Below are 57,671 nucleotides of genomic sequence, written 5' to 3'. Positions count from 1 at the left end.
GCGCGTGAGACCGACTCACGGAAGGCTGGCGCCATGCGAAAACTGATGTACGGCATGAACCTGTCCCTGGACGGCTACATCGCCGCGCCCGGCGATGACATCGGCTGGGGCGTGCCGAGCGACGAGTTGTTCCAGTTTTGGTCCGACCAGTTGCAGGCGACCGACCTGACGCTGTACGGGCGCAAGCTGTGGCAGACGATGAGCTCCCACTGGCCGACCGGCGACCAGCAGCCCAACGCCACCCCGGCGGAGATCGAGTTCGCGCGCCGCTGGCGGGACATGTCGAAGGTGGTGTTCTCTTCGACGATCGACAAAGTCGACTGGAACACCCGCCTGGTCACCGGCGACGCGGTCGCCGAGATCACCCGGCTCAAGGCCGAGGACGGCGGCCCGATGGACATCGGCGGCGCGACGCTCGCCGGGGCGGCCATGCGGGCCGGGCTGATTGACGAGTACGTGCTGGCCACCGCGCCGGTCCTGGTGGGCGGCGGCACGCCGTTCTTCACCGCACTGGACAACTGGGTGAACCTCAACCTGGTGGAGACGCGGACGTTTCCCGACGGCGTGGTCCTGACCAGGTACGAGACGAGGCGCTGAGCAGCAGCATCCCACACGATCACGGCATCGGCCGCGAGATCCTGCAAACGCTCCCGCGGGTCAGGTCTGGGCCATGTCCACGAAGCGGGAGTAGTGGCCCTGGAAGGCCACCGTGATCGTCGCCGTCGGGCCGTTGCGGTGCTTCGCGACGATCAGGTCCGCCTCGCCCGCACGTGGCGACTCCTTTTCGTACGCGTCCTCACGGTGCAACAAGATGACCATGTCTGCGTCTTGCTCGATCGATCCCGACTCGCGAAGGTCGGAGACCATCGGCTTCTTGTCGGTGCGCTGTTCGGGGCCGCGGTTGAGCTGGGACAGGGCGATCACCGGAACCTCAAGCTCCTTGGCCAGGAGCTTGAGGTTCCGGGACATCTCCGAGACCTCCTGCTGGCGGCTCTCCGGGCGACGGGAGCCGCCCGTCTGCATCAGTTGGAGGTAGTCGATGACGATCATCTGCAGGTCGTTGCGCTGCTTCAGCCGGCGGCACTTGGCGCGGATCTCCATCATCGACAGGTTCGGTGAGTCGTCGATGTAGAGCGGGGCCCCCGTCACCTCCGGCATCCGGCGGGCCAGGCGGGTCCAGTCGTCGTCGGTCATGCTGCCGGAGCGCATGTGGTGCAGCGCCACGCGGGCCTCCGCGGAGAGCAGCCGCATCGCGATCTCGTTGCGGCCCATCTCCAGCGAGAAGATGACGCTGGGCAGATTGTTCTTGATCGAACAGGCACGGGCGAAGTCCAGGGCGAGCGTGCTGTTGTGCGTCGGCACCATCGACCGGGAGGCCAGGTACAGGTGGTCGGGATGCTCGACCTGTACGCAGCGGACCGGGACGCTCTCCACCTCGCGGACATCGGTGACGAAGCGCCGTGCCGGCCTGTGGATGCCTGCCTTTCGCCTTGCCTCGTGCGTGCGGCGCTTGCGCTCCGGACGGAAGACGTCGTCGGCTGTGGTGAAGGTGACGATGTGGACGGTGGAAGTCCGCTGCGTGTGTCCCGCGGCCCGCTCGGTCGTCGTACCGCAGCGAAAGCCGAGGCTTGTCACGAGCTCGCGGAAGTCCTCGGCGAGGGCCCTGTTGGTGACCGCGAACCGGACCGAGCCCGTGTCGGTGACCGTGCCGTCGCTGTCGAGCAGCCCGGCGAGCAGTTCCCTGCGCTGCTCGACCGAGCCGCGCAGGTAGTCCTGCGGGATGTGCTTGTTGCCCAGAAGCCCGTTCTCGCGGAGAGCGACGAGGAGACTTCCGTGTCGCCAGGCGAATGTGATCGTCTTCCCGACTCGCCGCACGTCCATGCCGTCGTCGGCGATGAATCGGAGAACCTCCGGGTCCGCCGTCGTGATGCGCTCGGCGTCGGCCGTGCCGTCGCCGAGCCAGAGGCCGAGCGTGTACGGAGGGATGGGGAGGGGGCGAGAAGGGAGGGCGAGGGGGGCCGTGGTGGGAACGGAGTGGTTGAGGCGGTTGTCCGCCAGACTCGTGCAGCGCAGGGTCTCCGCGATCTCCTTGGTCGTTCGCACGGCGGCCGGGATGCGCTCGGAGCGGCGGGAGGCTCTGGTGTCCGTCAGCCACTGATGGTCCGCATCGGCGACGATCGCGGTGCCGTCGTCGAAGGTGACCTCGTAGCACGGGCGGCCGGTCATGACCTCGGTGGCGGCGACCACGCGGGTCGGGGAGCCGTCGGCGGCCAGGAGAAGGTCGCCGGTGCGGATCTCGCCCATCGTCGTCCACCCCGTGGGGGTCGGCAGCGGGGTGTCGAGGGCCAGGGCCTTGCCCATGGCGGGGCGGGCGGCTACGACGATCATCTGGCCGGGGTGGAGGCCGTTGGTGAGGGAGTCGAGGTCGGTGAAGCCAGTGGGGACGCCGGACATCTGGCCGCTGCGGGAGCCGATGGCCTCGATCTCGTCGAGGGCGCCCTCCATGATCTCGCCGAGGGGGAGGTAGTCCTCCGCGGTGCGCTGTTCGGTGACGGCGTAGATCTCGGCCTGGGCGGAGTTGACGATGTCGTCGACCTCGCCGTCGGCCGCGTATCCCATCTGCGTGATCCGCGTGCCGGCCTCGACCAGGCGGCGCAGGATGGCGCGCTGGTGGACGATCTCGGCGTAGTACTCCGCGTTGGCGGCGGTGGGGACGGACTGGACGAGGGTGTGGAGGTAGGAAGCGCCGCCTACGCGGGCGAGTTCGCCGCGCTTGGTGAGCTCGGCGGAGACGGTGATGGGGTCGGCGGGCTCGCCACGGGCGTAAAGGTCGAGGATCGCGGTGTAGACCGTCTCGTGCGCCGGGCGGTAGAAGTCGTGGCCCTTGAGGACCTCGACGACGTCGGCGATGGCGTCCTTGGACAGCAGCATGCCGCCGAGGACGGACTGCTCGGCATCCAGGTCCTGCGGGGGTACGCGCTCGAAGGCGGCGGGTGCGCCGGGGCCCCAGGGGTCCTCGGGCGCAGACTGGTCCGGCCGGCTGTGCTGGTCGGCCTCGCGGCGCAGTGGACGGACGTCCCCGGGCATGGTGTCCACGTAGTCCCGGTGCTCTGACACGGCTGCCCCACCTCCTCCCACCCGCCTCACGGCGGACCTCTCAGGGCGCCCCTCTTTCTTACGGCACGCCGCTGACAAATCGCCCGCGGCGTTCCGCTTCCGGCGCGTCGGCCGGCCCCCCGGACCGCGGGGCGGCGGCGCCGTTGCCGGCAGGGGGGAGGGTCAACGGTAGGTCCGCGGCGGGCTGTCGCCAATTGCGCTATCCACAGGGGGTGTGGAAAGACTCGCCCAACCTGTGGATTACTTGGGGAAAGCTGTGTACGAGCCGGGGGACAGTGCTGTGGACAAGCACACTATCGCTCCGCGATCACCCGTTTGACCTGCTGATTCTTCGTCCACCCCCGGTGGAGGAGAAAAACTTTCCCCGCCGGGCCGAGGTCGCGGCGCACGCCGCGCGCGATCACCCCGTACACGTCATCTTGTAAGTGCCCGCAGCCAGTTGCGTCTGTTACCTGTGGACTATTAGATTTGCTGCATGCAGGACGTCCCCGCGCCCACCACCGCCGACCAGGGCACGCCCGGCGAGCAGCGACGCCGTACCCGGCGGCGGCACGACCGCGAGATCGTCGCCCTCGCCGTCCCCGCCTTCGGTGCCCTCGTCGCCGAGCCGCTCTTCGTGCTCGCCGACAGCGCCATCGTCGGCCACCTCGGCACCCCGCATCTCGCCGGGCTCGGCGTCGCCGCCGCGCTCCTCACCACCGCCGTGAGCGTCTTCGTCTTCCTCGCCTACGCCACGACCGCCGCCGTCGCCCGCCGCGTCGGCGCCGGCGATCTGCGCTCCGCGATCCAGCAGGGCGTCGACGGCATCTGGCTCGCCGCGCTGCTCGGTGCCGCGCTCGTCGCGGTCACCGTCCCCACCGCGCCCGGCCTCGTCGGCCTCTTCGGCGCCTCCGACACCGCCGCGCCGTACGCGGTGACGTATCTGCGCATCAGCGCCTTCGGCATCCCCGCCATGCTCATCGTCTTCGCCGCCACCGGCGTGCTGCGCGGCTTGCAGGACACCCGCACCCCGCTGTATGTCGCCATCGGCGGCTTCACCGCCAACGGCGTGCTCAACGTCGCCCTCGTCTACGGCGCCGGCCTCGGCATCGCCGGCTCCGCCTGGGGCACCGTGCTCGCGCAGTGGGGGATGGCCGCGGTCTACCTGCTCGTCGTCGTACGGGGCGCCCGCAAGCACGGCGCCGCGCTGCGCCCGCAGCCCGCCGGCATACGGTCCTCCGCGCGGGCCGGGGTGCCGCTGCTGATCCGTACCCTCTCGCTGCGCGCCATCGGGCTCATCGCGACCGCGGTGGCGGCGGGGCTCGGGGACGAGTCGGTTGCCGCGCACCAGGTGGTGCTGAGCATCTGGTCGCTGCTGGCGTTCGCACTGGACGCGATAGCGATCGCCGGGCAGGCGATCATCGGCCGGTATCTGGGCGCGGGGGACGTGGACGGGGCGCGGGAGGCGTGCCGGCGGATGGTGCAGTGGGGGGTGGCGACCGGCGCGGTGCTGGGCGCGCTGGTGGTGGCTGCCCGGCCGCTGATCCTCCCCCTCTTCACGGACGACGCGGGGGTGCACGACGTGCTGCTGCCGGCGCTGCTGGTCGTCGCGGTGACGCAGCCGCTGGCGGGGGTGGTGTTCGTGCTCGACGGCGTGCTCATGGGCGCGGGCGACGGGCCGTATCTGGCCTGGGCGATGCTGCTGACGCTGGCGGTCTTCGCGCCGGTGGCGCTGGCGGTGCCGGCGCTGGGCGGGGGGCTGACGGCGGTGTGGTGGTCGATGGGGCTGATGATGCTGACGCGGCTGGTGACGCTGTGGCTGCGTGCACGGTCCGGGCGGTGGCTGGTCACGGGCGCCGTCCGCGCCTAGCCGCGGCAGCCGGTACGGGTACGGGCCGGCCGAATCCCCGGCCCGCGGGGGCCCACCGCCTGCCCGAGCGCCTCCGCTCCACGCATGCGAACGGGCCGCGCCCCCGCAAGGGCACGGCCCGTCCTTCGTCCTACCCGTCGCCGACCGGCGTCAGCCGGCCACGACCTCGACGCCGACCTTCGCGTCGACCTCGGGGTGCAGCCGTACGGACACCTGGTGGGCGCCGAGGCTCTTGATCGGCGCGGACAGCTCGATGCGCCGCTTGTCGACGTCCGGGCCGCCGGCCTGCTTGATCGCCGTGGCGATGTCGGCCGGGGTGACGGCGCCGAAGAGCCGGCCGCTGGCGCCGGCGCGCGTGGACAGGCGCACCTGCACGCCCTCCAGCTCCGACTTGACGGCGTTGGCCTGCTCGACAGAGGCGATCTCGCGCAGCTTGCGGCCGCGGCGGATCTGCGCCACGTCCTTCTCCCCGCCGCGGGTCCAGCGGATCGCCAGCCCGTTGGGGATCAGGTAGTTGCGGGCGTACCCGTCCTTGACCTCGACGACATCGCCGGCGGCACCGAGGCCGGAGACCTCGCCCTTGAGGATGATCTTCATGCTTGGTTCACCCTCCCAGTCAGCGTGCGGTCGAGGTGTAGGGCAGCAGCGCCATCTCCCGGCTGTTCTTCACGGCCGTGGCGACATCACGCTGATGCTGGGTGCAGTTGCCGGTGACCCGGCGGGCACGGATCTTGCCGCGGTCGGAAATGAACTTCCGCAGCAGGTTCGTGTCCTTGTAGTCGACGTAGGAGATCTTCTCCTTGCAGAAGACGCAAACCTTCTTCTTTGGCTTGCGCGGAGGCGGCTTCGCCATGATGTCTCTTACTCCAGTGTGATCAAGAAGTGTGGTGTACGAGCACGCTCGTCACGCCCCGGGAAGCCCGGGATCAGAACGGGGGCTCGTCCGAGTAACCGCCGCCCTGGCCGCCCTGGCCGCCGCCGGAGTTCCCACCCCAGCCGCCGCCCTGACCGCCCTGCTGACCGCCGCCGCCGGACGTCGCCCACGGGTCGCCCTGCTGGCCGCCGCCACCCTGGCCGCCCTGGCCGCCGCCGGGGTTTCCGCCCCAGCCGCCGCCCTGACCGCCCTGCTGACCGCCGCCACCGCCACCGCCGAAGCCGCCGCCCTGGCCGCCCCTGCCGGTGGTCTTGGTGACCTTGGCGGTGGCGTACCGGAGCGCGGGGCCGATCTCGTCGACCTCCAGCTCCACCACGGTCCGCTTCTCGCCCTGCTGGGTCTCGTACGAACGCTGGCGGAGCCGGCCCTGGGCAACCACGCGCGTGCCGCGCGTCAGCGACTCGGCGACGTTCTCCGCCGCCTGGCGCCAGATCGACGCGCGGAGGAACAGCGGGTCGCCGTCCTTCCACTCGTTGGTCTGCCGGTCGAACGTCCGGGGGGTCGACGCGATCGTGAAGTTCGCGACGGCCGCGCCGGACGGCGTGAAGCGCAGCTCGGGGTCATCGGTCAGGTTTCCGACGACGGTGATGACGGTCTCGCCTGCCATGTCTTGACCTCTCGCGGTTGCTGCCGGGTGGTGCGGTCTGGCTTGTCAGTGCCGTCCGTGCTGTCTGTTCTGTCAGTACGGCCGGCGCTGTCGGTTCAGTCGGTTCGGTTACTCGTACGCGGTCCGTCCGTCGCCGGACGGGCCGTACGCGGTCTGCTCGTCGGTTGCGGTCAGTGGATTGCGGGGCGCAGGACCTTGGTCCGCAGCACCGACTCGTTGAGGTTCATCTGCCGGTCGAGCTCCTTGACGACATCGGCCTCGGCCTGGATGTCGATGACCGAGTAGATGCCCTCGGGCTTCTTCTTGATCTCGTAAGCGAGACGACGACGGCCCCAGGTGTCGACCTTCTCCACCTTGCCCTTGGCCTCACGGATCACGGACAGGAAGGACTCGATCAACGGGGAGACTGCACGCTCCTCAAGATCGGGGTCGAGGATGACCATCACCTCGTAGTGACGCATTGTGGAACCCACCTCCTCTGGACTCGGCGGCCACGGTCTCTCCGTGGCAGGAGGTTCTTCATTGCGTCGCAACGGTAGCGCCCGGCACTGACAGCCGCGGGGGCGGCGCCGGATGGGGCGCCGGTGCGGTGGGATGGCCTGGGCGGACTCCGCTACAGACCGCACACAGTACCCGCAGCGGCCCTTCCGGTTGAAATCCGGCCACGATTCCCGGCAATCTGTATACATCGGGTGTGAGCGGCGTCACGTACGACCCTGGAGCCCGCGCCGCCATACGGGCATGGAGGTGCCCTATGCCTCAGGCAGTACAGCCCCCGCAGCGCAACATCGGCCTTTTCGCCAGCGACGGCGAATACCACGTCGCCCAGGACACGCTCCTGGCCATCACGCTCGCCGTCGGGGCGATCGCGCTCGTCCTGGCCCAGTGGCGCGGCCTGCACGTGCCGGCGACCTGGGCGGGACTGATCGGGATCGTCACCGGGGCATGGGGACAGATGATCTCCGTGACCACCAGGGAGCGGTTCCTGATGCTCCTGGGGCTGGGCGCGGCCGGCCTCGGCTTCTTCCTGGCGATGGCGCGCGGGGGCTTCTCCCTCTGATCCGTACGGATCAGCACGGCCGGTCCGTACGGATGATCCCTACGGCCGATCCGTACGGCCCGCCGCTGATCCGTACGGCGCCGCCGCCTTACACCACCGGCGCTCCCCGTGTCTGCGTGGCCCCGCCGCTTGGGGCCTTCCCTCCTGGGGTGAGGTGCGCCCGCAGTAGGCTTCACCCGCGAGAAGCCTGCCGCAGTCGGCAACCCGCCGCAGCACGAGGAGCGCCGCCATGAGCCTGACCCTGCAGCCCATCAGCCGCGAGCAGCATCTGGCGTACATCCGCAGTCTGCCCGCCGCGAGCCACTGCCAGATCCCGGCGTGGGCGGACGTGAAGTCCGAGTGGCGCGCGGAGAACCTGGGCTGGTTCGACGCCGACGGCCGGCAGGTGGGCGCGGCTCTGGTGCTGTACCGGCAGTTGCCGAAGGTGAAGCGGTATCTGGCGTATCTGCCGGAGGGGCCGGTCATCGACTGGTACGCGCCGAACCTCGACGCGTGGCTCAACCCGATGCTGACGCATCTGAAGAGCCAGGGTGCGTTCTCCGTGAAGATGGGCCCGCCGGTGATCATCCGCCGCTGGGAGGCGCCGACGATCAAGGCGGGCATCGCCGACCCGGACGTCAAGAGGCTGCGCGACGTCAACGCGGACGTCGTCGAGCCGCAGGCATTCGAGGTCGCCGAGCGGCTGCGGCGGATGGGCTGGCAGCAGGGCGAGGACGGCGGTGCGGGCTTCGGCGACGTACAGCCGCGGTACGTCTTCCAGGTGCCGCTGGCGGGGCGCTCCCTGGACGAGGTCTTCAAGGGCTTCAACCAGCTCTGGCGGCGCAACGTGAAGAAGGCCGAGAAGGCCGGCGTCGAGGTGGTGCAGGGCGGTCTGGAGCACTTCGGCGAGTGGCAGCGGCTGTACGAGATCACGGCCGAGCGCGACAAGTTCCGGCCCCGGCCGCAGGGGTACTTCGAGCGCATGTGGAAGGTGCTCAACGCCGAGGAGCCTGGCCGCATGCGGCTGTACTTCGCGCTCTACCAGGGCGAGTGCCTGGCGGCGACGACGATGCTGACGGTGGGCGGGCACGTGTGGTATTCGTACGGTGCCTCCGCCAACCACGGGCGCGAGGTGCGCCCGTCGAACGCCATCCAGTGGCAGATGATGAAGGACGCGCACGCCGCCGGCGCGCACGTGTACGACCTGCGCGGCATCGGCGACGCGCTCGTGGACACCGACCACCTCTTCGGGCTGATCCAGTTCAAGGTGGGCACGGGCGGGCAGGCGGCCGAATACCTGGGCGAGTGGGACTACCCACTGAATAAGCTGCTCCACAAGGCTCTCGACATCTACATGTCCCGCCGCTGACCACGGCGGACTTCACGCGAAGCAGCGGACTTCACGTGAACTGAAGAGCCCCCGACACCGCGAAGGAAGGTACACCGACCGCCATGCCGCTCACGCTCTACGTCGATTCCGCGCGGTGGCGCGCACACCAGCAGCACATCCTGGAGCAGTTCCCCGGACTCGTCCCCGTCTGCAAGGGCAACGGCTACGGCTTCGGCCACGAGCGCCTGGCCGCCGAGGCCGCCCGGCTGGGGGCCAGCCCGCTGGCGGTCGGCACGGTGTACGAGGCGGCGCGGGCGCGCGACTTCGTCAGCGGCGACCTGCTCGTCCTCACCCCGTACCAGCTCACCGAGGAGCCCGTCCCGCTGCCGACGCGGGTGATCCGCACCGTCGCGTCGGTGGACGCGGTGGGGCGGCTGGTGGGCGCCCGGGTCGTCATCGAGGTGATGAGCTCGATGCGGCGGCACGGCGTCACGGAGGAGGAACTGCCGAAGCTGGCGTCCTTGCTGTCGGACGTGACGCTGGAAGGCTTCGCGATCCACCTGCCGCTGGACCGAACGGACGGCTCCAGCGCGGTGGACGAGGTCATCGCGTGGATGGACCGGCTGCGCGCGGCGCGGCTGCCCCTGCACACGATGTACGTGAGCCATCTGCGGGCGGACGAGTTCGAGCAGTTGCAGCGGCAGTTCCCGCAGACGCGCTTCCGGGCGCGGATCGGCACCCGGCTGTGGCTGGGCGACCACGACGCGACGCACTACCGGGGCACGGTGCTGGACGTCACGCGCGTGGCGAAGGGCGACCGCTTCGGCTACCGGCAGCAGAAGGTGTCGGGCGACGGCCACCTGGTGGTGGTCGCCGGCGGTACGTCGCAGGGTGTCGGCCTGGAGGCGCCGAAGGCGATGCACGGGCTGGCGCCGCGGGCGAAGGGCGTGGCGCGGGCGGGGCTGGCGACGGTGAACCGCAACCTGTCGCCGTTCGTGTGGGAGGGCAAGCAGCGGTGGTTCGCGGAGCCGCCGCACATGCAGGTGTCGATCCTGTACCTGCCGGCGGAGTCGTCGGCGCCGGTGCAGGGGGACGAGATGGTCGCGCACTTGCGGCACACGACGACGCAGCCGGACCGGGTGGTGGAGCGCTAGCGGTTCGCTCGCCGCGTACCGCGTAGAACGTACGAAGGGCCCGAAGCCGCGGCTTCGGGCCCTCACTCGTGTCCGGAGTGGACCGGGTCCGGCCTGACCAACCGCTCAGAATGCCCGGTCGGACGGCCTGCGACGTCACTCGATGGGGGACACCCGGCCCGCCTTCGCGCTACCTTCCGCTCCCCATCGCACGCGCATCGCCCCCGGCGCTCCGCCTGCTCCCGGGGCGCCCGGCCCGCCCGCGACGCCCGGAACGCCCGGGGCACCCACGACGCCCGCCGCGTGCCGCCCGTGGCCGGCCTCGGCCAGCACCCGCACGTCCCGGGCCCGGTCCAGGACGCCGCCGCCGGGGTCGTCGTCGCCGAGGCGGCGTACGGGATCGCGGTCCGGCATCACGATGTCCCGTACGACCACCGCGCACAGGTACAGCGTGCCCAGCAGATGCGCGGCGATGGCCACGTGGTAGCCGTCCGGGGGCAGGCCCTTGGCATCCTCGCCGCCGTTGGTGTAAGCGAGGTAGAGCCAGATGCCCATGTAGTACGCGACCTCACAGAACTGCCAGATGAGGAAGTCGCGCCAGCGCGGCCGGGCCAGTGCGGCGAGCGGGATGAGCCACAGCACGTACTGCGGCGAATAGACCTTGTTGGTGACGATGAACAGCGCCACGACCAGGAACGCGAGCTGCGCGAAGCGCGGGCGGCGCGGCGCGGTGAGCGCGAGGGCGCCGATGCCGAGGCAGCCGAGGACCATCAGGGCGGCGGCGTAGATGTTGGCGTCGTCCAGGGGCTCGCCGGACCGCTGGGAGATGATCAGCCAGAACGAGCCGAAGTCGACGCCCCGCTCCTGGCTGAAGGTGTAGAACTTCGCCCAGCCGTCCGGCGCCTTGATCATCACGGGCAGGTTGACGACGAGCCAGGCGCCGGCCGCGGCGGCGGTCGCGGTGGCGAACTGCCGTAGCCGCCCGGCGCGCAGACAGAGCAGCAGCAGCGGCCACAGCAGCAGAACCGGGTACAGCTTGGCGGCGGTGGCGAGGCCGAGGAGCACGCCGGCGGCGACGGGGCGGCTGCGGGACCAGGCGAGCATCGCGGCGGCGGTGAGGGCGACGGCGAGCAGGTCCCAGTTGATCGTCGCGGTGAGCGCGAGCGCGGGGGCGAGGGCGACGAGGAGCGCGTCCCAGGGCCGGCGGCGGTGCGTACGGGCGACGCAGACGGCCACGATCGCGACGCAGATCATCAGCATGCCGGCGTTGACGAGCCAGTAGACCTGCTCGCGGTGCACGAGGTCGTCGCCGCCGGGGGTGAGCCAGGAGGCGACCTCCATGAACAGCCCGGTCAGGACCGGGTACTCAAGGAACTCCATGCCGCCGGACGCCTCCGGCGGGATGCGGTCGAAGTACGGCGTGAGGTCGTCGGCGAAGCCGCGGCCCTGGTAGAGGTGCGGGATGTCGGAGTAGCAGGCGCGGGTGTACTGGGCGTTGGCACCGGAGAACCAGGCGCCGTCGTAGCACGGGTACTTCTGCACCATGCCGAGCGCGAACATCCCGATCGCCACGAGCGCAATCACCCGCACCGGAGTCCACCAGGAGCCGCCGAGCAGCGCCCGGCGCCCGAGCGGGCCGCCGAGGACCTCGCTGCCGCGGGCGGCGATCTCGTCGTGCCGGGTGGGGGCGACGGGCGGCTCGTCCGGCGCCGGGGCGGCGGCCGGCCGCCGGGCCGGGTCGTGGTCCACGCTCGTCATGGAGCCATCCTGCCGTACGGGGGCGGACTCGTCTGTCCGGTACGGCTCCTCGCCCGCACGGGATCGCGGGCAGGGTTCATGGACGGAATTCGGAGCTGGAATTCCAGCACGGCCCGACATTTACCGGATTCCGTCATCGGCCACAATTATCCGAACAGGCAAATCCATCCTGAAAGGTGACCGGCGTCACACTTGAACGGAATGTATCGATCATGGATACCTTTTGCCCGATTTCGTCGCCCATTGCACGCCGCACCCGCACAGGCATTCGTCACCACCCGTAGCGCCTGCTGCGGAACGCACCCGGCGCGAGCCATTACTCCCTTTACAGCCTGCGACCGGTAACACCGAGAATGCCGACGGCGGCGGATGGCATCCATCCGCCGCCGTTTCGGAAAACGGGACTACTCCCGGCTAGGCCGCCGGTCCCCGGGATACGGGGACCGGCGTCATGGGATCAGTCCTCCGCCGTCGTCGCCGCCGCCGTCCGATCCGGCGTTGCCGTTGGCGCCGCCGTTGGGCTGGCCGCCGTTGGTGGTCTCTCCGGTCGTCTCCCCGGTGGTCGTTTCTCCGGTCGTCTCACCTGTGGTGGTCTCCCCGGTCGTCTCGCCGCCGGGATCACCGCCGTTGGTGGCGCCGCCGGACTGGCACTCCATGTCCCACGGCTCGCACGTCTGGCTGGGCGGGGGCGAGGTCGAGGGCGGCGGGCTGCTGGTGGGGTCGTCCGGCTCCTCGGTGGGCTGGGTCCCGGTCGGCTCGGGCTCGATCGCCGTCTCGCTGGGCGTCGGAACGCCACCGCCGTCGACGATGTCGCCGAGCGGGTCGGGGACGGGGAACTCCACGGGGTCCTCGCCCTTGAGAGCTTCCTTCATGTAGTTGGTCCAGATCTCGGTCGGGATCTGGCCACCGTGGATGGAGTCGAAGCCGCCGGTCCCGTTCATCGAGAGGAGTTCCTGCTTCTCGCTCCGCGGGTCGGTACGGAAGAGGGTGACCGCCGTGGACAACTGTGGGGTGTAGCCGACCCACCACGCGGATTTGTTCTCGTCGGTGGTACCGGTCTTGCCGGCCGCGGGGCGCCCCAGGTCCTTGGCGGCGGCGCCGGTGCCCTCGCCCAGCTCGCCGTATTCGCCGTTCACCACCTGCTCGTTGAGGATCTTGGTGACGTTGTCGGCGACGTTGGCGTCCATGCCGCGCTCGGTCGGGTGGTCGTCGTACCCCTTCAGTTCCTTGCCCTCCTTGATCACCTTCGTGACCGAGTACGGCTCGATGTGCTCACCGGAGGCGGCGAAGGTCGCGTAGGCGCTGGCCATGCGAATGGCGCTGGGGGTGGACGTACCGAGCGAGAACGAGGCGTCGAGGTCCTGGGTCTTCGGCATCGACTCGTCGAGGATGCCGGCCGAGGCGGCGGTCTTCTGGACGTTCGACAGACCGACGTCGACGCCGAGCTGGACGAAGGGGGAGTTGATGGAGAGCCCCATCGCCTTCTCCAGCGTCACGTAGCCGTACGGGTAGTCGCTCTCGTTGGCCTGTCTGAAGTCCTCACCGTCCGGGCCGGGCATGGGGTCGCCGTTCTGGTCCCGGATAATGATCTTGTTGTTGCCGTTGTACTTGCTCTCGGGCGAGATCGGCTGGCCCTCGCTGCGGTACGTGCCGTTCTCGAAGGCGGACGCGAGGACGAACGGCTTCCAGGTGGAGCCCACGGGCACGCCGAGGGTGTCGGCGTTGTTGGTGAAGTGGTCCTGGTCGAAGCCCTCGCCGCCGTAGAGGGCGACGATCTTCCCCGACGTCGGATCGACCGAGGCCCCGCCGAACTGGACGTACTTGTCCTTGTCCCGGTTCTTCGGGTCGAGGTACTCCTTGCGGGCGTCGTTGACCGCCTTCTCCATCTGCGCGACCTTCTTCCTGTCGAAGGTCGTGTAGATGCGGTAGCCGCCGCGCTCCAGCTCTTCCTTGCCGATGTTGGAGTTCTTCAGCACGTACCGGTTGGCCGTCTCGATGAGATAGCCCTTCTGGCCCGTCAGACCCGCGCTGGGGTTGTACTTCGCGATCTCGGGGAACTTCTCGTACTTGGCCCGCTCGGCCGGCGACATCATCTTCTGGCCGTCCATCTCGACCTCCATCTGCCGGTCGAGGATCCACCTCCAGCGCTCCTCGGCGCGCTTCCGGTTGTCCTCCGGCGAGGCGCCCGGGACGGAGCCGCCCTGGGGGTCGTAGAGGTCGGGGCCCTTGAGGACGGCGGCGAGGAAGGCGGACTGGTCGGGCTTGAGGTTCTCGGCGTCGACGCGGAAGTACGCCTGGGCGGCGGCCTGGATGCCGTAGGCGCCGCGGCCGTAGTACGCGGTGTTGAGGTACCCGGCGAGGATCTCGTTCTTGTCGACCTTCGCGCCCACCTTGATGGAGATGAACAGCTCCTGCACCTTGCGGGAGATGGTCTGCGACTGGTCGTCGAGACGGGCGTTCTTGACGTACTGCTGGGTGATGGTCGAACCGCTCTGGGTGGACCCGCCGGCGGCCATGTTGAACATGGCGCGGACGATGCCCTTGGGGTCGATGCCGGGGTCGGAGTAGAAGGTCGCGTTCTCCGCGGCGATGACCGCGTTCTGCATCTCCTTCGGGATGTCCTCCAGATCGACGATCTGGCGGTTCTTCTCACCGCCGTACGTGGCCATCTGGGTGCCGTCGGACCAGTAGTAGACGTTGTTCTGCGCCTTGGCGGCGGCGGCGACGCTGGGGACCTCCACCAGCATGTAGCCGAGGAAGAACAGGCCGACGAGCAGCCCGACGCCGAGCACGCACATCCCCATGACCTGCTTCCAGGAGGGGAGCCAGCGGCGCAGGCCGGTGTGGTTGGAGCGGGGGTAGTCGATGAACCGCTTCCGCGGCGGCGGCTCGGGGCGGCGCCTGCGGCGCGGGCCGTCGTAGCCGCCGGCGGCGGAGTGGCTGCGGCCGTGTCCGGCCGCTCCGGCCGCCGCGCCCGCGGCGGCGCCCGCCCCGGCGCCTGCGCCGTAGGCGGTATTCCCGTCGGGGGCTCTCCTTCTGCCACCGCCGCCGCCGGCGGCCCGGCGGCCGGCCGTGGCGCCCCCGTCCGCGCCGGGCGTCCCGCGGCGGCCGGAGTGCGCGCCGTGACGGCCTCCTCCGCGGCCGCTGTTCGGCGGCTTGCGACGGTGCTCGCTCATGAAGGGACTACTCCTCGAACAGGTGGCATCGCCTGTGGGCGTTTTCTGTCAGCCGGTCCCCCCGATGCACGACCGGTTCTCTGTCCTCTGGCAACCAGCCGCACTGTACCGAGGACGAAGACGTCCGCATGCGGCTCTCGGTTCCCTTCGGACAGCATGCGGAACAGAGTACGCACCGGCGTTGCCCGCTTTGCGCCGGGTATTACGCGCTTTACCGGACACTTCGGCGCGCCCGGTCAAGCCGATGTGACGCCGTTCACAGAACCCTCACTTGCTGCCGCCCGAGCCCCGCCCTATCGTTTAGATGTATCGAGTCGATACATCCGCGCGACACATCGCCGCGACACATCGGCCCGGTATAACCAGAGCGGGACATCCGCGGCACGGAAGGAGGAGGCGATGAGCAGGCGCTCAGGCATCCTCGAATTCGCCATCCTCGGTCTGCTCCGCGAGTCCCCCATGCACGGCTACGAGCTGCGCAAGCGGCTCAACAGCTCGCTGGGGGTGTTCCGCGCGTTCAGCTACGGCAGCCTCTATCCCTGTCTGAAGACTCTGGTCGCACAGGGATGGCTGACGGAGGAGACCGCTCCTGCACCACAGGACGGTCCCGCCGTACCGCTGGCGGGCCGGCGCGCCAAGATCGTCTACCGGCTGACGGCCGAGGGCAAGGAGCACTTCGAGGAGCTGCTCGCCCAAACCGGGCCCGAGGCGTGGGAGGACGAGCACTTCGGCGTCCGCTTCGCCTTCTTCGGCCAGACGTCGCGTGACGTACGGGTCCGGGTGCTGGAAGGCCGGCGCAGCCGGCTGGAGGAGCGCCTGGACAAGATGCGGACGTCGCTGGCGCGCACGCGCGAGCGACTCGACGACTACACCCTGGAGCTACAGCGGCACGGGATGGAGTCCGTCGAGCGCGAGGTGCGCTGGCTGACCGAGCTGATCGAGAGCGAACGGGCGGGGCGCGACGAGCGCCCTTCGGGGAACGCCGGTTCAACAGAGACGGGCGGCCTGCCCCGTGACCGGGACAGCACCCGGCCGGATCCGTCCGACGACACCGCCATCTGAGGCCCTGCCTGCCCTGGCACGACCTCAACGAAAACAGGGAGCAACCGTCAATGGGTTCGGTTCGTGTAGCCATCGTCGGCGTGGGCAACTGCGCCGCGTCCCTCGTGCAGGGCGTCGAGTTCTACAAGGACGCCGCCCCGGGCAGCCGGGTGCCCGGGCTGATGCACGTCCAGTTCGGCGACTACCACGTCCGTGACGTCGAGTTCGTCGCGGCGTTCGACGTCGACGCCAAGAAGGTGGGCCTCGACCTGGCCGACGCCATCGGGGCGAGCGAGAACAACACCATCAAGATCTGCGACGTGCCCAACAGCGGCGTGACCGTGCAGCGCGGCCACACGCTCGACGGCCTCGGGCGCTACTACCGCGAGACGATCGAGGAGTCCGCCGAGGAGCCCGTCGACGTCGTGCAGGTGCTGCGGGACCGGCAGGTCGACGTGCTGGTCTGCTACCTGCCGGTGGGCTCCGAGGACGCCGCGAAGTTCTACGCGCAGTGCGCCATCGACGCCGGGGTGGGCTTCGTCAACGCGCTGCCGGTGTTCATCGCGGGCACCAAGGAGTGGGCGGACAAGTTCACCGCGGCGGGCGTGCCGATCGTCGGCGACGACATCAAGTCGCAGGTCGGTGCCACCATCACGCACCGCGTCATGGCGAAGCTGTTCGAGGACCGGGGCGTCGTCCTGGACCGTACGATGCAGCTCAACGTCGGCGGCAACATGGACTTCAAGAACATGCTGGAGCGTGACCGGCTGGAGTCCAAGAAGATCTCCAAGACCCAGGCCGTCACGTCCCAGATCCCCGACCGCGATCTGGGCGAGCACAACGTGCACATCGGCCCGTCGGACTACGTTGCCTGGCTAGACGACCGCAAGTGGGCGTACGTGCGCCTGGAGGGCCGCGCCTTCGGCGAGGTGCCGCTCAACCTGGAGTACAAGCTGGAGGTCTGGGACTCCCCGAACTCCGCGGGCATCATCATCGACGCGCTGCGCGCCGCGAAGATCGCCAAGGACCGCGGCATCGGCGGCCCGGTGCTCTCCGCGTCCTCGTACTTCATGAAGTCCCCGCCCGTGCAGTACTTCGACGACGAGGCGCGGGAGAGCGTGGAGAAGTTCATCCGCGGTGAAGTCGAGCGCTGAGCGCCACTCCACCGCCGACGACTCGCCGTCTTCAGGGGCCCCGGGCTGCAGCCCGGGGCCCCTGGGCATGTGATGCTGAACGCCATGCCCGTTGTCCGCGACCTCCGCAGCCTGCTGAAGCTGCACGGCTTCCGCCGGCTGCTGGCCGTACGGCTGCTCTCCCAGGGCGCCGACGGCGTCTACCAGGTGGCGCTCGCCGCGTACGTGGTCTTCTCCCCCGAGCGGCAGACCTCGCCGGCCGCCATCGCCTCCGCGATGGCGGTGCTGCTGCTGCCGTACTCGCTCGTCGGCCCCTTCGCGGGCGTGCTGCTGGACCGCTGGCGGCGCCGGCAGGTGCTGCTGTACGGGAACCTGCTGCGCGCCGTCTTCGCCGCGGGCACGGCGGCGCTGCTGCTGGCCGGGGTGCCCGACTGGCTGTTCTATCTGTCCGCGCTCTCCGTCACCGCCGTCAACCGCTTCGTGCTGTCCGGGCTCTCCGCCGCGCTGCCGCGCGTGGTGGACACCGAGGAGCAGCTCGTGGTCGGCAACTCCCTGTCGCCGACCGCGGGCACGCTGGCCGCCACCGCCGGCGGCGGCGTCGCCTTCCTCGTCGGGCTGGCCGGGCCCCAGGGGGGCACGGCGGACGCGCTGACGGTGCTGGTCGGCTCGGGGCTGTATCTCTGCGCGGCGCTGGCGTCGCTGCGGATGGCGCCGGGGGCGCTGGGGCCGGACCCGGAGCTGGTGCTGCCGCGGATAACGGCGGCGGTCGCCAGCACCGCTCGCGGGCTCGTCGCGGGCGTACGGCATCTGCGTGAGCGGCGCGAGGCGGCACAGGCGCTGTCCGCCATGAGCCTGATGCGCTTCTGCTTCGGCGCGCTGACCGTGATGCTGCTGATGCTCTGCCGCTACGCCTGGTCCGACGGCGAGGACGACGGCATGGCGCTGCTCGGTGTGGCCGTCGGGCTGTCGGGGCTGGGGTTCTTCGTCGCGGCGGTGGTGACGCCGTCGCTGGTGACGCGGCTGGGCCGGTCCGGCTGGATGACGCTGTGCGCGGCACTGGCGGCGGTGCTGACGCCGGTGCTGGCGCTGTCCTTCGCGCCGGGGCCGATGCTGGTCGCCGCGTTCGTCCTCGGGGTGACGACGCAGGGCGTCAAGATCACGACGGACACGGTGGTGCAGTCGTCGGTGGACGACGCCTATCGCGGCCGGGTCTTCTCCCTTTACGACATGCTCTTCAACGTCGCCTTCGTGGGCGCTGCGGCCTCCGCGGCGGCGCTGCTGCCCAAGGACGGGCGCTCGGCGGTGCTGGTGGTGGGAGTCTCGGTGATCTTCGCAGGCGTCGCCTTGTCGATGTTTCACGTGAAACACGCGCCCGCGGAGACGGGGCATCCGCCGGTCCTGGAGGGCGGCGCCGAGCCCCATGTTTCACGTGAAACGTGACGCCCGCGCCGGGGTCGGTGCCGCCGTCCCCGTACGCCGCCGGCCTACGGGACCGTAGGCCCTACGCCGGCGGGTTCTGCTCCGCCCACCACGCGCGCAGCGCCTCGACCGCCGCCTCATGCCCCATCGGCCCGTGCTCCAGCCGCAGCTCCAGCATGTGCCGGTACGCGCCGCCGACCGCCGGCCCGGGGCCGATGCCGAGGATCTTCATGATCTCGTTGCCGTCGAGGTCCGGGCGGATCGCGTCCAGCTCCTCCTGCGCCTGCAGCCGGGCGATGCGCTCCTCCAGCCCGTCGTACGCGCGCTGCAGGGCCAGCGCCTTGCGCTTGTTGCGCGTGGTGCAGTCGGAGCGGGTCAGCTTGTGCAGCCGCTCCAGTAGCGGCCCGGCGTCGCGCACATAACGGCGCACCGCGGAGTCGGTCCACTCGCCGGTGCCGTAGCCGTGGAAGCGCAGGTGCAGCTCGACCAGCCGGGAGACGTCCTTGATCTGGTCGTTGGCGTACTTCAGCTTCGTCATCCGGGCCTTGGTCATCTTGGCGCCCACCACCTCGTGGTGGTGGAAGGAGACCCGGCCGTCCTCCTCGAAGCGACGCGTACGCGGCTTGCCGATGTCGTGGAGCAGCGCTGCGAGCCGCAGCACCAGGTCGGGCCCGTTCTCCTCCAGCGCGATGGCCTGCTCCAGCACGATCAGGGAGTGCTCGTAGACGTCCTTGTGCCGGTGGTGCTCGTCGCGCTCCAGCCGCAGCGCGGGCAGCTCCGGCAGCACGTGCCCGGCCAGCCCGGTGTCGACGAGGAGGTGCAGCCCCAGGCGCGGGCGGGGGGCCAGGACCAGCTTGTTCAGCTCGTCCCTCACCCGCTCGGCGGACACGATCTCGATGCGCGCGGCCATGTCCGTCATCGCCGCGACGACCTCCGGCGCCACCTCGAAGCCCAACTGGGCCGCGAACCGCGCGGCCCGCATCATCCGCAGCGGGTCGTCGCCGAAGGACTCCTGCGGGGTGCCGGGGGTGCGCAGCACCCGGGCCGCCAGGTCGTCCAGGCCGCCGTGCGGGTCGACGAACTCCTTCTCGGGCAGCGCCACGGCCATCGCGTTCACCGTGAAGTCACGGCGGACGAGGTCCTCCTCGATGGAGTCGCCGTAGGACACCTCGGGCTTGCGCGACGTCCGGTCGTACGCCTCGGAGCGGTACGTGGTGATCTCGATCTGCAGATCCCCCTTGCGGCAGCCGACGGTGCCGAACGCGATGCCGACCTCCCACACCGCGTCCGCCCATGGCCGGACGATGTCGAGCACCCGCTCCGGGCGGGCGTCGGTGGTGAAGTCGAGATCGTTGCCGAGCCGGCCGAGCAGCGCGTCCCGTACGGAGCCGCCCACCAGCGCCAGCCGGGCACCGGCGTCCTGGAAGCGGCGCGCCAGGTCGTCGGCGACGGGGGAGACGCGCAGCAGTTCACTGACGGCACTGCGCTGGGCACGGCTGAGCGTGGCCTGCTGGGTTCGGTGGTCTTCGCGGGCATTCGGCACAACAGAACAGGGTACGGCCCGTGCGCCGCGGGACCGCAACTGGCCACCCTCCGCGGCCTCTCCGTACGCCCCCGGTGTCGATCAGGTGGCCGACCGCCCGGGGGTTGACGCGGTCCCCGCCACCCGGCGTCCCGTACCTCGTTACCATCGGGGTCCAAGGCAGGCGGCACAAGGCCGCGGGCCGGGCACGAGGACAATGAGGACGGGCGAGCGCGTGGCCGAGCTGGCACATTTGACCGGGTCCCCGGGCGGCTCTCCCGCCCGTCCCCCGGCCCACCGGCGGCTGCTGACCGCCCTGCTGCTCGTGGCGCTGCTGCTGCCGGCCGCACTCGTGCAGGTGCCGACGGCGGGCGAGGCCCACGCGCAGCCGTCCGGCTCCCGCTCGGTGAACGTGTCCGTGGACTATCTGAACCCCTCCGTCCCCTCCGGGGGCGACGACCTCACGGTCTCCGGCAAGGTCACCAACAAGACCGACGCCAAAATCACCGACCCGCACGTCTCCCTGCGCCTCAGCGGGCCGCTGACGAGCCGCAGCGAGGTCACCCAGGCCACCGAGCGCACGGGCTGGATCTCGGACTACGACGGGGCGGAGATCGACGGCCCCGGCACCGAGGAGCTGAAGACCCTGGCTCCCGGCATGAGCCGCGACTTCAGCATCACGATCCCCGTGAACCGGCTGCCGCTGGACGCGCCCGGCGTCTACCAGCTCGCGGTCTCCCTCAGCGGCACCTCCGCCGACGCCGGCTACGAGCAGGTGCTCGGCATCGAGCACACCTTCCTGCCCTGGCAGCGCGACGACCTGTCGACGAAGACCCGGCTCACCTTCGTCTGGCCCGTCATCGCCACCCCCCAGCTCACCGCGCGCACCGAGGCGGACGAGCAGCAGACGCCGGTGCTCGCCAGCGACCGCCTGCTGGAGCAGATGGAGCCCGGCGGCCGGCTGCAGCAGATGGTCGCGCTCGGCGAGGAGCTGCCCGTGACGTGGGTCATCGACCCGGACCTGCTGGCCACGGCATCCGCGATGACGGAGGCGTACAACGTGGTGGGCGAGGACGGCGAGACCGTCCCAGGCAAGGGCCAGGCCACCGCCCGGCAGTGGCTGGCCGACCTGCGGAACGCCGTGAAGGGCCGCGAGGTCGTCGCGCTGCCCTTCGGCGACCCCGACCTCGCCTCCATCGCCCACCGCGGCCGCAAGGTCTCCGGCACCCTCGACCAGCTCGGCGACGCCACCACCCTGGGCCGTACGACCGTGGAGTCGGAGCTCAACCTGGAGCCGGAGACCGACCTCGCGTGGCCCGCCGAGGGCGCGATCGACAAGCGCATCGTCGGCGTCGCGGGCGCGGCCGGGGCGCAGTGGATCCTCTCCCGCAGCGACAGCATGACCGAGAGCGGCCTGTCGTATACGCCCACCGCGGCCCGCCCCATCGGGGGCGGCCGGACGGCGCTCGTGGCCGACGCCCAGCTCTCCCGGGCCTTCGAGGGGGACATGAGCCGGGCGGAGACCTACTCCCTGGCCATCCAGGAGTTCCTGGCCCAGACCCTCGTGACGACGCTGCAGCAGCCCAATCTGCAGCGCAGCATCGTGGTCGCGCCGCAGCGCACCCCCACGCTCGGCCAGGTGCAGGCGATGGCGGAGGCGCTCGGCGACCTCGATACCAGCACGTGGATGACGCCGCTCAACCTCAGCAGCGCCGCGGTGGAGCCGGCGGACCCGGGCGCCAACCGGACGGTGCCGGGCACCGGGGCGTACCCGAAGAAGCTGCGGAAGCAGGAGATCCCGCGGGAGGCGTTCGAGCGGATCCTCGACACCCGGCAGCACCTCGACGACTTCTCCGAGATCCTCAACGACAGCCTCCGGGTCACCGTCCCCTTCGGCAACGCGCTGCTGCGCGAGATGTCCACGCAGTGGCGCGGGCGCAAGCCGGAGGCGGAGGCGTTCCGGCGGGAGGTGCAGGGTTACCTGGAGGACATCACCTCGCAGGTGCAGCTCATCGACAAGTCGGACCTCACGCTGTCCGGCAACAGCGGCACGATCCCGGTGACGGTGCAGAACAACCTCCTGCAGAACGTCCGCGGGCTGGAGCTGCGGCTGACGTCGGACGTGCCCAGCCGGCTGCGGATCGAGGAGGAGCGGCAGTCCATCGAGGTGGCGGGCGGCCACAGCACCTCGGTGAAGTTCGAGGCGTCCGCGCGGGCCAGCGGCCCGGTGACCATCACCGCCCAGCTCTACACCGCGGACGGCAAGCCCTTCGGCGCGGCGAAGACCTTCCAGGTGGAGGTGACGTCCATCACCTCCACGGTGCTGCTCGTCATCGGCGCCGGGATCCTGCTGCTCGTCCTCGCCGGGGTACGCATGTACTCGCAGCGCAAGCGCGCCGCCCGGACGGCAGAGGCGGGCGACGAGGCGGACGGGAACGGGGAAGAGGACGGAGACGGGGACGGGGACGGCGGCACCGGCGGTGCCGGGAGCCCGGAGGACTCGGCGGATCCCGGTAGCGACGGCGATACCGGGGAAGCCGACAAGGAGGCACACGGAACGCACCTCACCGGGGGCGACCGCGCCGACGACACCGACACCGAAAGCGGTGCCCGGTCGGGTGCCAGTGAGAGAGTGGAGCGGTGAGAGCGACCAGGCCGTTTCCAGGCCGGCCATGACCCTTGTGGGGTGTCGATGAACGCGCCGTACGACGGTGACCGCAGTCAGGGCACCGGCGATCCCGCGAACCTTCCGCCCGCCGGGTCGCCTCCGCCTGCCCACCAGCAGTCCCCGGCCGACCAGCAGAACGCCGATCCGTACGCGCCCGACCCCTACGCGCAGCCCGTCCAGGACCCGTACGCGCAGTACCCGCAGGAGCACTACGCCCCGCCCGCCGCCGACCCGTACGGCCAGGGCGCCCCGGGCCACTACGGACAGCCCGCCGCTCCCGACGCCTACGCCCAGCACCCGCCCCAGGCCCACCCGGGGGCTCAGGACCCGTACGCGCAGCCCGGCCAGCACGGCCAATACGCACAGCCCGCACAGCCCGGTCAGCCCGGTCAGCAGCCCCACTACGGGCAGCCGCAGCCGCCGCAGCACGGCGGGCCCCCGCAGCAGGGCCACCCCGATCAGTACGGCCGGCCCGCGCCCCCCGCGCCCCCCGCGCACCAGGGGCAGCAGCCCGGGGGCCAGCACGCGCCCGACCCGTACGGCAGGCCGGGCCAGGACCCCTACGGCCCGCCCGCGGACCCGTACGGCCGCCCCGCCGATCCGTACGCCGCCGGCCCCCAGGCCGCCGCCCCGCAGGCACCGCACGACCCGCGCTCCCCGTACCAGCAGAGCGACCCCCGGGCCCCGCACTACCCGCAGCAGCCGCACCACCCCCAGGGCGGGCAGCCGCAGCACCCGCACGCCGACCCCCGGGCCCCGTACGGCCAGGCCGCGGCCGGCCCGTCAGCGCCCTACTCCCACGACCCGTACCTCCAGGACGCCTACGCGCCCGACCCGTACCAGCAGCGCGCCGACCCCCTCGGCGACGCGTTCTACGACCACGCCGCCCACCCCCCGCCGCCCGCGGGCAGCCAGCCCGCCGCCCAGCCGCCGTACCAGCAGCCGCCCTCGCCGCACTACCGCACGGACCCCCGCCAGTGGGCCGACCCGCCCGCGCCCGAGCCCGACGGCCCCACCCGGCACCTGCGCTACGGCGACGAGACCACGCAGTTCGTCGGCGTCGACGACCTCGTCACCGGGGCCGGCCGGCCGGCGCAGCCGGAGCCGGACGCCTTCGCCCACCTCTTCCGCGACCAGCGCGCCCCGCAGCCGCCGCCGCTGGGCCTCCAGCCGCAGCCCGCGGCGCCCGCGCCCGTACCGCCGCAGCGCCGCGGCGGCCGCGTCGCGAGCCTGGCGCGCTCCAGCGCCGTCATGGCCGCGGGCACCCTCGTCTCGCGCATCACGGGGTTCCTGCGCACGCTGGTGATCTCCGCGGCCCTCGGCGTCGCGGTCCTCGGCGACACGTACACCGTCGCCTACACGCTGCCGACGATGATCTACATCCTCACCATCGGCGGCGGCCTCAACTCCGTCTTCGTCCCGCAGCTCGTGCGCGCGATGAAGAACGACCCCGACGGCGGCATCGCCTACGCGAACCGGCTGCTGACCCTCGTCTCGGTGATCCTCGGCGGGATGGTCCTCGTCGCCGTGTTCGCCGCCCCGCTGCTCATCCGCGCGATGTCGGTGAAGATCGCCGACAACCCGCACTCCAACGAGGTCGCGATCACCTTCGCGCAGTACTGCCTGCCCACCATCTTCTTCATGGGCATCCACGTGGTGATGGGGCAGATCCTCAACGCGCGCGGCAGCTTCGGCCCGATGATGTGGACGCCGGTCCTCAACAACATCGTCATCATCGCCACCTTCGGCCTCTTCCTCTGGGTCTACGGCACCTCCGACTCCTCGGCGATGGACGAGACCACCATCCCGGCGGAGGGCGTGCGGCTCCTCGGCGTCGGCACGCTGCTGGGCCTCGTGGTGCAGTCGCTGGCGATGATCCCGTACCTGCGGCAGACGGGCTTCAAGATCCGGCCGCGCTTCGACTGGAAGGGCCACGGCCTCGGCAAGGCGGCCAAGCTCGCCAAGTGGACGTTCCTCTTCGTCCTCGCCAACCAGGCCGGCATGCTCGTCGTCACCCAGCTCGCCACCTGGGCCGGCGAGTCCGCCGCCGAGGTGGGCCACAAGGGCACCGGCATCATGGCCTTCCAGAACGCGCTGCTGATCTGGCAGATGCCGCAGGCGATCATCACGGTGTCGGTGATGGCCGCGATGCTCCCGCGCATCTCCCGGGCCGCCTCCGACGGCGACCCCAACGCGGTGCGCGACGACATCTCGCACGGCCTGCGCACCTCGGCCGTCGCCATCGTGCCGATCGCCTTCGCGCTCGTCGCGCTCGGCATCCCGATGTGCACCCTGCTGTTCGCCGCGGTCGGCAGCGACGCCGCCACCTCGATCGGATACGTCCTGATGGCCTTCGGCCTCGGGCTGATCCCCTTCTCCGTGCAGTACGTCGTCCTGCGCGGCTTCTACGCCTACGAGGACACCCGCACGCCCTTCTACAACACCCTGATCGTCGCCGCCGTCTTCGCGACCGGCTCGGCGATCTCCTTCCTCCTGCTGCCCGACCGGCACGCGGTCATCGGCATGGCCGCCTGCTACGGCGTCGCCTACATGGTCGGCGTCGGCGTCGCCTGGCGGCGGCTGAAGCAGCGGATGGGGACCAACGACCTGGACGGCACCCACGTCGTGCGCACGTACGCCCGCCTCATCGGTGCCAGCATCCCGGCGGCGCTCGCCGGCGGCGCGACCGCGTGGGCCGTGACGGACAAGCTCGGCGAGGGCGTCACGGGGTCCCTCGCGGCGCTCGTCGCCGGCTCGCTCGTCCTCGGCGCGATCTTCTACGTGGCCGCCCGGCGGATGCGGATCCAGGAGCTGAACGCGATGATGGGGATGGTCCGCGGCCGCCTCGGCCGGTAACCGGGGGCACAACCTTCCGTCATCGCCGTGTGTCGTGGATGACGTGAGGCTGTGGGCACAATTGTCATGGCGCGGCTGTACGACACGAGAGTTGGGGAGGCAGGAACGGCGGTGGCGGAACGGAGCACGGCAGCCGTCGACGGCTCGGCGGCCGACCGCAGCGATGCGGCCGACACGACTGGGGCGGCGGACACGGAAGACCCAACGGGCGCCGCGGAGACGCCCGCTGCCGAGGCTCCCGCCGCGGCAGCCCCCGGCTCCGGCGCCGCGGAAGCCGCCGAGACGGACGCCGGTGACGCGCAGCCGACCGCCGGGGAACCTCCTGCCGCGGACGCCCCCGCCGAGGAGCCGCCCGCGCCCGAGGAGCCGCCGCGGGCCGGCGTTCCCGTCGCCGACATGCACAGCGGCCACAAGCTCGCCGACCGCTACCGGCTGGAGGAGTGCGTCACCCGCCTCGACGGCTTCAGCAGTTGGCGCGCGGTCGACGAGAAGCTCCGCCGGGCCGTCGGCGTCCACGTCCTGGCCGCCGGGCACGACCGCGCCGAGGCCGTGCTCGACGCCGCCCGCGCCGCGGCTCTCATCGGCGACCCGCGCTTCGTCCAGGTCCTCGACGCCGTCGAGGAGGACAACGTCGTCTACGTGGTCCACGAATGGCTCCCCGACGCCACCGAGTTGTCCACGCTGCTCGCCGGCGGCGCGCCGATGGAGCCGCACGAGGCGTACGAACTCGTCACGCAGGTCTCCCAGGCGCTGGCCGCCGCCCACCGCAACGACCTCGCGCACCTGAGGCTCACCCCGTCGGCCGTGCTGCGGACGGGCAGCGGGCAGTGGCGCATCCGCGGGCTGTCCGTCCACGCGGCGCTGCACGGCACCGAGGCGGACGATCCGCAGCACACCGACACCGAGGCCGTCGGCGCGCTGCTGTACGCCGCGCTGACGGGCCGCTGGCCGTACGAAGGGGACGCCTACGGGCTGGCAGGGCTGCCCAAGCACGTGGGCCTCATCGCGCCGGAGAAGGTGCGCGCGGGGGTGCACCGCGGGCTGTCGGAGCTGGCGATGCGCGCGCTCGCGGCCGGCTCCCCCGCCGCCGCGGCGCACCCGCGGCCGTGTACGACGCCCGCGGAACTGAGCGCCGCCTGCGCCGAGCTGCCGCGCATCCGCCCGCCGGAGCCGCAGTACCCGCGGTCCGCGCCGTATCAGCAGACGACGTACCAGCAGGGCTACGCGCAGAGCGGCGGCCGCCCCGGCGGGCCACCCACGCGCCACGTCGCCGCCGTGCCGCCGCCCGCCCCGCCCACGCTGCCCGGGCGGACCGGGAAGGCCGTGAAGTGGTGCGTGTCCGTGCTGCTGATCGTCGCGCTCGCCCTCGGCAGTTGGCAGCTCGCCGACGCTCTCATCAACCACGACGGCAGCGGCGGCGACACCGGGAACTCCGCGGCGCAGCCCGGCGGCGGGGGCGGGGGCTCCGGCAGCGGCCGCGAGGGCGGCAAGCCGGTGGAGATCGAGAGCGCCCGGGACTTCGACCCGTACGGCACCGGCAGCGAGTCCCCGAGCAGCGTGGCCGCGGCCTTCGACTCCGACCCGTCGAGCTACTGGGAGACCAAGTGGTACACCAGCGCGGTCTTCGGGAACCTCAAGGAGGGCGTCGGGCTGGTCCTGGACCTCGGTGAGCCCAAGCGCGTGGGCAGCGTGAAGGTGTCCCTCATCGGCGACAGCAAGCTGACGGCCATGGCCACCCCGCAGGACACGGCGTCGATGCCGACGGACCTCGCCGGCTTCGAGGAGTTCGACGCGGCGGACGGCACCAATCTGACGCTCAAGCCCACCAAGCCGGTCGTCACCCAGTACGTTCTGCTGTGGCTCACGGAGATTCCGCCGTCGAACGAGGGCAACTTCCGTGGCAAGATCTCCGACATCCAGATTCGGAGCTGAGCGCGCAGTACTCGACCAGGGGGAGGGGTCGGCGTTGGAGAACGCCAGCGGCGGCGACGTCGACGACCGCACACTCCTCGCCCGCCATGTCTCCGGTGAGGACCCGCACGCCTTCGCCGAGATCGTCCGGCGCCACCGGGACCGGCTGTGGGCCGTGGCGCTCCGCACTCTCGGCGACCGCGAGGAGGCCGCGGACGCGGTGCAGGACGCGCTGCTCTCCGCGTTCCGCGCGGCGCACACCTTCCGCGGCCAGTCCGCCGTCACCACCTGGCTGCACCGCATCACCGTGAACGCCTGCCTGGACCGGGCTCGCAAGGCCGCCAGCCGCCGCGCGGCACCGGTCGCGGATACCGAGCACTTCGAGCAGTTGCTGGAGCCGGAGGAGTCCGCTGAGGCGCCCGCGGAGCGGGAGGACACCGGCCGGGAGCTACGCGAGGCGCTGGCGACCCTGCCCGTGGAGCAGCGGGCCGCCCTGGTGCTCGTCGACATGGCGGGCTATCCCGTCGCGGAGGCCGCCGACATCCTCGGCGTTCCCGCGGGTACCGTGAAGAGCCGCTGCGCCCGCGGTCGGGCCCGTCTCCTCCCTCTCGTACGTCATCTGCGGCTGTCCGCCGCCGACTCCGGGGCGGGCGGACGGAACCCGGCGCAGGGGACATCCGTCCCACCGACGGCAGAGCAGAACGACGTACGCGCGGCGAAGGGTGGAGGTGAGAAGCCATGACGCAGCCCCCGCAGTCCTCCGGCGCCGACGACGGGCACCCGGAGGTGGAGGAACTGGCCGACCTCGCCGAGGGCCTGACCTCCCCCGCCCGCACACAGCAGCTCCACCACCATCTCGACGCGTGCGCCACCTGCCGTGAGAGCCGGGAGGCCCTCGACGGCGTACGCGGGCTCCTCGGCAGCTTCCCGGAGCCCGCCCCGATGCCGGCCGATATCGCGGGGCGTATCGACGCCGCGTTGGCGGCCGAAGCGCGCTACGACGCTGATGTTTCACGTGAAACCGCGCCGCAGGCGACCCAGGTGCCCGCGCCGCGCGAGGCCGTTTCACGTGAAACACGACCCAGCCGCTCGCACCGCCGGCCCGCCGCGCACCGCGCGGACGCCACCGGCCCCGGCCGGCGCGCCCGGCGCTGGCCCCGCACCCTCCTCGGCGCCGCGGGGGCGGCCGCGCTCGTCGCGCTCACCGTCGTCCTCTTCCAGCTCCCGGACATGGGCGGCAACGACGACAGCGCCGCAGACATGACGGCCAGCCAAGAGCAGTCCCGGGGGAACTCCCCGAAGGTCGCACCGAGCGACGCCGGCCAGGGGCCGCTGAGTGACGGCTCGCTGGAGTCCCGGGTCCTCGGCATGCTCCAGCAGCCCGAGCGGCGCGAGGGCGGCGGCGCCGGCCAGGGCACGGCCAACAGCGGCGACGACCCGTTCGTCGCCGAGGGGGACGACCCGCAGATGCCCGAGTGCGTCCGGGCCGCCGTCAACCGCACCGAGGCGCCCCTCGCGGCCGAGACCGACACGTACGAGGGAACACCCGTGTACGTCGTCGTGCTGCCCCACTCCGGCGACGCTCAGCGAGTGGACGCCTACGTGGTGGATTCTTCCTGCGCAGCCTCCCCGGACCAGCCGGGCGAGATTCTGCACCGCGACACCTTCCAGCGACCCTGAGCCGCGCCCACCCACCCGCGGGAATGTCCGGCCCGTAGGATCCGTTGGGTGGGGTGAGAGGGACAGGACGCAAGCGGTCCCCGCCCCTTCAGGCAGCCGGTCGTAGACAAGGAAGAGTCCGTGAGCGACGTTCGCAACGTGATCATCATCGGCTCGGGGCCGGCGGGCTATACCGCCGCGCTGTACACCGCCCGCGCCGCGCTGCAGCCGCTGGTCTTCGAAGGCGCCGTCACCGCGGGTGGCGCGCTCATGAACACCACGGACGTGGAGAACTTCCCGGGGTTCCGCGAAGGGATCATGGGCCCGGATCTGATGGACAACATGCGGGCACAGGCGGAGCGCTTCGGCGCCGAGCTCGTCCCCGACGACGTGGTGTCCGTGGACCTCACCGGCGACATCAAGACCGTCACCGACACCGCGGGCACGGTGCACCGTGCGCGGACCGTGATCGTCTCCACCGGGTCGCAGCACCGCAAGCTGGGGCTGCCCCGTGAGGACGAGCTGTCCGGACGGGGCATCTCGTGGTGTGCCACCTGTGACGGCTTCTTCTTCCGCGAGCAGGACATCGTGGTCGTCGGCGGTGGCGACACCGCGATGGAGGAGGCCACGTTCCTCTCCCGCTTCGCCAAGAGCGTCACGGTCGTCCACCGCCGGGACAGCCTGCGCGCCAGCAAGGCGATGCAGGAGCGGGCCTTCGCGGACCCGAAGATCTCGTTCATCTGGGACAGCGAAGTCTCCGCCATCCAGGGCGGCGACAAGCTCTCCGGTCTGACCCTCAGGAACACCAAGACCGGCGAGGAGTCCGAGATCGCGGTCACGGGTCTGTTCATCGCCATCGGGCACGACCCGCGCACGGAGCTGTTCAAGGGACAGTTGGAGCTGGACGGGGAGGGCTATCTCACGGTCGACGCCCCCTCCACCCGTACCAACCTCGCCGGGGTCTTCGCATCGGGCGACGTTGTCGACCACACCTACCGCCAGGCGATCACCGCCGCCGGGACGGGTTGCTCTTCGGCGCTGGACGCCGAGCGCTACCTCGCCGCGATCGCCGACAAGGAGAAGTCGGCGGAGCCGGAGAAGGTCGCAGACGCCGTCTGAGACCGAGCAGCCATCAACGCACAACGACGTAAGGAGTACGCCATGGCCGGTGCCACGGTGACCGCAACCGATGCGGACTTCGAGGAGAAGGTTCTCAAGAGCGACAAGCCCGTACTGGTCGACTTCTGGGCTGCCTGGTGCGGCCCGTGCCGCCAGATCGCTCCGTCGCTGGAGGCCATCGCCGCGGAGAACCCCGAGAAGATCACCATCGTCAAGCTCAACATCGACGAGAACCCGGCGACGGCCGCGAAGTACGGCATCATGTCGATCCCGACGATGAACGTCTACCAGGGTGGCGAGGTCGTGAAGACCATCGTCGGCGCCAAGCCGAAGACTGCCCTGGAGCGCGACCTCAGCGAGTTCATCGGCTGACGCAGCAGCCCTCGTTTCACGTGAAACGTGCGCGTGCCGCGTGAAACGCAGCCGCTGGCATGACGAAGGGCCCGTCCCCGTGGGGACGGGCCCTTCGTCATGCCGGGAAGCGGGTCAGAGCGGCCGCAGCACTGGATCCTTGCGCGCACCCCCGAGCAGCTTGTCGAGCGCCAGCTCCACGTCCTCCTTCCAGGAGATAGCGGAGCGCAGCTCCAGCCGCATCCGGGGATGGCGGTAGTGGGGCCGTACGGTCTTGAAGCCGACCGCCACCAGATGATCCGCCGGGAGGACGCACGCGGGCTCCTTCCAGGCCGCGTCTCCGAACGCCTCGACGGCTTTGACGCCCCGGCGCAGCAGATCCTTCGCGACGGTCTGGACGAGGGTCCGGCCCAGGCCCTGCCCCTGATATCCGGGGTTCAGCCACGCGGTCATGAGCTGGACGGCGTCCGCCGATACCGGGCTCGTCGGGAAGGCGAGGGAGCGGGGCACGTAGGCGGGCGGGGCGTACATCACGAAGCCGGCCGGCACATCGTCGACGTAGAGGACCCGGCCACAGGAGCCCCACTCCAGCAGGACGGAGGAGATCCAGGCTTCCTTCTCCCGCTCCGGGTGCCCGGACTTGGCAGCGGCCTCACCGCTGACGGGATCCAGCTCCCAGAAAACACACGAGCGGCAACGCCTGGGGAAGTCCGGGAGATTGTCCAGGGTGAGCGGTACGAGCCTTCGCCCCATGCAGCCCGATCCTCTCCTTCACCGGCATCCCCCTCGATACCCGTATGCATCGTATCCGGAGACGACAAAACAGGCCGCGGATTGCATCCGCGGCCTGTCTCGTGAGGATCGGGAGGGGGAGGGGTCACTCGTCCTCGTCGGCGTCCTCGTCGCTCAGCTTCTTCTCCAGCACCCTGCCCTCGCCGGGCGCCATCGACCCGAGGATGCGCTCCAGATCCTCTATCGAGGCGAACTCGACGACGATCTTCCCCTTCTTCTGCCCCAGGTCGACCTTCACCCGGGTCTCGAAGCGGTCGGAGAGCCGGGACGCCAGGTCGGTCAGCGCCGGCGACATCCGGTTGCCCGCTCGCGGCGCCTTCGGCCGGCGCCCGGTCTTGGGCTCCGACGCCATCAGGGTCACGATCTCCTCGACGGCCCGCACCGACAGCCCCTCGGCCACGATGCGGTGCGCCAGCCGGTCCTGCTCGCTGGCGTCCTCCACGGACAGCAGCGCCCGCGCATGACCCGCCGAGATCACCCCGGCCGCCACCCGCCGCTGCACGGGCGGCGAGAGCCGCAGCAGCCGCAGCGTGTTGGAGACCTGGGGACGGGAGCGGCCGATCCGGTCGGCGAGCTGGTCGTGCGTGCACTCGAAGTCCCGCAGCAACTGGTCGTAGGCGGCTGCCTCTTCCAGCGGGTTGAGCTGTGCTCGATGCAGGTTCTCGAGCAGCGCGTCCAGGAGGAGCTTCTCGTCGTCCGTGGCGCGGACGATCGCGGGAATCCGCTCCATGCCCGCCTCGCGGCAGGCACGCCAGCGGCGCTCACCCATGACCAGCTCATAGCGGTCCGAGCCCAGCCGGCGGACGACGACCGGCTGGAGGAGGCCGACCTCCTGGATGGAGGTGACCAGTTCGGCGAGGGAGTCCTCGTCGAACACCTCGCGGGGCTGCCGCGGGTTCGGCGTGATGGCGTCCAGCGGAACCTCGGCGAAGTGCGCACCGGCCACTTCGCCGCTGTCCGCGGCACCCTCGACGGCCGGCGGCGCCTCGTAGGCGTGCTCCGGCGGCACCTGCTCCTCGTACCCCTGTGCCTCGGGCTGCGGCGCCCGCTCCGACACTATGACCGGCACCGCTCCCGGCGACATGGTGGCGCCGCCGACCAGCGGTCCCGAGTCATCGGCGGGAGTGGGAGCGGCGGGGATCAGCGCCCCCAGCCCGCGACCCAGCCCTCTGCGTCGTTCCGTCACTGAGCCCCTCCGTCGTGCCGCTCGTGATGAGCTTCGCCCTGTCTGGGCATACCGCGCAGAGCCATCTCGCGGGCCGCCTCCAGATAGGAGAGCGAGCCGCTCGACCCCGGATCGTAGGTGAGGACCGTCTGTCCGTAGCTCGGTGCCTCGGAGATACGCACCGAGCGCGGGATGCTGGTCCTCAGCACCTCGTTGCCGAAGTGACCGCGGACCTCGTCCGCCACCTGGGAGGCCAGGCGCGTCCTCCCGTCGTACATCGTGAGGAGGATCGTCGACACATGGAGCCGGGGGTTGAGATGCCCGCGCACCAGGTCGACGTTGTGGAGCAGTTGGCCCAGCCCTTCCAGCGCGTAGTACTCGCACTGGATGGGGATGAGCACCTCGTTGCCCGCCACCATCGCGTTGACGGTCAACAGGCCCAGCGAGGGCGGGCAGTCGATGAGGATGTAGTCCAACGGCTGCTCGTAGGCGTCGATCGCCCGCTTCAGCCGGCTCTCCCGCGCCACCAGCGAGACCAACTCGATCTCCGCGCCCGCGAGATCGATCGTCGCCGGCGCACAGAACAGCCCCTCGATATCGGGGACCGGCTGCACCACCTCGGCCAGCGGCCTGGCCTCCACCAGCACGTCGTAGACCGACGGCACCTCCGCGTGATGGTCGACGCCCAGTGCAGTCGAGGCATTGCCCTGCGGATCGAGGTCGATGACCAGCACCCGGGCCCCGTGCAGGGCCAGTGATGCCGCCAGGTTGACCGTGGTGGTGGTCTTGCCGACCCCACCCTTCTGGTTGGCGACGACCATCACGCGGGTCCGCTCGGGGCGCGGCAGACCCTGACCGGCCCGCCCGAGCGCCTCTACGGCGAGTTGAGCGGCACGGCCGATCGGAGTGTCGTCCATCGGAGGCGGTGTTTCACGTGAAACATCCGCCGATTCGGAGCGGGGACCGGGGACCGGATCGGCCATCGGCCCCGCGACATTGGCGTCGGACCGCAAGGATTCACTCTCCTCGACTTCAGACTCGCACTGCACAGAGCCTGCCATGCTTTCGGGGTCGCGAACCAGCGAGGCCCGTTCTCCTGTGGATGATTCCTTATCCACAGCCGACTCGCGGGCCTCTACGGCACCGCGTCCTCGGCTGAGGATCCCGGGGAGCAACGAACGATGTTTCACGTGAAACACGATGCACAGCCCCGCGGGCACCACCGCAGCGACACTCCGGTGTATGTACGGTAGGCGGCTCTAATGGACCGATCGGCCCTCTTTCGGATACGAGCAGACTAACGGCGTCGGCCGTGCCCGCCGCGACCGCCCTTACGAGCGGCGCGGGCCCGCTTGGCGGCGAAGCGCACGCCTCCGGGACTCTCGCCCACCACGGCCCGTACGACGGTCGCCGGTGGGTCCACCACATCGGCTCCGACCTGCACGATCTCGGTCTCCGTGACGCCGAGCTTGTGCAGCGCGGCCTTCGAGGCGCGCAGTTCCTCCTCGGCGCTCTCGCCCTTGAGCGCCAGCATCTCGCCGTACGGGCGCAGCAGCGGAACGCCCCAGCCGGCCAGCCGGTCCAGCGGGGCGACCGCCCGCGCGGTGACCACGTGGACGGGCTCCAGCGTGCCGAGGACCTCCTCGGCCCGGCCGCGGACGACGGTCACCTGCTGCTCCAGCCCCAGCAGCTCGGTGACCTCCTGCAGAAACCGGGTACGCCGCAGCAGCGGCTCCAGCAGCGTGATCCGCAGGTCGGGACGGACGAGGGCCAGCGGGATGCCCGGCAGCCCGGCACCCGAGCCGACGTCGCAGACCGCGACGCCGTCGGGCACCACTTCGGCGAGCACCGCACAGTTCAGCAGGTGCCGCTCCCACAGCCGGGGGACCTCCCGCGGGCCGATCAGCCCGCGGGTCACCGCCGTGTCGGCCAGCAGCTCGGCGTAGCGCACCGCGTCCGGAAGGGCGCCGCCGAAGACCTTGTCGGCGGCTTCCGGCGCCGGCGGAAGATCCGCTACTTCGGACACGGGAACGTCCTCTCGCTGGAGCACGGGGGGCGGGCGACGGCAGGTGGCAGGGGAGCAGTCTGGGCCGGTCGGATCAACCGGCCCAGGGTGGAGCAACGACGTTCCGGTCAGGCCGGGAGCACGACCACGCGCCGCTCGGGCTCCTCGCCCTCCGACTCGCTGCGCAGCCCCGCGGCCTTCACCGCGTCGTGCACCACCTTGCGCTCGAACGGGGACATCGGCCGCAGCTTCTCCGGCTCGCCGCTCTCCTTGACCCGCTCGACGGCCTCGGTGCCCAGCTCGGTCAGCTCCTCGCGCTTGCGCGCCCGGAACCCCGCGATGTCCAGCATCAGCCGGCTGCGGTCGCCCGTCTCCCGGTGCACGGCCAGCCGGGTCAGCTCCTGCAGCGCCTCCAGCACCTCGCCTTCGCGCCCCACCAGCTTCTGCAAGTGGCGGTCCGACGACCCTTCGCCGATGATCGACACCGAGGCCCGGCCGCCCTCGACGTCCATGTCGATGTCGCCGTCGAGGTCTGCGATGTCGAGCAGCTCCTCCAGGTAGTCGGCGGCGATCTCGCCTTCCTGCTCCAGGCGCGTCAGGACGTCCTCGGCCGTGGCCTCGGGCTGCTCGGGCTGGGCCTCGATCTCCGAACCGGTTTCGCCGGTCGTGGACGCGGTGTCCGTCACGTGGGGACTCCTTCTTACTTCTTCGACGGGTGCTTGGGCCGCTGCGGCCCCTTGCGCTGACCGGACTTCGCGTTACGGGCGTTGCCGCCCGCACCGCCGCGGCCGGATGAGCCGCCCGCCTTCTTCTTCGCGGCGCTCGACGCGGGCTTCTTGTCCTCGGGCTCCGCGGCGTCGTCCGCGCCCTCCTGCTGCTGGCCGGAGCCGCCGGACTGGGCATGGCTGCGGCGCTGGGACTTCGACTGCCGCTTCGGCTGCTGCCGCCGGCCGGGGTCGCCGCTGCCGGGCTTGGCGTCCGCCAGCGGCGTCTCGCTCTTGACGATGGTGCCGTCCGCCTGGGGCAGCAGGTCGTGCTTGGCGAGCGCGGAGACGAACTTCCGCTCGTCCTCGTTGCGGTCCTTGCCCTTGGCGACCATCTGCTTGACGACGTAGCGGTCGCGGCGGCCGCGCACGCCGCCGCGGTCGATGACGTGCTTCTGCATGCGCTCCAGCAGGTGCGCGTAGGACTTGCTGCCCGGGGTGGGGTTCCGCTTGATCACGTACATCTGCTGGCCCATGGACCAGACGTTGGTCGTCAGCCAGTAGATCAGGACGCCGACCGGGAAGTTGATGCCGAAGACGGCGAACATGATCGGGAAGATGTACATCAGCATCTTCTGCTGCTGCATGAACGGCGTCTTGACCGTGAGGTCGACGTTCTTCGTCATGAGCTGGCGCTGCGTGTAGAACTGCGACCCCGACATCAGCACGATCATGATGACGGTGACGACCCGCACATCGGCGAGGGTGGCGCCGAGGCTCTCCACCTTGCTCGCGCTGTCCATGAACTTCGCCGCGATCGGGGCGCCGAAGACGTGGGCCTGCCGGGCCTCCGCGACCTGTGAGGCGTTGAGGACGCCGACCTCGTTGTTGCCGGCGATCTTGTTCAGCACCTGGAAGAGCGCCAGGAAGAACGGGGACTGGGCGAGGATCGGAAGACAGCTCGAGAGCGGGTTGGTACCCGTCTCCCGGTACAGCTTCATCATTTCCTCGGACTGGCGCTGCTTGTCGTTCTTGTAGCGCTCCTGGATCGCCTTCATCTTCGGCTGGAGCACCTGCATGTTCCGCGTCGCCTTGATCTGCTTCACGAACAGCGGGATCAGCGCGATCCGGATCACGACCACCAGCGCCACGATGGACAGCCCCCACGCCCAGCCGCTGGCCGGGTCGAAGACCAGGCTGAACAGCGAGTGGAACTGGACGATGATCCAGGAAACGGCGATATAGAGAGGTTTGAGGACCGTGTCCACGAATCAGGCTCCTTGGGCCTTGGGCTGCGTCTTGCCCAGGCGGCTGCGCAGCCGCTGGTGCCAGACCGGATGCTTGCGGGGCGGAACGTGATCGACCCCGCCGAGCGACCACGGGTTGCAGCGCAGGATGCGCCAGGCGGTCAGGCCCGTGCCTTTGACCGCACCGTGCAGCCTGATCGCCTCATAGCCGTAGTGCGAGCACGACGGGTAGTACTTGCAGACCGGCCCCAGCAGCGGGCTGATGGTCCACTGGTACAGCTTGATCAACCAAAGCAGCGGATACTTCATCGCGGCGCCCTTCCCAGCAACCGCCCCAGCGCTGCGTCCAGGTCATCGCGCAGCCGGTCGTAGCCGGCCTCCGCGGCGCCAGGCAGCGCCCGTACGACCACCAGGCTACCTGCGGGCAGCAGATCCAACCGATCCCGTAGGAGATGACGCAGGCGACGCTTGACGAGGTTGCGCGCGACCGCCGGTCCGACGGCCCTGCTGACGACGAAACCCGCACGCGTCGGGGAGACGTCCTCCCCGGCGGCATGCGGGTCACCGCCGCTGTTCAGATGGACGACGAGCAGCGGGCGGCCGGCCCGTCGTCCGCGGCGTACCGCTCGGGCGAAGTCCTCGCGCCGCCGCAGCCGGTGCTCAGCGGGCAGCACGAGCACACCAAGGGGTCAGGCGGACAGGCGTGCGCGGCCCTTGGTGCGACGGGCCGTGATAATGGCACGGCCGGCGCGGGTACGCATACGCAGCCGGAAGCCGTGCGTCTTGGCACGCTTGCGGTTGTTCGGCTGGAAAGTGCGCTTGCTCACTCGGGGGCTCCAGGAGATTTGTCACGGGTGATAGGCGCCGAACGGCTGCCACCGTGCGCCCTCGAGCCGGCTCGTCATCGCCCGACACGTGACATGATCACTGTCGCGGCCTGAGACTGTTCGGAGGCAGGCGGCAGCAGCCGTCGACATCTCGACCTCGATACGGTACGCGGGCGGCCGCCGTCCGGTCAAACCCGCCCCGTGCGGCCGACACGCCACAGGACACTGTGCACAGCCTGTGGACAGCGACTTGAATGGGGCAGCTCGGCGTGACTACCGTGGCTGGACTTCCGACTCTTGCGCGGATCCATCCCACCCGTCCCGAGATCACACCTTCGTGACCTGCCGTGACCTGAAAGAGCGTGACCCGTGGCCGACCTGCCTGCCGATCTCGCTGCAGTGTGGCCACGCGTGCTCGAGCGGCTGCTCGCGGACGACCAGGGCATCGAGGCCAAGGACCACCGCTGGCTGCGCGACTGCCAGCCGCTCGTCCTCGTCGCCGGGACCGCGGTGCTTGCCGTGCCCAACGAGTACGCGAAGGGCGTCTTCGAGGGCCGCCTCGCCTCCAAGATCACCGATGCGCTGAGCCACGCCTGCCACCAGCCCATCGGCCTGGCCGTCACCGTCAGCCCCGGCGAGCCGGAGTCGAAGCGGCCGCGGCAGGCCCCGCCGCCGCAGCCGGGCCCCGAGCCGGTCGGCCACGGCCCGCACGTACCCCACCCCTCGCAGGCTCCGCAGCCGCCGGCGCACGAGCAGGCCGCGCACCCCGGCGCCCCGCACCTGCCGCTGCCGCACCCCGCCGCGCAGCCCCCGCACCAGACCCACCAGGGCCACCAGCCGCCGCACCAGGGCCACGGCGGGCCGCTGCCCGAGCCGCCGTACGACGCGTACAGCCGCCCGGCGCCCGGGGACGACCGCCTCCCCACCGCGGCCCCGACGTACCCCGAGTACGCCCAGCCGCGCCCGGCGCCGGCCGCCTGGCCCCGCGCCGACCACCACCCGGGCCCGCCCGGCGCCCAGCCGGACCCCGCGGCGGGGACCGGCAACGCGGACTACTACTCGGCCCACGACCACCTCGGGCAGCGCCCCGCCCACGACCGGTACGCGCACCCCGGGAGCCACCCCGGGAGCCACCCCGGCGGGCACACGGGAGGCCATCCCGGCGGGCACAGCCCCTCCGGCGCCCCGATCCCGCCGCTCGTGCAGGCCATGGGGAACGTCGAGCTGCCCGCGCCCAGCGGCGCACCCGGCCCGCTCGCCGCCCAGCCCGCCCCGGCCACCCGGCCCGGTGAGCCGACCGCGCGGCTGAACCCGAAGTACCTCTTCGACACCTTCGTCATCGGCGCCTCCAACCGCTTCGCGCACGCCGCGGCGGTCGCCGTCGCCGAGGCCCCGGCCAAGGCGTACAACCCGCTGTTCATCTACGGCGAGTCCGGCCTGGGCAAGACGCACCTGCTGCACGCCATCGGGCACTACGCCCGCAGCCTCTACCCCGGCACCCGGGTGCGGTACGTGAGCTCCGAGGAGTTCACCAACGAGTTCATCAACTCCATCCGCGACGGCAAGGCGGACACGTTCCGCAAGCGCTACCGCGACATGGACATCCTCCTGGTCGACGACGTCCAGTTCCTGGCGAGCAAGGAGTCGACGCAGGAGGAGTTCTTCCACACCTTCAACACCCTGCACAACGCCAACAAGCAGATCGTTCTCTCCAGCGACCGGCCGCCCAAGCAACTGATCACCCTGGAGGACCGGCTCCGCAACCGCTTCGAGTGGGGCCTGATCACCGACGTGCAGCCGCCGGAGCTGGAGACCAGGATCGCGATCCTGCGCAAGAAGGCGGTCCAGGAGCAGTTGAACGCGCCGCCGGAGGTGCTGGAGTTCATCGCCTCCCGGATCTCCCGCAACATCCGCGAGCTGGAGGGCGCCCTGATCCGGGTCACGGCCTTCGCCTCGCTCAACCGGCAGCCGGTGGACCTCGGGCTCACCGAGATCGTGCTGAAGGACCTCATCCCCGGCGGCGAGAACGCCGCCCCGGAGATCACCGCCGCCGCGATCATGGCCGCCACCGCCGACTACTTCGGGCTGACGGTGGAGGACCTGTGCGGCTCCTCCCGCAGCCGCGTGCTGGTCACCGCGCGCCAGATCGCCATGTACCTGTGCCGGGAGCTGACGGACCTCTCCCTGCCGAAGATCGGCGCCCAGTTCGGCAACCGGGACCACACCACCGTCATGCACGCGGACCGCAAGATCCGGGCGCTGATGGCCGAGCGGCGCTCGATCTACAACCAGGTCACCGAGCTGACCAACCGCATCAAGAACAGCTAGCGGCCGCGCCGCCGTTCCGTACGCCCCACACCCCACACCCCGCCCCGCGCCGCTCCACAGCGCCTCCCGGGGCCCCACGCGTCCTCCGGCAGCCGGTTCTGCACAGGTCTTCCGTACGCGTCCGGCCGCCCCCGGCACGTACCCGAACAGCCGAGCCCCCGCCCGCTGTTCGATTCCCGGGCCTGAACAGGCACTTCTCCACACCTCGGTGGCTTTTCCGCCGTCCACACCCTGGGGATCGGTGAGTTACCCACGGGCGGGTGTGGACGCGGTCTGGACAACTCGCGTCCGCGCAGCTCACCGGGGTGTGGATTTGTGGGCGAGCGTTGCCCACAACCTGTGGACACCGTCCACCGGCCCGATCGGCGCCGAGCGCTGTCCACCGCGGAAGACCACTCACCCACAGAAAACCCCGCTCTGTACACAGCCTGTCCACAAGTTTGTCCACTGTTCGGCAACGCAACGCGCCCCTTCACCGGGTCGAGTGAAAGCCGTCACATCCAGAGGCAGGATTGGCTGTGCAGAAACCCGGGTAACTCTGGGGATGGAGCTGTGGCTAAGTGGCCCCCGCCTGTGAACGGCCTGTGTACAGCCGGGCATCGTCCACAGGAACAGCGGGTTATCCACTCTTCGTCCCCAACCCGCCTGTGGGCAAAATTCACGAGCTGACCTGCGCAGACAGGGTTTTCCACGGTTTCCACAGGCCCTACTACTACCTCTACACGTAGCTAGCTCGGAATCCGCTTCGAAGCGGGGCCTGTGCACAAGTGCGGTCGACGGCCTCCAAGAGCGGCAGCGACGAGTTGACCCCGACCTGCCCCCTGTGTCGGTGCCGTGCGTCAGACTGGTCCCCCACACCAACCGAGCCGGCAAGGGCCGAGAGCACCAGGAGGCGGTCTCCGTGAAGATCCGGGTGGAGCGCGACGTACTCGCGGAGGCAGTGGCGTGGGCAGCACGCAGCCTCCCGGCCCGGCCGCCCGCGCCGGTGCTCGCCGGGCTGCTGCTGAAGGCCGACGGCGCGGACGGCGGGACGCTCAGCCTCTCCGGCTTCGACTACGAGGTCTCCGCCCGCGTCTCCGTGGAGGCGGATGTGGAGGAGGACGGCACCGTCCTCGTCTCCGGGCGGCTGCTCGCCGACATCTCGCGCGCACTTCCCAACAGGCCCGTGGAGATCTCCACCGATGGCGTCCGGGTCACCGTGGTCTGCGGCTCCTCGCGATTCACACTCCACACCCTGCCTGTGGAGGAGTATCCGGCGCTGCCCGAGATGCCGACCGCGACCGGCACGGTCTCCGGCGAGGTCTTCGCCGCCGCTGTCGCGCAGGTCGCCATCGCCGCCGGCCGGGACGACACCCTGCCGGTGCTCACGGGTGTGCGCATCGAGATCGAGGGCGACACGGTCACGCTGGCCTCCACGGACCGGTACCGCTTCGCGGTCCGCGAGTTCCTGTGGAAGCCGGAGACCGCCGACGCCTCCTTGGTGGCGCTCGTCCCCGCCAAGACGCTCCTGGACACGGCCAAGTCGTTGACCAGCGGGGACATCGTGACGCTCGCGCTGTCGGGCGCCGGTGCCGGCGAGGGCCTGATCGGCTTCGAGGGCGCCGGCCGGCGGACGACGACGCGGCTGATCGAGGGCGACCTGCCGAAGTACCGCACGCTGTTCCCCACGGAGTTCAACTCGGTGGCGGTCATCGAGACCCCGCCGTTCGTCGAGGCCGTCAAGCGCGTGGCGCTGGTGGCCGAGCGGAACACGCCGGTGCGGCTGAGCTTCGAGCAGGGCGTGCTGACCCTGGAGGCCGGGTCGAGCGACGACGCACAGGCTGTGGAAAGGGTGGACGCGCAGTTGGAGGGCGACGACATCTCGATCGCCTTCAACCCGCTGTTCCTCCTCGACGGGCTGAGCGCGATCGACTCGCCCGCGGCACAGCTCTCGTTCACGACGTCGACGAAGCCGGCGCTGCTCAGCGGCAAGCCCGCGCTCGACGCCGAGGCGGACGAGGCGTACAAGTACCTGATCATGCCCGTGCGGCTGAGCGGCTGAGGTCCGGCGTAGGCTCGGACCGGGAATAGGACGCACAGACGGACGAAGGGGCAGTGATGGAGCTCGGTCTTGTGGGTCTCGGCCGGATGGGCGGGAACATGCGTGAGCGCATCCGGCGCGCGGGCCACACCGTCGTGGGGTACGACCACCACCCGGACAGAGCCGATGTCCACAGCCTGCGGGAGCTTGTGGACGCGCTGCCCGCCCCACGCGTGGTGTGGGTGATGGTGCCCGCGGGCGCGGCCACGCAGTCGACCGTCGACGAGCTGGCCGAGCTGCTGGAGCCCGGCGACGTGCTCGTGGACGGTGGCAACTCGCGCTGGACGGACGACGAGAAGCACGCCGAGGAGCTGGGTGCGAAGGGCATCGGCTTCGTGGACTGCGGTGTCTCCGGGGGCGTGTGGGGCCTGGAGAACGGCTACGCGCTGATGTACGGCGGCGACGCCGAGCACGTGGCGCGGGTGCAGCCGGTCTTCGACGCGCTGAAGCCGGAGGGCGAGTTCGGCGCCGTCCACGCCGGCAAGGTCGGCGCGGGGCACTTCGCGAAGATGGTCCACAACGGCATCGAGTACGCGATGATGCAGGCTTTCGCCGAGGGCTGGGAGCTGCTGGAGGCCGCGGACTCGGTCACCGACGTGCGCGAGGTCTTCCGCTCCTGGCAGGAGGGCACGGTCATCCGCTCCTGGCTGCTGGACCTGGCGGTCCGGGCGCTGGACGACGACGAGCACCTGGGCAAGCTCCGCGGGTACGCGGAGGACTCCGGCGAGGGCCGGTGGACCGTGGAGGCGGCGATCGACCACGCGGTGCCGCTGCCCGCGATCACGGCGTCGCTCTTCGCCCGGTTCGCCTCGCGCCAGGACGACTCGCCGCAGATGAAGATGATCGCCGCGCTGCGGAACCAGTTCGGCGGCCACGCGGTCAAGGAGGAGAAGTAGCTCTGCCGGGCGGCCGGCGGGAGCGCCGGCCCGCCGTTCGCCCAAGCTGAATCGAAGCTGAATCGGCCGAGTGCCTGGGGAGGTCGGCGTCGGGCCATGCACGTGACTCATCTCTCGCTGGCCGACTTCCGTTCGTACGAGCGGGCGGAGGTGCCCCTCGACCCGGGGGTGACGGCCTTCGTCGGGCCGAACGGCCAGGGCAAGACGAACCTGGTCGAGGCCGTCGGCTATCTCGCGACGCTGGGCAGCCACCGGGTGTCCGCGGACGCGCCGCTGGTGCGCATGGGCGCGGCGCGTGCGGTGGTACGGGCCGCGGTGACGCAGGACGGCCGGCAGCAGCTCGTGGAGCTGGAGCTGAACCCGGGCAAGGCGAACCGGGCGCGGCTGAACCGCTCGTCGCAGGTGCGGCCGCGCGACCTGCTCGGCGTGCTGCGCTCCGTGCTGTTCGCGCCGGAGGACCTGGCGCTGGTCAAGGGCGACCCGGACCAGCGGCGCCGCTTCCTCGACGAGCTGGTCACGGCGCGGGCGCCTCGGCTGGCCGGGGTGCGCAGCGACTACGACCGGGTGCTCAAGCAGCGCAACACGCTGCTGAAGACGGCCGCGATGGCGCGCCGGCACGGCGGGCGGCAGCTCGACCTGTCGACGCTGGACGTGTGGGATCAGCATCTGGCGCGGGCCGGGGCCGAGCTGCTGGCGCAGCGGCTGGAGCTGATCGCGGTGCTGCAGCCGCTGGTGGACAAGGCGTACGAGCAGGTGGCGCCGGGCGGCGGGCCGACGGCGTTCGAGTACAAGTCGCCGGCGGGCGGCCGGTTCGCGGAGGCGCGTACGCGCGAGGAGTTCGCGGAGCTGCTGCTGGAGGCGATGGCGGAGGCGCGGAAGCAGGAGATCGAGCGGGGCGTGACGATGGTCGGTCCGCACCGCGACGATCTGGTGCTGAAGCTGGGCGAGTTGCCGGCGAAGGGCTACGCGTCGCACGGGGAGTCGTGGTCGTACGCGCTGGCGCTGCGGCTCGCGTCGTACGAGCTGCTGCGCGGCGAGGGCGGCGGGGAGCCCGTGCTGGTGCTGGACGACGTGTTCGCGGAGCTGGACACGCGGCGGCGGGAGCGGCTGGCGGAGCTGGTGGCGCCCGGCGAGCAGGTGCTCGTGACGGCGGCGGTGGCGGAGGACGTGCCGGGGGCGCTGGCGGGGGCGCGGTTCACGGTGGCCGACGGGCGGGTGGAGTGCGGATGAGCGAGGAGCCCGTACGCCCCGAGAGCGACGCCCCGGCCGCGGACTCCGGGGCCGGGGAGTCCCCCGCCGCTCCCGAGCCCTCCGGGGTCGACCTGGCGCGCGTGGCCCTGCGGGCGGCGCGGGCGGAGGCCCGGGCGCGGGGTGCGGCCGCGCAGCAGCGCCGGCAGGCCCGCCGCGGCGGCGGGCTGCGCTCGGGCGCCCGCGCCGACGGCCGCGATCCGCTGCCGCTGGGTGCCGCGGTGAGCAGGCTGATCACCGAGCGCGGCTGGGAGGCGCCGGCGGCGGTGGGCGGCGTGATGGGCCGCTGGCCGCAGCTCGTCGGTCCCGAGGTGGCGCAGCACTGCGCGCCCGAGCGGTACGACGAGCAGGAGCGGGTGCTCGTGGTGAAGTGCGACTCCACGGCGTGGGCGACGCAGTTGCGGCTGCTGGCGCCCCAGTTGGTGGCGCGGCTCAACGAGGAGCTCGGCCACGGCACCGTGAAGCTGATCAAAGTGGTGGGTCCCGGGGGCGGCGGGCGGCGCTTCGGGCCGCTGCGGGCGCCGGGCAGCCAGGGCCCCGGGGACACGTACGGGTAGGCCCGTACCTTCTGCTGAACCCCGGCGGTAAACCTGTGATGGAGTGAGGTCGGTCACAGTAGCTGATGGTTGACGCCCCGAAGCGCTGAGTGGCGCTCAGAGGCTCTGCAGGCCCCGGTGTGTGCAGCCCCCCTCGGCGGGCAGATGTTCAGGGCGCCACATGCGGGTTCAGGCACCTGCAAACCGCCATTCTGTCGTGGGCTACCGGTAGACTGGGAGCAACCCGCCCACTTGCGGAACACGCTGACCAACAACGACGCGGCCGCTCCCGCTCAGCCAGGAGAGTGGCCCGTGCTGTGCCAGAAAGGGCGCTTCGTGGCCGATTCCGGCAACTCCAACGAGAACATCCCTGCCAGCGAGAACGTGCCTCCAGGCGCCGACGGCGCCGCGGAGGCGGCCGCTGAGGCCGCACGGGCACACGCCCGCGCGGAGGCGGAGGCCGTCGAGGACGCGGCGTACGACGCGAACGCGATCACGGTCCTGGAGGGCCTCGACGCCGTACGCAAGCGCCCGGGCATGTACATCGGCTCGACCGGCGAGCGCGGTCTGCACCACCTGGTGCAGGAGGTCGTGGACAACTCGGTGGACGAGGCGATGGCCGGCCACGCGGACACGATCGAGGTGACGCTGCTCGCCGACGGCGGCGTGCGCGTCGTCGACAACGGCCGCGGCATCCCCGTGGGCATCGTGCCGTCGGAGAACAAGCCGGCGGTGGAGGTCGTGCTGACCGTCCTGCACGCCGGCGGCAAGTTCGGCGGCGGCGGCTACGCGGTCTCCGGCGGTCTGCACGGCGTCGGCGTCTCGGTCGTGAACGCGCTCTCGACCCGGCTGTCCGTGGAGGTCAAGACCGACGGCTACCGCTGGACGCAGGACTACAAGCTGGGCATCCCGACCGAGCCGCTGGCGCGGAACGAGGAGACGGACGAGACCGGCACCACGGTCACGTTCTGGGCGGACGCCGACGTCTTCGAGACGACGGACTACTCGTTCGAGACGCTGTCGCGCCGCTTCCAGGAGATGGCGTTCCTGAACAAGGGCCTGACCATCTCGCTCACCGACGAGCGGGCGGCGGCCAAGCAGACCTCGGGCGCGGACACCGCGGGCGACGAGGACGAGGACAAGGCGCGCAGCGTCACGTACCACTACGAGGGCGGCATCTCCGACTTCGTACGCCACCTGAACTCGCGCAAGGGCGAGCCGGTGCACCCCTCGGTGATCGACTTCGAGGTCGCGGACACCGAGCGGCTGATGTCCGTCGAGATCGCGATGCAGTGGAACACGCAGTACAGCGAGGGCGTGTACAGCTTCGCGAACGTCATCCACACCCACGAGGGCGGTACGCACGAGGAAGGCTTCCGGGCCGCGCTGACCGGGCTGATCAACCGGTACGCGCGGGACAAGAAGCTGCTCCGCGAGAAGGACGACAACCTCACCGGCGAGGACATCCGCGAGGGCCTGACGGCGATCATCTCGGTCCGGCTGGGCGAGCCCCAGTTCGAGGGCCAGACGAAGACCAAGCTGGGCAACACCGAGGCGAAGACCTTCGTGCAGAAGGTCACGCACGAGCACCTGACGGACTGGCTCGACCGGAACCCGAACGAGGCCGGCGACATCGTCCGCAAGTCCATCCAGGCGGCGACGGCCCGCGTGGCCGCCCGCAAGGCGCGCGACCTGACGCGGCGCAAGGGGCTGCTGGAGACGGCGTCGCTGCCGGGCAAGCTGAGCGACTGCCAGTCGAACGACCCGTCCAAGTGCGAGATCTTCATCGTGGAGGGCGACTCCGCGGGCGGCTCGGCGAAGTCCGGCCGCAACCCGCGGTACCAGGCGATCCTCCCGATCCGCGGCAAGATCCTGAACGTGGAGAAGGCCCGCATCGACCGGGTGCTCCAGAACACCGAGGTGCAGGCGCTGATCTCGGCGTTCGGCACCGGCATCCACGAGGACTTCGACCTCTCCAAGCTGCGCTATCACAAGATCGTGCTGATGGCCGACGCGGACGTCGACGGACAGCACATCCAGACCCTGCTGCTGACGCTGCTGTTCCGCTTCATGCGCCCGCTGATCGAGGGCGGGCACGTCTTCCTGGCCCAGCCGCCGCTGTACAAGATCAAGTGGACCAGGGACGAGTACGAGTACGCCTACTCCGACCGCGAGCGGGACCAGTTGATCGAGCTGGGCCGCTCGCAGGGCAAGCGGATCAGGGACGACTCGATCCAGCGCTTCAAGGGCCTGGGCGAGATGAACGCGGAGGAGCTGCGGATCACCACCATGGACCAGGCGCACCGCGTGCTGCGCCAGGTGACGCTCGACGACGCCGCCGCGGCCGACGACCTGTTCTCCGTGCTCATGGGCGAGGACGTCGAGGCGCGCCGCTCGTTCATCCAGCGCAACGCCAAGGACGTCCGCTTCCTCGACATCTGAGTCGGCCTCGCCCGGGCGGCCCCCCGCCCGGGTTTCCCGGGGTCCCCGCCCGGGTGCGACCGACCGCCTTCGAGACCTCTTCGAAAAGGTAGAAAAGACCCGCAATGGCCGACGAGCTCACTCCCCAGAACCCCGACCCGCAGCCGGACGGCGAGGGCGAAGACGGCGGCATCGTGCTGCGCGTGGACGCCGTCTCGCTCGAGACGGAGATGCAGCGCAGTTATCTCGACTACGCGATGAGCGTCATCGTCTCGCGTGCGCTGCCGGACATCCGCGACGGCCTGAAGCCCGTGCACCGCCGCGTCCTGTACTCGATGTACGAGGGCGGCTACCGCCCGGAGCGCGGGTACTTCAAGTGCGCGCGCGTCGTCGGCGACGTCATGGGCAACTACCACCCGCACGGCGACTCGGCGATCTACGACGCCCTGGTGCGGCTGGCCCAGCCCTGGTCGATGCGGATGCCGCTCGTCGACGGCAACGGCAACTTCGGCTCCCCGGGCAACGACCCGGCCGCCGCCATGCGCTACACCGAGTGCCGCATGGCGCAGCTCGCCATGGAGATGCTCCGCGACATCGACGAGGAGACCGTCGACTTCGGGGACAACTACGACGGCCGCTCCCAGGAGCCCTCCGTCCTGCCCGCCCGCTTCCCGAACCTGCTGATCAACGGCTCGGCGGGGATCGCGGTCGGCATGGCGACGAACATCCCGCCGCACAACCTGCGCGAGGTCGCGGAAGGGGTGCAGTGGTACCTGGAGCACCCCCAGGCGTCCAACGACGAACTGCTCGAAGCCCTCCTGGAGCGCATCAAGGGCCCCGACTTCCCCAGCGGGGCGCTGGTCGTCGGCCGCAAGGGCATCGAGGAGGCGTACCGCACCGGCCGCGGCTCGATCCCGATGCGCGCGGTGGTCGAGGTCGAGGAGATCCAGGACCGGCAGTGCCTGGTGGTCACCGAGCTGCCGTACCAGGTCAACCCCGACAACCTGGCGCAGAAGATCGCCGACGGGGTGAAGGACGGCCGGCTGACGGGCATCGCGGACGTCCGGGACGAGACCTCGTCGCGTACGGGCCAGCGGCTGGTCATCGTGCTGCGCCGGGACGCCGTCGCGAAGGTCGTGCTGAACAACCTCTACAAGCACACCGACCTGCAGACGAACTTCGGTGCCAACATGCTCGCGCTGGTCGACGGCGTGCCGCGCACGCTGTCGCTGGACGCCTTCATCCGCTACTGGGTGGAGCACCAGGTCGACGTCATCGTCCGCCGCACCACCTTCCGGCTGCGCAAGGCCGAGGAGCGGGCGCACATCCTGCGCGGCCTGCTGAAGGCGCTGGACGCCATCGACGAGGTCATCGCGCTGATCCGGGCCTCCCAGACGGTCGACGTGGCGCGCCGGGGCCTGATGGACCTGCTGGAGATCGACGAGATCCAGGCGAACGCGATCCTGGAGATGCAGCTCCGCCGGCTGGCCGCCCTGGAGCGGCAGAAGATCACCGCGGAGCACGACGAGCTGCAGTCGAAGATCGACGACTACAACGCGATCCTCGCCTCCCCCGAGCGGCAGCGGCAGATCATCAGCGAGGAGCTGGCGGCGATCGTCGCGAAGTTCGGCAACGACCGGCGTACGCAGCTCGTGCCCTTCGACGGCGACGTGTCCATCGAGGACCTGATCGCCGAGGAGGACATCGTCGTCACGATCACCCGCGGCGGCTATGTGAAGCGGACGAAGACGAACGACTACCGCGCGCAGAAGCGCGGCGGCAAGGGCGTACGCGGGGCGCGGTTGCGCGAGGACGACATCGTCGACCACTTCTTCGTCTCCACCACCCACCACTGGCTGCTGTTCTTCACGAACAAGGGCCGGGTGTACCGCGCCAAGGCGTACGAGCTGCCGGACGCGGGACGCGACGCCAAGGGCCAGCACGTCGCGAACCTGCTGGCGTTCCAGCCGGACGAGCACATCGCGGAGATCCTGGCGATCCGGGACTACGCGGCCGCCCCGTACCTGGTGCTCGCGACCAAGGCCGGGCTGGTGAAGAAGACGGTGCTCAAGGACTACGACTCGCCCCGTCAGGGCGGCGTGATCGCCGTCAACCTGCGGGAGATGCCCGACGGCTCGCCGGACGAGGTGATCGGTGCCGAGCTGGTCTCGCCCGAGGACGACCTGCTGCTCGTCAGCAGGAAGGCCCAATCGATCCGGTTCACCGCAACGGACGAGGCGCTGCGCCCGATGGGCCGCGCGACCTCCGGCGTGAAGGGCATGAGCTTCCGCGAGGGTGACGAACTCCTCTCGATGAATGTCGTGCGGCCCGGTACGTTCGTGTTCACCGCCACCGACGGCGGTTACGCGAAGCGTACGAACGTGGACGACTATCGCGTTCAGGGACGAGGTGGCCTCGGCATCAAGGCGGCGAAGCTGGTGGAGGACCGGGGTTCGCTGGTGGGCGCGCTGGTGGTGGAGGAGTCGGATGAGATCCTCGCCATCACGCTCGGCGGCGGCGTGATCCGTACACGGGTCGACGAGGTCAGGGAGACGGGCCGTGACACCATGGGCGTCCAACTGATCAACCTGGGGAAGCGGGACGCCGTGGTCGGCGTCGCGCGGAACGCAGAAGCCGGTCGGGAGGCGGAGGAGGTCGAAGAGGCCGTCGACGCCGCCGTCGCCGCCGACGAGGCCGGGAGCACGGACGCCGGGGCCCAGGGCCCCGCCGCGGACGGTGAAGGCGAGGAGTAGGTCGTGAGTGGAGCCACGGGTGCCGGCGCCGGGCCGGCGAGGGCGGAGGGGTACGCGCAGCCGAACCCCCCGCCAGGTCCGGATGACGCCGGCGGTGGGCACGGCGGCCGGCGCGGGCGCAGACGCGGCGCCTCCGCTGCCGCCGGGGTCGGCGGCGCGGAGGACCCGCAAGCACACGCGTATCCGTACGACGGTGCCCCCGAGGGCCCGATGCCCCCGCCGACGGCCGCCCCCGGGGCCCCGCCGGCGCCGCACCACCCGCCGCAGGCGTACACCCCGCCGGCCGGCGTGGCCGGCGGCGGGCACGCCGGGGGGCGCACGGCGGGCCGCGGCGGTCAGGCGTACGAGCAGGCGCAGCAGACGGCCGCCGGGGTACGCAGGTCGCGTACCGGCGCCAGCACCGTACCGCGCACCCGGAAGGCGCGGCTGCGGATCGCGAAGGCCGACCCGTGGTCGGTGATGAAGGTCAGCTTCCTGCTCTCCATCGCGCTCGGCATCTGCACGATCGTGGCGGTGACGGTGCTGTGGATGGTGCTGGACGCGATGGGCGTCTTCAGCACGGTCGGCGGCACGATCAGCGAGGCCACCGGCTCGGACGACTCGGCCGGCTTCGACCTGGAGTCGTTCCTGTCGCTGCCCCGGGTGGCCGGGTTCACGGCGGTGGTGGCGCTGATCGACGTGGTCCTCGCCACGGCGCTGGCGACGCTGGGCGCGTTCATCTACAACCTCTCCGCCGGCTTCGTCGGCGGCATCGAGGTCACGCTGGCGGAGGACGAGTAGCGCCCGCCGGGTACACCCGCTATCGATTTGGGCCGCGGCTCGGCGGTGGGGTAATCTCTGTGCAGCGCGCGGCTATAGCTCAGTCGGTTAGAGCGCATCCCTGATAAGGATGAGGCCCCAGGTTCAAGTCCTGGTAGCCGCACCGGAAATGGCGAAGGGCGCCTCCTCGTGACGAGGAGGCGCCCTTCGCCTTTGTCATGCCGCCGCTCTCATGCGGCTGCGGACCCGGCGTGCGGCCGGGTCCGCCGGCCCGGGCGGGGGAGGAAGGGGACCAGGAGCATCGAGGCGGCGGTGATGATGCCGGCGGCCAGGAAGGCGCGGGCGTAGCCGTCCTCGGGGGCGCCGTGGCCCGCGGAGGCGACCGCCCCGAGGATCGCCAGGCCCAGCACCGCGCCGATCTGGCGCGAGGTGTTGACGAGGCCCGAGACGCCGCCGGCGTCCCGCTCGCCGACGCCGGAGGTGGAGACGTCGGTCAGCAGCGCCAGCAGGATGGCCTGGCCCGCGGCCATCGGGAGGGCCGGGCCGAGGATCGCGGAGACGAAGGTGCCGTCCGCGTCCATCGCCGCCGCCTGCCACAGGAACCCGGCGCCCGTGAGCAGCCCGCCGACCACCGTCATCGTGCGGCTGCCGAAGCGGGCCGAGAGCCGGGGCGCGAACTGGGAGGCGATGATGAGCGCGGCGGTGTGCGGGAGGAAGGCCAGGCCGGTGCGGATGGCGCTGTAGCCGAGGACGGTCTGCATGTAGAGGGTGAGGAAGTACCAGAGGGCGAAGGCGCCGACCATGCTGACGAGCGTGACGACGTTGCCGACGGCCACCGCGCGGATGCGGAACAGCCGCAGCGGCAGCAGCGGCTGCGCGGAGCGCGCCTCCACGGCGACGAAGCCCGCCAGCGCCGCGAGCCCGGCCAGCAGCGGCAGCAGCGCGGAGGCCGAGGTCCAGCCCGCCGACTCGGTCTCGGTGATGCCGTACGCCACGGCGCCGACGCCGCCGGTGACGAGCACGGCGCCGGGGAGGTCCAGGGCGGGGCGGTCGGTGTCCCGGCGCTGCTCGCGCAGCCAGACGAGGACGACGGCGCCCACGGCGAGGCCGATCGGCACGTTGATCAGGAGCACCCAGCGCCACGACGCCAGGTCGGTGAGCACGCCGCCGATGAGCCCGCCGGTCGCGCCGCCGGCGGCGCCGACCGCCGTCCAGGCGGCGATGGCCCGGGTACGGGCGGCGCCCTCGGGCAGCGCCCGGGTCAGCAGGGAGAGGGTGACGGGCGCGAGGAACGCGGCACCGACGCCCTGGGCGGCGCGGGCGGTGATGAGCACGGCGTCGCTCTGCGCCAGCCCGCCGGCGAGGCTGGCGGCGGCGAAGAGGCCGAGTCCCGTGAGGTAGACGCGCTTGGGGCCGAAGAGGTCGGAGAGCCGGCCGCCGAGCAGCAGGAAGCCGGCGAAGGTGAGGGCGTAGCCGTTGACGACCCACTGCAGCGCACTGCCGCTGAGGGCGAGGTCGTCGCGCATGCTGGGCAGGGCGACGTTGACGACGGAGACGTCGAGGACGACGAGGAACTGGCCGATGTACGAGGCGAGCAGCACCGGCCAGAGCCGGGGCGCGGACGCGACGCCCGCCGGTGCGGCGGCGGGGTCGCGGGACCGGGGGCCTGCGGTCGGATCGGTCGTCTTCGTCAGGGCCGCCGGGTCCGCGGCGTCGGTCGTGTCGGTGGCGTCGGGCGTGGTCATGACCGTCATCGTGCGCGGTGGACAGGGCCGTACGGATCGGGCGCCGGATGGAAACGGGGCGGGGACTTAGGTCCTAGTGCGGTCCTAGTGCCACGGTCCCGAGCCCGGCTCCGGTGTCGTACGCGCTGTGTATCATCGGGCTTCGTAGTCCAATGTCTCTGGAAGGACGAGGTCGCGGTGAAGAAGCTGTTCCTGATCGCATTGGCCGCTCTGGGCGGGCTTCTCGTGTACCGCCAGATCCAGGCGGATCGCGCCGAGCAGGACCTGTGGACGGAGGCCACCGACTCGGTGCCCTCCTCTTCGGGCGTCTGAGAACGCGAGAGCTCCGAGCAGGGCCGCCCGGTTCCGGGCCGGCTCTGGGCCCCGGCCCCGCCGCTTGCGCGGCGGTGCGGCTGGGGCCTCGGCATGACCGGGGCCCTGTTGCACGACCGTGACACCCGCCCCCTGTTATTTGCTACTGCACACGTTCTACGGTGCTTGAGCAAATGGCGGAGAACAAGGGGGGACTTGTCATGGAACGTATACTCCGCGGCTGCCGGAGACGGCCCGCGTACGCCGGCGTCGCCGCGGCGCTCGCCGCCGCGCTGAGCGCAGGACCGCTGCCTACGGCGACCGCTGCACCCGCAGCACCCGCTGAGCCCGCGCCGACCGGCGGCGGCCTGGTGATGGTGCTGGACTCCTCCGGCTCCATGGCCGACGACGACGGCTCCGGCGCCACCCGGATCGAGTCCGCCCGCGCGGCCGTCGGCACCGTCGTCGACGCCCTGCCCGACGGCTACCCGACCGGCCTGCGCGTCTACGGCGCCGACCGCGCCGGCGGCTGCACCGACACCCGCCTCGCCGTGCCCGTCGAGGGGCTGGACCGGGGCCGCATCAAGGACGCCGTAGCAGATGTGAAGCCGAAGGGCGATACCCCCATCGGCTACGCGCTCCAGCAGGCTGCCCGGGACCTCCCCGAGCGCCCGCCCGGCGCCCTCGGCCACCGCTCCATCCTGCTCGTCTCGGACGGCGAGGACACCTGCGGCACCCCCGACCCCTGCGAGGTCGCGGCGCAACTCGGCGAGACCGGCGGCGCCTTCGGCGCCCTGCGCATCGACACGGTCGGCTTCCAGGTCGGCGGCAGGGCCCGCGACGAGCTGAAGTGCATCGCGGAGAAGGGGCACGGCGCGTACTACGACGCCCCCGACGCCGACGCGCTCGCCCGCCAGCTTCAGCGCGCCGCCCGCCTCTCCGCCGACGGCTACCGCTTCCGCGGCGACCCGGTCGAGGGCGGCCTCGGCCGCGGCGGCGCCGCGGACGTCGCGCCCGGCCAGTACCTCGACAGCATCGGCGCGGGCGAGACCAAGTGGTACGCCGCCGAGCTGGACGCCGCCTCCGCCGCCGACTTCGGCGTCACCGCCGTGCCGCAGCCGGGTGTGCCCGTCGCGTACGGCGACGGCATCGAGCTGGAGCTGCACGCCACCGACGACTACGGCACCCGGTGCGACGCCAGGGACGGCCACTTCGAGCAGGACGAGGGCGCACAGCCGCTGACCGGCGCGGTCAGCCGCATCCCCAGCGCCGAGGGCGGCGAGCCCTGCGACGCCGCCGGCCGCTACCTGCTCAGCGTCCACCGCACCAGCGCCGCCGGCTCGGACCGGGCCCGCTGGCCGCTGGAGCTGGCCGTCGGCCAGGAGGAGCCGCTGCGCGCCGGCGTCACGCCCGCGCAGTCCGAGACCGACTACGGCCCGGCCGGTGACGAGGGCGCCGGACTGCCCACCTCAGAACCGGAGGACATCACCGGCGGTACGGGCTTCAACGACGCGAAGGCGATCGGACCCGGCGTCTGGCGCGACGAACTGCTGCCCGCGCAGACGCGCTTCTACAAGGTCGGGGTCGGCTGGGGCCAGCAGCTCCGCTACCGCGTCGAGTTCGCCAACGAGCCCACGCTCGACGGCGCCGCCGGGGTCTCCAGCTTCGCCGCCACGGACCTCTACTCGCCCGGCCGCGCCGTCGTCGGCGACGGACCGTTCAGCAGCAGCCGGAGCTACTACGGTGAGCCCGTGGCCGCCGACCTCGGTACGGTGCCGGTCAGTTGGACGAACCGCTACGAGACCGCCACCGAGGTCGTGCCCGTGCGCCGCGGCGGCGAGTACTACCTGTCGGTCTCGCTGGGGCCCGAGGCCGCGCGGTTCGCGCAGAACACGGCCATCGGCGTCGTGCTGCGCGTCGACGTGCTGGGCCAGGAGAAGTCGGGGCCGCGGCACGGGGCACCGGCCGCCGCCGTCGACGGGGGCGGCGGCGAGGACGGCGGGAAAGGCGGGAAGGATGCGCGGGCCGGGGCGGACGAGGAATCATCGGACTCCGTCCTGCCGCTCGCCGGCGGGATCGCGGGTGGCGTGCTGCTCGCCGGCGCGGGGGCCGCGTTCGTGATCGTACGGAACCGGAAGCGACGGCCGGCGGGCGAGGCACCGGCGGAAGCGGCGGCAGGCAACGGCGTAAGGGGTGGATGGTGAGGACGCGAACGATGGCGGGCCCGGTCGCGGCGCTGGCGGTGGCCGCGCTGGCGGCGCAGGCCGCGCTCCCGGCGGCGGCTTCGGCCGCTTCGGCGGCTTCTGCGGCCGGCCGGCAGGGAGCCGTGCCGGTGAACTCGCCCGCCGACGCGGGCGAATACCGGACGGCGAAGGACGCCGAGCCCATCGAGGGCGCCGCGAGCAGCACCGGCGGCGAGAAGGTGGAGGCCGGCAAGACCTACACCGACTCCCTCGCCCCCGGCGACAAGCTGTACTACAGCGTCACGCTCGACGCGAAGTCCAACGCCTGGATATCCGCCGTGGCCGCGCCGAAGCCGGGTACCAAGGTCGCGTACGGCGACGGTATCGAGCTGGAGCTGGAGAGCAAGGGCGGCGACCGGTGCAGCAGCTCCGACGTCGACTTCGCCGCCGACGGTGCCGCCCGGCCGATCGCCGACTACGTCGGGCGCATGGCCCAGCCCGGCGGCACCTGCCAGGAGGCCGGCGTCTACAACCTCATCGTCACCCGCGTCAGCGACGCGACCTCCAGCCCGGCGGAGTGGCCGCTTGAGCTGCGCTTCATGGCGGAGCCGCCGCTGGCGAAGGCCGGGTCGACGACCCCGCCCGACCCGCAGTCGATCCCCACGCAGGCCCCGCCCCCGCCGACCGGCAAGGCCGAACCGCGCAAGGGCGGCACCGGGTTCAACGACGCGGTCGCCATCGACCACGGCGTGTGGACGGACAAGATCCGGCCGGGTGACACGCACTTCTACCGGGTGCCGCTGGACTGGGGCCAGCAGCTCTTCCTGCAGACCGAGTTCGGTACGACGCGGGTGAGCGACGAGACGGCGTTCGCCTCCAACGGGGTGCGTGTCGACTTCTACAACCCCGCGCGCGGGTTCGTCGCCAACGAGAACGAGACGTACTTCGGCGACGACCCTGCGGCGATCCCCGCCGTGGCCCCGCCGGTGGCGTACGAGAACCGCTACGCGGTCTACAGCGGCGAGCTCGGCAACGTCGGCTTCGCGGGCTGGTACTACATCGCCGTCAGCGTGTCCGAGGAGGTCGGGGAGTTCGCGGACGGGCCGGTGCCGGTGGAGCTGCGGACGACCATCAAGGGCGAGCCCGAGGAGGGCCCGGCGTACGACGGGGACGCGGCGGCGGCCGGGTTCGCGGTGACGGACGACGACCGCGACATGGCGGCGGAGGGCGCGCCGGCCGGTGCGGACGGCGACGGCGACGGTGCCGGGAAGAAGATCCTGGCGATCGCCGGGATCGGCGCGGGCGTGCTGCTGCTGGCCGGCCTGGGGCTGTGGATGCTGCTGGCGCGGCGCCGGCCGGTGCCCGGCGCGGGGGCGGGTCCGCAGGTGGCGGGCGAGGACACGCAGACGGCGCCCGGTGCGTACGGGAGTGGGGCCGGGGGTCCCGCGTACGGCGAGCGCCCGTACGGGGACGGGTACCCGCCGCCGCCACCGCAGCAGAACTGGCGGCAGTAGGAGAGGAGCCGGGCGTACGGGCGTCAGCCCGAGGCCAGCGCCCAGACGCCGGCCGCCATCAGCAGCACCGCGAGCACCACGACCGGGATCGCCACCTTCGCGGGCGGTCCCGGTCGCCGTTGCGGCGCCGCGGCGCCCGGCCGGGGCTGCGGGGGCCGGGACTGCGGCTGCGACGCGGCCGTCGTGTACGGGGCGGTGGGCGTCGGCGGCTGCGACGCGGCCGGTGGCGCGATGCCGTAGCTGGTCGCCTCGGCCGGGTCGTGCGCGCCGGGCCGCCCCGCCGCGGGCGGGTGCGCGGTGCCGGGCCCCGCCGGGCCCGGCTCGGGCGCGGCGGCCGCGGGCGGGGGTACGTATCCGGTGCCGCCCGGCGCGTACGCGGGCCCCGCCGGGCCCGCTGCGTCACCGGCCGGCCCCGTACCCGTACCGGGACCGGGACCTCCACCAGCACCAGCACCGAGTCCTGCACCGAGCCCCGTACCGGAACCCGGCCCCGGCGCGGCCTCCGCCGCCCGTTCCTCCGCTCGCTCCGGACCTCGCGGCCCGAACCCCACCGGCAGCGGCCCGAGCTGGTCGAAGACCTCCACCGGCTCCTCCGCCGGATCCAGCTCCGGCAGCAGCTCCGCCGCCTCCGCCAGCGCCTTCCGCGTACCCGTCGCGGTGCGGAACCGCATCTCCGGATCCGGCTGCAGCAGGCTCGCGAGCACCTGCCACAGCGGCTCCGGCACCTCCTTCGGGGCCGGCGGCACGCCGTTCTTCAGATACATCTCCACCAGCGCCTGGCTGTCCGGACGCTCCCCGGTCAGCAGGTACAGCGCCACCAGACCCACCGCGAACAGGTCCGCGGGGAAGTCGGGCTCCGCGCCCAGCATCTGCTCGGGCGCGAAGTAACCGGGCGTCCCGACGACGAAGTTGGTGTCGGTCAGCCGCGGCTCGCCCTTGCGCATGGAGATGCCGAAGTCGGAGAGCCGGAGGTGCGGCCGGCCGGTGCCGGTCGCCTCCAGCAGCACGTTCGCCGGTTTGATGTCGCGGTGCACGACGTTCTCGCCGTGCACCGCGGCCAGGCCGGCGAGCAGTTGGTCGAGCAGCAGGCAGACGAACCGCGGCGGGAGCGGTCCGTAGTCGCCGATCAGATGGGCCAGTGAGCCGCCGCCCACCAGGTCCATCGTGAACAGCACCTTGTCGTCGTCGGCCGCCCAACTGGCGGGTGCCAGCACGTGCGGGTGGTCGATGCGTACCGCCTGCTCGCGGACGAAGCGCAGCAGCGTGTGCGCGTCGCTCTGCTGCAGCACCTTGGCCGCCACATAGCGCCGTCGCCGGTGATCCCAGGCGCGCCAGACCGCGCCCACCCCGCCCCGGCCGATCGGATCGATCAGCTCGTACCGCCCAGCGAAGACCTCACCCATGCTGCTGCGCCCGCCCCTTGTACGGCTTCGTTAGTAATTCATCAGGTTATGACTGATGTGCTTCGTAATGTGCTACGGCATCGGCAGTGCGCCCGGCGCCGTACACCCGGAGGAACTCTGCCAGCTCCGGCTGTGTCGGCGCGAGCCGGTCC

Annotated in this window: 46 protein-coding genes and 1 tRNA gene (1 of these 47 only partly in view); 27 read left to right on the top strand and 20 right to left on the bottom strand. The window is 71.4% G+C overall.

Going from position 1 to position 57,671, the window contains the following annotated elements:
- Nucleotides 1–33: 33 nt before the first annotated feature.
- A complete protein-coding gene (locus tag CXR04_RS18255) occupies nucleotides 34–597 on the top strand; it encodes a dihydrofolate reductase family protein (RefSeq protein ID WP_101423449.1) in 564 nt (187 codons plus the stop codon).
- 60 nt (nucleotides 598–657) lie between these two features.
- Here CXR04_RS18255 and dnaB read toward each other — a convergent pair whose 3' ends face one another.
- Complete coding sequence (dnaB, locus tag CXR04_RS18250) at nucleotides 658–3,087, bottom strand: replicative DNA helicase (RefSeq protein ID WP_101426454.1); 2,430 nt, start codon at nucleotides 3,085–3,087, stop codon at nucleotides 658–660.
- A 505-nt stretch (nucleotides 3,088–3,592) separates the two neighbouring features.
- Between dnaB and CXR04_RS18245 the strand changes: the two genes are divergently transcribed.
- On the top strand, nucleotides 3,593–4,966 hold the full coding sequence (locus CXR04_RS18245; protein ID WP_234380301.1) for an MATE family efflux transporter: 1,374 nt from the start codon (nucleotides 3,593–3,595) through the stop codon (nucleotides 4,964–4,966).
- 150 nt (nucleotides 4,967–5,116) lie between these two features.
- Here CXR04_RS18245 and rplI read toward each other — a convergent pair whose 3' ends face one another.
- The 4 genes from rplI to rpsF all read right to left on the bottom strand — a co-directional run bounded on the left by rplI (nucleotide 5,117) and on the right by rpsF (nucleotide 6,968).
- Nucleotides 5,117–5,563: a 50S ribosomal protein L9 gene (rplI, locus tag CXR04_RS18240; RefSeq protein WP_027741613.1), complete on the bottom strand. Its 447-nt coding sequence runs from the start codon at nucleotides 5,561–5,563 to the stop codon at nucleotides 5,117–5,119.
- A gap of 19 nt (nucleotides 5,564–5,582) precedes the next feature.
- Nucleotides 5,583–5,819 (bottom strand): 30S ribosomal protein S18, encoded by a 237-nt coding sequence (gene rpsR, locus CXR04_RS18235; RefSeq protein WP_018838794.1) that lies wholly within the window; start codon nucleotides 5,817–5,819, stop codon nucleotides 5,583–5,585.
- A 73-nt stretch (nucleotides 5,820–5,892) separates the two neighbouring features.
- Entirely contained in the window at nucleotides 5,893–6,507 is a 615-nt protein-coding gene (locus CXR04_RS18230) for a single-stranded DNA-binding protein (RefSeq protein ID WP_101423448.1), read from the bottom strand.
- Nucleotides 6,508–6,677: 170 nt separating this feature from the next.
- Nucleotides 6,678–6,968 (bottom strand): 30S ribosomal protein S6, encoded by a 291-nt coding sequence (rpsF, locus tag CXR04_RS18225; protein ID WP_018838796.1) that lies wholly within the window; start codon nucleotides 6,966–6,968, stop codon nucleotides 6,678–6,680.
- A gap of 293 nt (nucleotides 6,969–7,261) precedes the next feature.
- Here rpsF and CXR04_RS18220 point away from each other — a divergent pair, with 293 nt between their 5' ends.
- The 3 genes from CXR04_RS18220 (at nucleotide 7,262) to CXR04_RS18210 (ending at nucleotide 10,030) form a co-directional block, all read left to right on the top strand.
- Nucleotides 7,262–7,567, top strand: coding sequence for a hypothetical protein (locus tag CXR04_RS18220; protein WP_101423447.1), 306 nt, complete (start codon nucleotides 7,262–7,264; stop codon nucleotides 7,565–7,567).
- Between the two features lie 229 nt (nucleotides 7,568–7,796).
- A complete protein-coding gene (locus CXR04_RS18215; RefSeq protein WP_101423446.1) occupies nucleotides 7,797–8,915 on the top strand; it encodes a lipid II:glycine glycyltransferase FemX in 1,119 nt (372 codons plus the stop codon).
- An 83-nt stretch (nucleotides 8,916–8,998) separates the two neighbouring features.
- Entirely contained in the window at nucleotides 8,999–10,030 is a 1,032-nt protein-coding gene (locus tag CXR04_RS18210; protein WP_101423445.1) for an alanine racemase, read from the top strand.
- Between the two features lie 135 nt (nucleotides 10,031–10,165).
- Here CXR04_RS18210 and CXR04_RS18205 read toward each other — a convergent pair whose 3' ends face one another.
- Both CXR04_RS18205 and CXR04_RS18200 read right to left on the bottom strand, forming a co-directional pair.
- The gene (locus CXR04_RS18205) at nucleotides 10,166–11,767 is read right to left on the bottom strand and encodes a glycosyltransferase family 87 protein (RefSeq protein ID WP_101423444.1); all 1,602 of its coding nucleotides are present in this window, start codon (nucleotides 11,765–11,767) and stop codon (nucleotides 10,166–10,168) included.
- Between the two features lie 449 nt (nucleotides 11,768–12,216).
- Nucleotides 12,217–14,943, bottom strand: a complete 2,727-nt coding sequence (locus CXR04_RS18200; RefSeq protein ID WP_101423443.1) for a transglycosylase domain-containing protein — start codon at nucleotides 14,941–14,943, stop codon at nucleotides 12,217–12,219.
- Nucleotides 14,944–15,342: 399 nt separating this feature from the next.
- On the opposite strand from CXR04_RS18200, the gene CXR04_RS18195 reads away from it, so the two are divergent.
- The 3 genes from CXR04_RS18195 (at nucleotide 15,343) to CXR04_RS18185 (ending at nucleotide 18,557) form a co-directional block, all read left to right on the top strand.
- Nucleotides 15,343–16,005, top strand: coding sequence for a PadR family transcriptional regulator (locus CXR04_RS18195; RefSeq protein ID WP_101423442.1), 663 nt, complete (start codon nucleotides 15,343–15,345; stop codon nucleotides 16,003–16,005).
- 50 nt (nucleotides 16,006–16,055) lie between these two features.
- The gene (locus CXR04_RS18190; protein ID WP_101423441.1) at nucleotides 16,056–17,138 is read left to right on the top strand and encodes an inositol-3-phosphate synthase; all 1,083 of its coding nucleotides are present in this window, start codon (nucleotides 16,056–16,058) and stop codon (nucleotides 17,136–17,138) included.
- Between the two features lie 84 nt (nucleotides 17,139–17,222).
- Nucleotides 17,223–18,557 carry an MFS transporter gene (locus tag CXR04_RS18185; protein WP_199850481.1) on the top strand — a complete coding sequence of 445 codons (1,335 nt, stop codon included), beginning with the start codon at nucleotides 17,223–17,225 and terminating at the stop codon, nucleotides 18,555–18,557.
- A 61-nt stretch (nucleotides 18,558–18,618) separates the two neighbouring features.
- Here CXR04_RS18185 and CXR04_RS18180 read toward each other — a convergent pair whose 3' ends face one another.
- The gene (locus CXR04_RS18180; protein WP_101423439.1) at nucleotides 18,619–20,079 is read right to left on the bottom strand and encodes a CCA tRNA nucleotidyltransferase; all 1,461 of its coding nucleotides are present in this window, start codon (nucleotides 20,077–20,079) and stop codon (nucleotides 18,619–18,621) included.
- A gap of 232 nt (nucleotides 20,080–20,311) precedes the next feature.
- Here CXR04_RS18180 and CXR04_RS18175 point away from each other — a divergent pair, with 232 nt between their 5' ends.
- From CXR04_RS18175 to trxA, 7 genes are all read left to right on the top strand, one after another.
- Nucleotides 20,312–22,702, top strand: coding sequence for a DUF6049 family protein (locus tag CXR04_RS18175; protein ID WP_101423438.1), 2,391 nt, complete (start codon nucleotides 20,312–20,314; stop codon nucleotides 22,700–22,702).
- Nucleotides 22,703–22,750: 48 nt separating this feature from the next.
- Entirely contained in the window at nucleotides 22,751–25,582 is a 2,832-nt protein-coding gene (gene murJ / locus CXR04_RS18170; protein WP_101423437.1) for a murein biosynthesis integral membrane protein MurJ, read from the top strand.
- Between the two features lie 111 nt (nucleotides 25,583–25,693).
- Nucleotides 25,694–27,514 (top strand): protein kinase family protein, encoded by a 1,821-nt coding sequence (locus tag CXR04_RS18165; protein ID WP_101423436.1) that lies wholly within the window; start codon nucleotides 25,694–25,696, stop codon nucleotides 27,512–27,514.
- Between the two features lie 34 nt (nucleotides 27,515–27,548).
- Entirely contained in the window at nucleotides 27,549–28,235 is a 687-nt protein-coding gene (gene sigM / locus CXR04_RS18160) for an RNA polymerase sigma factor SigM (RefSeq protein ID WP_101423435.1), read from the top strand.
- Nucleotides 28,232–29,173, top strand: coding sequence for a hypothetical protein (locus tag CXR04_RS18155; protein ID WP_101423434.1), 942 nt, complete (start codon nucleotides 28,232–28,234; stop codon nucleotides 29,171–29,173). The genes sigM and CXR04_RS18155 overlap by 4 nt, the downstream gene beginning before the upstream one ends.
- 120 nt (nucleotides 29,174–29,293) lie before the next feature.
- Nucleotides 29,294–30,271: a thioredoxin-disulfide reductase gene (gene trxB, locus CXR04_RS18150; protein WP_101423433.1), complete on the top strand. Its 978-nt coding sequence runs from the start codon at nucleotides 29,294–29,296 to the stop codon at nucleotides 30,269–30,271.
- A 12-nt stretch (nucleotides 30,272–30,283) separates the two neighbouring features.
- Entirely contained in the window at nucleotides 30,284–30,643 is a 360-nt protein-coding gene (trxA, locus tag CXR04_RS18145; RefSeq protein WP_346429540.1) for a thioredoxin, read from the top strand.
- Nucleotides 30,644–30,757: 114 nt separating this feature from the next.
- On the opposite strand, the gene CXR04_RS18140 is transcribed toward trxA, so the two are convergent.
- The 9 genes from CXR04_RS18140 to rpmH form a co-directional block, all read right to left on the bottom strand.
- Nucleotides 30,758–31,375, bottom strand: coding sequence for a GNAT family N-acetyltransferase (locus tag CXR04_RS18140; protein ID WP_101423432.1), 618 nt, complete (start codon nucleotides 31,373–31,375; stop codon nucleotides 30,758–30,760).
- Nucleotides 31,376–31,499: 124 nt separating this feature from the next.
- The gene (locus tag CXR04_RS18135) at nucleotides 31,500–32,600 is read right to left on the bottom strand and encodes a ParB/RepB/Spo0J family partition protein (protein ID WP_199850480.1); all 1,101 of its coding nucleotides are present in this window, start codon (nucleotides 32,598–32,600) and stop codon (nucleotides 31,500–31,502) included.
- On the bottom strand, nucleotides 32,597–33,640 hold the full coding sequence (locus tag CXR04_RS18130; RefSeq protein ID WP_101423431.1) for a ParA family protein: 1,044 nt from the start codon (nucleotides 33,638–33,640) through the stop codon (nucleotides 32,597–32,599). The genes CXR04_RS18135 and CXR04_RS18130 overlap by 4 nt, the downstream gene beginning before the upstream one ends.
- 236 nt (nucleotides 33,641–33,876) lie before the next feature.
- Nucleotides 33,877–34,605, bottom strand: coding sequence for a 16S rRNA (guanine(527)-N(7))-methyltransferase RsmG (gene rsmG, locus CXR04_RS18125; protein ID WP_047016799.1), 729 nt, complete (start codon nucleotides 34,603–34,605; stop codon nucleotides 33,877–33,879).
- Between the two features lie 107 nt (nucleotides 34,606–34,712).
- The gene (locus CXR04_RS18120; RefSeq protein WP_101426451.1) at nucleotides 34,713–35,228 is read right to left on the bottom strand and encodes a Jag family protein; all 516 of its coding nucleotides are present in this window, start codon (nucleotides 35,226–35,228) and stop codon (nucleotides 34,713–34,715) included.
- Between the two features lie 56 nt (nucleotides 35,229–35,284).
- Nucleotides 35,285–36,556 (bottom strand): membrane protein insertase YidC, encoded by a 1,272-nt coding sequence (gene yidC / locus CXR04_RS18115; protein ID WP_101423430.1) that lies wholly within the window; start codon nucleotides 36,554–36,556, stop codon nucleotides 35,285–35,287.
- 3 nt (nucleotides 36,557–36,559) lie between these two features.
- The gene (gene yidD, locus CXR04_RS18110; protein WP_018838819.1) at nucleotides 36,560–36,844 is read right to left on the bottom strand and encodes a membrane protein insertion efficiency factor YidD; all 285 of its coding nucleotides are present in this window, start codon (nucleotides 36,842–36,844) and stop codon (nucleotides 36,560–36,562) included.
- On the bottom strand, nucleotides 36,841–37,209 hold the full coding sequence (gene rnpA / locus CXR04_RS18105; RefSeq protein WP_101426450.1) for a ribonuclease P protein component: 369 nt from the start codon (nucleotides 37,207–37,209) through the stop codon (nucleotides 36,841–36,843). Before rnpA ends, yidD begins: the two co-directional genes overlap by 4 nt.
- A gap of 15 nt (nucleotides 37,210–37,224) precedes the next feature.
- Complete coding sequence (rpmH, locus tag CXR04_RS18100) at nucleotides 37,225–37,362, bottom strand: 50S ribosomal protein L34 (RefSeq protein ID WP_027773413.1); 138 nt, start codon at nucleotides 37,360–37,362, stop codon at nucleotides 37,225–37,227.
- A gap of 369 nt (nucleotides 37,363–37,731) precedes the next feature.
- Here rpmH and dnaA point away from each other — a divergent pair, with 369 nt between their 5' ends.
- The 9 genes from dnaA to CXR04_RS18050 all read left to right on the top strand — a co-directional run bounded on the left by dnaA (nucleotide 37,732) and on the right by CXR04_RS18050 (nucleotide 50,546).
- On the top strand, nucleotides 37,732–39,690 hold the full coding sequence (dnaA, locus tag CXR04_RS18090; protein ID WP_101423429.1) for a chromosomal replication initiator protein DnaA: 1,959 nt from the start codon (nucleotides 37,732–37,734) through the stop codon (nucleotides 39,688–39,690).
- Nucleotides 39,691–40,591: 901 nt separating this feature from the next.
- Nucleotides 40,592–41,731, top strand: coding sequence for a DNA polymerase III subunit beta (gene dnaN, locus CXR04_RS18085; protein ID WP_101423428.1), 1,140 nt, complete (start codon nucleotides 40,592–40,594; stop codon nucleotides 41,729–41,731).
- A 56-nt stretch (nucleotides 41,732–41,787) separates the two neighbouring features.
- Nucleotides 41,788–42,666: a phosphogluconate dehydrogenase (NAD(+)-dependent, decarboxylating) gene (gnd, locus tag CXR04_RS18080; protein ID WP_101423427.1), complete on the top strand. Its 879-nt coding sequence runs from the start codon at nucleotides 41,788–41,790 to the stop codon at nucleotides 42,664–42,666.
- Nucleotides 42,667–42,762: 96 nt separating this feature from the next.
- Nucleotides 42,763–43,896 (top strand): DNA replication/repair protein RecF, encoded by a 1,134-nt coding sequence (gene recF / locus CXR04_RS18075; protein WP_101423426.1) that lies wholly within the window; start codon nucleotides 42,763–42,765, stop codon nucleotides 43,894–43,896.
- On the top strand, nucleotides 43,893–44,471 hold the full coding sequence (locus CXR04_RS18070; RefSeq protein WP_101423425.1) for a DUF721 domain-containing protein: 579 nt from the start codon (nucleotides 43,893–43,895) through the stop codon (nucleotides 44,469–44,471). Before recF ends, CXR04_RS18070 begins: the two co-directional genes overlap by 4 nt.
- Nucleotides 44,472–44,762: 291 nt before the next feature.
- A complete protein-coding gene (gyrB, locus tag CXR04_RS18065) occupies nucleotides 44,763–46,892 on the top strand; it encodes a DNA topoisomerase (ATP-hydrolyzing) subunit B (protein ID WP_101423424.1) in 2,130 nt (709 codons plus the stop codon).
- Nucleotides 46,893–46,996: 104 nt separating this feature from the next.
- Nucleotides 46,997–49,624, top strand: a complete 2,628-nt coding sequence (gyrA, locus tag CXR04_RS18060; protein WP_101423423.1) for a DNA gyrase subunit A — start codon at nucleotides 46,997–46,999, stop codon at nucleotides 49,622–49,624.
- A 3-nt stretch (nucleotides 49,625–49,627) separates the two neighbouring features.
- Nucleotides 49,628–50,404 (top strand): DUF3566 domain-containing protein, encoded by a 777-nt coding sequence (locus CXR04_RS18055; RefSeq protein ID WP_101423422.1) that lies wholly within the window; start codon nucleotides 49,628–49,630, stop codon nucleotides 50,402–50,404.
- Between the two features lie 68 nt (nucleotides 50,405–50,472).
- A tRNA-Ile gene (locus CXR04_RS18050) sits at nucleotides 50,473–50,546 on the top strand.
- A gap of 67 nt (nucleotides 50,547–50,613) precedes the next feature.
- Here the strand turns inward: CXR04_RS18050 and CXR04_RS18045 are convergent.
- A complete protein-coding gene (locus CXR04_RS18045) occupies nucleotides 50,614–52,128 on the bottom strand; it encodes an MFS transporter (protein WP_101423421.1) in 1,515 nt (504 codons plus the stop codon).
- A gap of 177 nt (nucleotides 52,129–52,305) precedes the next feature.
- Here CXR04_RS18045 and CXR04_RS35990 point away from each other — a divergent pair, with 177 nt between their 5' ends.
- The 3 genes from CXR04_RS35990 (at nucleotide 52,306) to CXR04_RS36470 (ending at nucleotide 56,116) form a co-directional block, all read left to right on the top strand.
- The gene (locus tag CXR04_RS35990) at nucleotides 52,306–52,440 is read left to right on the top strand and encodes a DLW-39 family protein (RefSeq protein WP_018838829.1); all 135 of its coding nucleotides are present in this window, start codon (nucleotides 52,306–52,308) and stop codon (nucleotides 52,438–52,440) included.
- Nucleotides 52,441–52,640: 200 nt separating this feature from the next.
- Nucleotides 52,641–54,623: a vWA domain-containing protein gene (locus CXR04_RS18040; RefSeq protein ID WP_101423420.1), complete on the top strand. Its 1,983-nt coding sequence runs from the start codon at nucleotides 52,641–52,643 to the stop codon at nucleotides 54,621–54,623.
- A gap of 11 nt (nucleotides 54,624–54,634) precedes the next feature.
- Nucleotides 54,635–56,116 (top strand): hypothetical protein, encoded by a 1,482-nt coding sequence (locus CXR04_RS36470; protein ID WP_267898193.1) that lies wholly within the window; start codon nucleotides 54,635–54,637, stop codon nucleotides 56,114–56,116.
- Between the two features lie 23 nt (nucleotides 56,117–56,139).
- On the opposite strand, the gene CXR04_RS18030 is transcribed toward CXR04_RS36470, so the two are convergent.
- Both CXR04_RS18030 and CXR04_RS18025 read right to left on the bottom strand, forming a co-directional pair.
- A complete protein-coding gene (locus tag CXR04_RS18030; protein WP_101423418.1) occupies nucleotides 56,140–57,519 on the bottom strand; it encodes a serine/threonine-protein kinase in 1,380 nt (459 codons plus the stop codon).
- 46 nt (nucleotides 57,520–57,565) lie between these two features.
- Nucleotides 57,566–57,671: the 3' end of a DNA-binding protein gene (locus CXR04_RS18025; protein WP_101423417.1), read on the bottom strand. The gene runs 440 nt beyond the window's last position; only the last 106 of its 546 coding nucleotides appear in the window; its start codon lies off the right edge, out of view; its stop codon occupies nucleotides 57,566–57,568.

The sequence above is a fragment of the Streptomyces sp. CMB-StM0423 genome, from assembly GCF_002847285.1.
In the GTDB taxonomy this organism is placed as follows: Bacteria; Actinomycetota; Actinomycetes; order Streptomycetales; family Streptomycetaceae; genus Streptomyces.
The sequence above is the reverse complement of the archived record's forward strand: the minus strand, read 5'-3'. Positions and strand labels throughout refer to the sequence as shown.

Excerpts from the sequence above, each read along its gene's own strand:
- CXR04_RS18200 (WP_101423443.1), bottom strand. The coding sequence starts at position 14,943 with ATGAGCGAGCACCGTCGCAAGCCGCCGAACAGCGGCCGCGGAGGAGGC.
- CXR04_RS18045 (WP_101423421.1), bottom strand. The coding sequence starts at position 52,128 with ATGACCACGCCCGACGCCACCGACACGACCGACGCCGCGGACCCGGCG.
- CXR04_RS18155 (WP_101423434.1), top strand. The coding sequence starts at position 28,232 with ATGACGCAGCCCCCGCAGTCCTCCGGCGCCGACGACGGGCACCCGGAG.
- gyrA (WP_101423423.1), top strand. The coding sequence starts at position 46,997 with ATGGCCGACGAGCTCACTCCCCAGAACCCCGACCCGCAGCCGGACGGC.
- rplI (WP_027741613.1), bottom strand. The coding sequence starts at position 5,563 with ATGAAGATCATCCTCAAGGGCGAGGTCTCCGGCCTCGGTGCCGCCGGC.
- CXR04_RS18030 (WP_101423418.1), bottom strand. The coding sequence starts at position 57,519 with ATGGGTGAGGTCTTCGCTGGGCGGTACGAGCTGATCGATCCGATCGGC.
- CXR04_RS36470 (WP_267898193.1), top strand. The coding sequence starts at position 54,635 with ATGGCGGGCCCGGTCGCGGCGCTGGCGGTGGCCGCGCTGGCGGCGCAG.
- CXR04_RS18190 (WP_101423441.1), top strand. The coding sequence starts at position 16,056 with ATGGGTTCGGTTCGTGTAGCCATCGTCGGCGTGGGCAACTGCGCCGCG.
- CXR04_RS18130 (WP_101423431.1), bottom strand. The coding sequence starts at position 33,640 with ATGGCAGGCTCTGTGCAGTGCGAGTCTGAAGTCGAGGAGAGTGAATCC.
- dnaB (WP_101426454.1), bottom strand. The coding sequence starts at position 3,087 with ATGCCCGGGGACGTCCGTCCACTGCGCCGCGAGGCCGACCAGCACAGC.
- CXR04_RS18230 (WP_101423448.1), bottom strand. The coding sequence starts at position 6,507 with ATGGCAGGCGAGACCGTCATCACCGTCGTCGGAAACCTGACCGATGAC.
- CXR04_RS18195 (WP_101423442.1), top strand. The coding sequence starts at position 15,343 with ATGAGCAGGCGCTCAGGCATCCTCGAATTCGCCATCCTCGGTCTGCTC.
- gnd (WP_101423427.1), top strand. The coding sequence starts at position 41,788 with ATGGAGCTCGGTCTTGTGGGTCTCGGCCGGATGGGCGGGAACATGCGT.
- CXR04_RS18040 (WP_101423420.1), top strand. The coding sequence starts at position 52,641 with ATGGAACGTATACTCCGCGGCTGCCGGAGACGGCCCGCGTACGCCGGC.
- rpsR (WP_018838794.1), bottom strand. The coding sequence starts at position 5,819 with ATGGCGAAGCCGCCTCCGCGCAAGCCAAAGAAGAAGGTTTGCGTCTTC.
- recF (WP_101423426.1), top strand. The coding sequence starts at position 42,763 with ATGCACGTGACTCATCTCTCGCTGGCCGACTTCCGTTCGTACGAGCGG.
- CXR04_RS18210 (WP_101423445.1), top strand. The coding sequence starts at position 8,999 with ATGCCGCTCACGCTCTACGTCGATTCCGCGCGGTGGCGCGCACACCAG.
- CXR04_RS18140 (WP_101423432.1), bottom strand. The coding sequence starts at position 31,375 with ATGGGGCGAAGGCTCGTACCGCTCACCCTGGACAATCTCCCGGACTTC.
- murJ (WP_101423437.1), top strand. The coding sequence starts at position 22,751 with ATGAACGCGCCGTACGACGGTGACCGCAGTCAGGGCACCGGCGATCCC.
- CXR04_RS18255 (WP_101423449.1), top strand. The coding sequence starts at position 34 with ATGCGAAAACTGATGTACGGCATGAACCTGTCCCTGGACGGCTACATC.
- CXR04_RS18215 (WP_101423446.1), top strand. The coding sequence starts at position 7,797 with ATGAGCCTGACCCTGCAGCCCATCAGCCGCGAGCAGCATCTGGCGTAC.
- CXR04_RS18205 (WP_101423444.1), bottom strand. The coding sequence starts at position 11,767 with ATGACGAGCGTGGACCACGACCCGGCCCGGCGGCCGGCCGCCGCCCCG.
- CXR04_RS18070 (WP_101423425.1), top strand. The coding sequence starts at position 43,893 with ATGAGCGAGGAGCCCGTACGCCCCGAGAGCGACGCCCCGGCCGCGGAC.
- CXR04_RS18245 (WP_234380301.1), top strand. The coding sequence starts at position 3,593 with ATGCAGGACGTCCCCGCGCCCACCACCGCCGACCAGGGCACGCCCGGC.
- CXR04_RS18185 (WP_199850481.1), top strand. The coding sequence starts at position 17,223 with ATGCCCGTTGTCCGCGACCTCCGCAGCCTGCTGAAGCTGCACGGCTTC.
- CXR04_RS18220 (WP_101423447.1), top strand. The coding sequence starts at position 7,262 with ATGCCTCAGGCAGTACAGCCCCCGCAGCGCAACATCGGCCTTTTCGCC.
- yidD (WP_018838819.1), bottom strand. The coding sequence starts at position 36,844 with ATGAAGTATCCGCTGCTTTGGTTGATCAAGCTGTACCAGTGGACCATC.
- rpsF (WP_018838796.1), bottom strand. The coding sequence starts at position 6,968 with ATGCGTCACTACGAGGTGATGGTCATCCTCGACCCCGATCTTGAGGAG.